The following is a 57,671-nucleotide window of genomic DNA, read 5'->3' as shown; positions in this document are numbered from 1 at the left end:
CCGGTACGCGCTGGCATTGCGTTAGGTTGCTGCAGCGAACAATAAAACCAAGGAGAGCGTTGATGAACCTTGCAAGACGATGGCTGGGCGGCCTGGTGATGTTGATATCGCCACTGCTGGCGGGAGCGGCGGACAAGCCGAACATCCTGGTGATCTTCGGCGACGACATCGGCTACTACAACCTCAGCGCCTACAACCAGGGCATGATGGGCTACGAGACGCCCAACATCGACCGCATTGCCCGCGAAGGGGCGCTGTTCACCCATGCTTATGGCGAGCAGTCATGCACCGCCGGGCGCTCGGCCTTCATCCTCGGCGAGCATCCCTTTCGCACTGGCCTGCTGACCATCGGCATGCCCGGATCCGAGCACGGCATTCCCGACTGGGCGCCGACCATCGGTGATGCCATGAAGCAGCAGGGCTACGCCACCGGGCAGTTCGGTAAGAACCACCTGGGTGACCGTGACCAGCACCTGCCCACCAAGCACGGCTTCGACGAGTTCTTCGGCAACCTCTACCACATGAACGCCGAAGAAGAGCCGGAAACCTACTACTACCCGAAGGATCCGGAGTTCCGGAAGAAGTACGGTCCGCGTGGTGTCATCCATTCCTATGCCGACGGTAAGATCGAAGACACCGGCCCGCTGACACGCAAGCGCATGGAAACCATCGACCAGGAATTCCTCCAGGCCACCGAGAACTTCATCGAGAAATCGCACAAGGCCGACAAGCCCTTCTTCGTCTGGTTCAACACCACCCGCATGCACATCTGGACGCATTTGAAACCGGAGTCCCAGGGCAAGACCGGAATCGGCATCTACCCCGATGGCATGGTCGAGCACGACGGGCAGGTCGGCGAGTTGCTGAAGAAGCTCGACGAACTGGGCATCGCCGACAACACCATCATCGTCTACACCACCGACAACGGTGCGCAGAAGGTCAGCTGGCCGGATGGCGGTTCGTCACCCTTCCGTGGCGAGAAGGGCACCTCCAACGAAGGCGGGCATCGTGTGCCACTGTTGGTGAAATGGCCGGGCGTGATCAAGCCTGGCAGCCATTTCAACAACCTCATCGCCCATAACGACTGGATGCCGACACTGGCCGCCGCCGCGGGCGATCCCGACCTGGTCGAGGAACTGGCCAAGGGCCGTGAGCTCAACGGCAAGCAGTTCCGCGTTCACCTGGATGGCTACAATTTCCTGCCGTTCTTCAAGGGCGAGGCCAGGGAAAGCCCGCGCCAGGAGTACTTCTACTTCTCCCAGAACGGTGAACTCAACGCCCTGCGCTGGAAGGACTGGAAAGTCGCCTTCGCCAGCGTCGATGGCTCCATCGGCTCTGGCTCGCGCAAGGTCACCAACTGGCCGGTCACCACCAACCTCAAGGCCGACCCCTTCGAGACTGCCCGCGAAGAATCGCCGCTGTCGGTGCGTTGGGCCGCCGACCAGATGTGGCTGTTCGTGCCGGTGCAGGCGGAAATCCAGAAGTTCATGGCGACAATCCCGCAGTACCCCTTCCAGGAGGGCGCCAGCCTGAACCCGGCGAACATCAACTACCAGAGCCTGCAGATCAAGCGCGCCCTGATGCAGTTGCAGAAGCTGACCCCGCCACCCACTGCCAACTAATACCGCCTGACACAGCGCCCCTCGTGTAGCCACGGCTGCGCGACGGCGGCGCTCGTCCTGGCGAAAGCACTCATCCGTCCCAGCAGGTAATGACCATGATCAGGCATCTGAAGAACTCCAAGCCCCAGCAGGTGAAGCTGGAAATCAATGCGCAGGTGCGCGACACCGTTTCCGGCATCCTCGCCGACATCACCGAGCGCGGGGACCAGGCGGTACGGGAATACTCCGAGAAGTTCGACAAATGGGCACCGCAGAACTTCCGCCTGACCCAGGCGCAGATCGACGCCTGCGTGGCGGAACTGTCGGAAGAGACCCTGGACGACATTCGCTTCGCCCAGGCCCAGGTTCGCCGCTTTGCCCAGGTGCAGCGCGATGCCTTGCGGGACGTCGAAGTGGAAACCCTGCCGGGCGTGGTGCTGGGCCACAAGAACCTGCCGGTCAACAGCGTCGGCTGCTATATACCCGGCGGCAAGTATCCGCTGGTGGCTTCCGCGCACATGAGCGTGCTGACCGCCAAGATCGCTGGCGTGAAGCGCGTCATCGCCGCTGCGCCGCCGTTCAATGGCAAGCCCTCGCCAGCCATCGTCGCCGCCATGCATCTCGCGGGGGCTGACGAGATCTACTGCCTGGGCGGCGTGCAGGCCATCGCCGCGATGGCACTGGGCACTGAAAGCATCGCTCCGGTGGACATGATCGTCGGGCCGGGCAACGCCTTCGTTGCCGAGGCCAAGCGTCAGTTGTTCGGCCGCGTGGGCATCGACCTGCTGGCCGGTCCGACCGAAACCCTGATCATTGCTGACGAATCCTGCGACGCCGAACTGGCGGTCGCCGACCTGCTCGGCCAGGCCGAGCATGGCCCCAACTCGCCGGCCATCCTGCTGACCAACTGCGAGGCGCTGGCCCGCGCGGTGCCGGCGGAGATCGAACGCCAGCTGGCCAAGCTGGAGACCGCGCCTATCGCCCGGGTAGCCTGGGAGGAGTATGGCGAGATCATCCTCTGCGACACCTATGAAGAAATGGTGCGCGAGGCCGACCGCATTGCCTCCGAGCACGTCCAGGTGATGACCCGCGACCCGGACCATTTCCTCCAGCACATGACCAACTACGGCGCGCTGTTCCTCGGGGCTCGCACCAACGTGTCCTACGGCGACAAGGTCATCGGCACCAACCATACCCTGCCTACCAGCCGGGCTGCCCGTTACACCGGCGGCCTGTGGGTCGGCAAGTTCATCAAGACCTGCACCTACCAGCGCGTGCTTACCGACGAGGCTTCGGCCCTGGTGGGCGAGTACTGCTCGCGCCTGTGCGCCCTGGAAGGCTTCGCCGGACACAAGGAACAGGCCGATATCCGCGTGCGCCGCTACGGCAAGACCCCGGCCTGAGGCCGTGCGCCGGATGCTTTCAGTGAGGGCATCCGGCCAACCCGTTGAATCCCAATCCCTCACCGCTGGAGTCAGAGCGATGAAACCCGTCGTCAGCCTTCGTGAAAGCTACCCGCATTTCCTGTCCATCCCGACCCGCTGGATGGACAACGACGTCTATGGTCACGTCAACAACGTCAATTACTACAGCTACTTCGACACCGTGGTGAACGAGTACCTGATGCGCAAGGAGGTGCTGGATTTCACCGATGGCGAGGTCATCGGCCTGGTGGTTGAAACCCAGTGCAACTACTTCCAGTCCATTGCCTTCCCGGATGTGGTGGACGCCGGTCTGCGGGTGACCAAGCTGGGATCATCCAGCGTGCGCTACGAGATCGGCCTGTTCCGTGAGGGCGAGCGCGAGGCGGCGGCACAGGGCCATTTCGTCCATGTCTATGTCGGCCGCGAGTCGCGCCGGCCAGTGAGTCTGCCGGACGGTTTGCGGCGAGCGCTGCACCTGCTGGTTCCCTGAGTCGCTTTCTGCCGATCAGTGGCCGGGAAAAGCGGAGATCATCCAGGTGATACCGGCGGCGTTGATTGCGGTGAAGACCAGTGCGGTGAGGAACGCCGTGTCCGCCACGTGCAGCATCCGGCGTCCGCGGCGCATGCGGTGGGTGCGCAGGCTCCAGTAGGAGCTGAAGGCTGCGACGAGATAGAACAGCAGGTTCACCGCCACCAGGTCGTCGAAGATCAGGTTCTCCTGACGCAGGGTGATGACCACGCGGATGATGCCGATCACCGTCAGGCATACCCCGACCATGGTGGCGGAAACGGAAAAGATGTGTACGCAGACGTCGTCGTCCAGCGTCGGGGAAGTGGGTTTGTACATTGAGGCTGCATCCCTTGTGAGGTGGCACTTCGGACACAATGGCCAGATCAGGTTATCGCCTGCTTATGCGTGAAAGGGCTGCCCTGACGGACGGAGCATGGTAGAAGAGGTTCTCTTTTTCTCCACCAGCTGACCCCGCCATGATCGACTTCAACAACGTCACCGCCTACCAGCAGCAGACCCGCGTGCTGGACGGCTTCTCCCTACACATCGGCGAAGGCGAGAAGGTCGCCATCCTCGGCCCCAACGGCGCCGGCAAGAGCACTCTGCTCAAGTTGATCAGCCGCGAGCTTTACCCGGTGGATCGCCCGGACAGCTCGCTGAATCTGTTCGGCCTGCAGAACGTCACGCTCTGGGACCTGCGCAGCCGCATCGGCTTCGTCTCCCAGGACCTGCAGGAGGACTACACGCCGTTCACCCAGGCGCTGGATGTGGTGATCTCCGGTTTCTTCGGTGCCATCGGCAGCCATGGCCACCTGCAACCCACACCAGAACAGGTCGAAAAGTCCCGCGAGATGCTCGCCGCCGTGGAGATGGGCGACTATGCCGAACGCATGTTCCAGCGCCTGTCCACCGGCCAGAAGCGTCGCCTGCTGCTGGCCCGCGCACTGATCCACGAGCCCCGCGCACTGATCCTCGACGAGCCGGCCAACGGCCTGGACATGGGCGCCAGCCTGCAGATGCTAACCCTGCTGCGGCGCTTCTGCGGGCCTGAGCACGCGATGATCATCACCACCCACCATCTGGACGAGATCATCCCGGAGATCGAGCGCGTGGTGCTGATCGCCAATGGCAAGGTAGTGGCCGACGGGCCAAAGGCCGAGATTCTCACCAGCGAGCACCTGTCGGCCCTGTACCAGGCGCCGCTGAAGGTGACTGAACAGGACGGCTGGTATCGCTGCTGGCATGCCTGACCGAGCGCAGGGGCTTCGCCCGATAGCGAAGCCCCGCTGCATCGTTGCGTGGCTCAGGCTCCGCCACGGAAGCAGGAAAGGCCCCACGCGGTGAGTTTGAACGGAAGGTGATAGTGCTGGTGCGCATCGCCGATGCCGAAGCGGTAGATCAGCTCGTCGAGAAAGGGCGTGTCGGGCAGCGCAGCTCCGGCTGCCCGGTAGAAATCGGCGACCTCCAGGCGCACTTCGTAGACCCCGCTGCCAAACTGCTCGGCGAGCGCCTCCAGCCCTGGCAGCAGGCCTCGCTCATCGATGCGGCCGTGCAGGATGACGCTGCCATCGTACCGCCCCACGCTCAGTTCCAGCCCTTGCGCGACCCGACCGCTGGCGATGTCGACGACATGGATGGACAGGCCGCCATTCATTCCCAGAACCCCACATGGGCCGTCGCGGCTTCGTCCTCCAGCATTGGTCCGTGCACGTCGATCACACGCTGGCCACGGGCAAAGACTTCCCGGCAGGGCAGGGAGAAGGTCGGGTTCTCCGGATGTGCGCCAGTCAGGCCCAGCAGCGAGTGCTCGGAGAGCGCGTAGACCACCCGACCGATGCCGGTCCAGTAGATCGCCCCGGAGCACATGCAGCAGGGTTCGGCGCTGGTGTAGAGCGTGCAGTTTGCCAGTTCCTCTGGGCTCAGCTGACGCGCAGCAAGGGCGGCGGCCACCAGTTCGGCGTGCTGGGTTGGGTCGCCTTCGGGCGGCATCGAGTTGTTGCCGGCGCTGGCGATCACCCGGCCCTGGGCGTCGGCTACCAGTGCGGCAAAGGGATGGCGCCCGCGTTCACGGGACTCCTCGGAAAGGCGGATCGACTGGCGCAGCAGGTCGAGGTCGAGATCCGACAGTCCGGCAGGAGTGAGCTTGCTGAAGTGAGTCATGGAAGTTCCTTGGGCAGTGAAGTGGTGCGTGCGCCCGGAGGCGCACGCCGGATGGATCACTCGGTGGCGCTGGCCTGTCCGGCGGGTTCGGCGGTAGCGCTCTTGTCGTTGTTGAGCAGCAGGTTGAGCAGGATGGCGGTAATCGCACCGAGGAAGATGCCGCTCTCCAGCACCAGCTTGAGCGGGCCGCTGGCGTGTTCGAAAAGGGCCGGGAAGGACATCGGCAGTACGCCCACGCTGACCGAAACCGCGACGATGATGCCGTTGCGGGTGCCTTCGAAACGCACGCGGGAGAGTTCCTGGATGCCGGCCACGGTAGTCATGCCGAACATCACGATGGCGCAGCCGCCGAGTACTGGCGTGGGGACTGCTGCGATCAGTGCGCCGAGCTTGGGGAACAGCCCCATCAGCACCATGATTGCGCCGGCGGCGGCGACCACGAAGCGGCTCTTCACGTTGGAAAGGGCGATCAGCCCGGTGTTCTGGGTGAATGCGTTGTAGGGGAAACTGTTGAAAATGCCGCCGAGCAGGGTCGACAGGCCGTCGGCACGGAAGGCATTGCCCAGGGTGCGCTGATCGGTCGGCTTGCCCACCAGCTTGCCGATGGCCAGGCAGTTGCCGGTGGTCTCGGCCATGATCACCAGCATCGCCAGGACCATGATCAGGATCGGTGTGAGGGAGAACTGCGGGACACCGAAGGCCATTGGCGGGCTCAACTCGAACCAGGCCGCTTCGCCCACCTGGCCGAAATGGGTCATGCCGAAGGCAGCAGCGAGCAGGCTGCCGGCGACCAGCCCGATCAGCACACTCAGATTGCCGATAAACCCTGAGAAACGCGCATAGATCACCAGGGTGATCGCCACCGTGGCCATCCCCAGCAACAGGTTGGCCGGTTTGCCGAAGTCCTCCGATCCCGGGTTGCCGCCGCCCAGCCAGATAGCGGCGGCGGGCATCAGCGAGATGCCGATGATGGTGATCAGGCTGCCGATGACCACCGGCGGAAAGAACCGCAACATCCGGCTGAACACCGGCGCGATGGCGATGGTGATGGCGCCGGCGGCGATCACCGCGCCGAACACTTCCTGCAGGCCGAACTGCTTGCCGATCATGATCATCGGCGCCAGGGCGATGAAGGAGCAGCCCTGGATCAACGGCAGGCGAGCGCCGAAGCGCCAGAAGCCGAGGGTCTGGATCAGCGTGGCGATGCCGGAGGTGAGCAGGTTGGCGTTGATCAGCGTGACGATCTGCGCCTGGGTCAGGCCCAGGGCGTTGCCAAGGATGAGCGGCACGGCGACGGCGCCGGCGTACATCACCAGGACGTGCTGCAGGCCGAAGGTGAAGAGCTGCCGCAGGGGCAGGATCTCGTCCACCGGGTGAACGCGGGTAAGGCTCATGTCATGAATCTCCTGAAGGTGCGGCTCTTGTTGTTATTACGGGCGCCCGGAGTGACACGCAGCACAGTGGTCGGGGGCAGCTGCTGCCGATGTCGGAAGGAATATTCCTGCGAAATAAGCGATGGAACAAATGAATAACCATCGCTAGCATCGATAGATCGAAGGGAGATCAGCCATGCGCTTTTCGCTGGAGCAGTTGCAGGTGTTCGTCACGGCGGTCCAGGCCGGGTCCTTTTCCGCCGCGGCGCGGCGTCTGGGGCGGACGCAGTCCACGGTCAGCGCGGCGATCGCCAATCTGGAGACGGACCTGGGCGTGGAACTGTTCGACCGCTCCAGCCGCATCCCGGCTCTCACCGCTGCCGGCCGCAAGCTGTTGCTGCAGGCAGAGGCGGTACTGGAGCGCTGCTATGCGCTGGAGGGCAGCGCCGACAGCCTGGCGGAACAGGTCGAGCCTTCGCTCACCCTGGCCATCGAAGTGCCCTACGGTTCACTGATCCCGGTGCTGCGCGAATTCGACGCCGCATTCCCCTTCGTCGACCTGCTGATCCGCCACCCCGTGCACGGTGATGTCAGCGAGTTGGTGCTCAAGGGGGAGGCTGACCTCGGCGTGGCGTTCTCCCAGCCGGAGTACCCACAGGAGCTGGCCTTCCAGCAACTGGGCAAACTGATCATGGCCCACGTCTGCCATGCGCAGTTCGCGCTGGCACAGCGCGAACGGGTTGGCTTCGCGGACCTGCATGCGCACCGTCGGCTGGCCTTCGTCGCCCATGCCCACAAGCTGCCCAGCAGCGAATACCTTCGCGCCGCCCAGGTCTGGCAGGCAGAGAGTTACCTCGCGCTGGTGGAAATGGTCCGTGCCGGCCTCGGCTGGGCAACCCTGCCGAGGCAATTGATCCAGCGCGAGCTGGCGGCGGGCGAACTGGTGGAGTTGCAGCTGGAGGCCTACCCGCACACGGACTGGCTGGTGGGCGTCGACCTGCTCTGGCAACGCCGGCGTCAACCGGGCAAGGCCGAGCGCTGGCTGCGCGAGTGCCTGCAGCGCAGCAAGGTGTTCGAGCTGGATCGGCGCGGCGTGTCCACGACTTTGTGATGGCGTCTGCGGCTAAAGCAGTCGGTCGGTTGCGCCCGTCAGACTTTCAGCGGCCCCGCGCCTGACGCTGGGCGTGCATCGCGCGTATGCGCTCTTCCCACTGGATGCGTTCGAGCTCTGGCAGAGCGTTCCACCACTGGCTCACCGCGCGGTTGCTGTAGGGCTCCAGCCAATCGGACCAAGGTGCGACCTGAGCCTGCGGGAAACCGTTGTCGAGGCCGCGCAGGTAGTGGTCGAAGAAGCCCAGTACCAGCGCCGCCGGTGCCTCGATCAGAACGTCAGTGGGTGCGCTGCCGATGAGCTTGTCGCGCAGTGGGCGGCGCATGTACAGCGCATTGTCGGTGAGGCCCGCATGCAGAGCGTCGCGCAGTACCAGGCGATGGATGCGCGGGTTCTGCCCGGCGTGTTGCAGGTTCTCGTAGGAGAAGTCGTTGAAGCTGCGCGGCCGGGACGGCGGCGTGAGGCCGAGCATGCGGTAGAACAGCGACAGGTCCGAATGCAGCATCAGCAGCGGCACTGGCAGGTCCTTGTCAAAGGGCAGGAAGTCGAAGTCGCCACCGTCCAGATTCACCGCCGCCGCGCAGCGCTTGTCCACCAGGCAGACGGCGCCGCTGGTGGAGCCGCCGAAGGACATGCCCATCTCGCCGGTACGGGTGAAGTCGCTGGCGGCCACCAGGTCGGCCACATTCGGCGGCACTTCGCCGGCCTGCAGGCGGTCGTGGACGAACAGCCGGTCGGCCAGCCAGACCGGTGCGCTGAGGTGGATGGCGCGGTCGGCTGGCGGCGTGGTTTCGGTGGCGAAACGCAACTGGCCGTCGAGGCGGCGGGCCAGGTCGTCCTCGCCGTAGCCTTGCAGCAGAAGCGGCGAGAAGCCGTGTTCGAAGGCGTAGCGCAGGTGTTCGTAGAGTGCCGGGTCAGTCGGTGCTACCTCGCCGTTGGGGAACTGTGTGGGAGACGCGTCACCGGTGTGCTGCACGGAATAGACCGCGTAACCGTTGCTCGCCAGCTCCTCCATGATCCGCCCGTTCATGCCGGCGAACGAGCCATAACCATGGCTGTAGAACACCACCGGCAGGCGACCCAGGTCGGCGCGAAGCGGCGCGTTCTCAAAAGAGTTGGTCCGCAGATGACGCAAGTACGTGAGCAGAGGCGGGAAATGGAACAGCTCGCCGAAGCCGCGCGCGGTGCTGCGCGATTCGGCGGCGCTGAAGTAATTGCGTGGTTTGCTGCCCGCCACTGGCCGGGCTGGATACCAGACCCGCACCAGCAGGCGCCGGGCCTTGCCGGCAGGCGCGCCGAGCACTCCGGTACGGCTGGCGTCGACCAGTTCGAAGTCGCGTACGCCGACCTGATAGGCCCCGCCCGGCTTGGGCAGAGGCGAAACCGGGAAGCAGTACAGCGCGGCGACCGCCACGCCCGTCAGCAGGGTGAAAAACAGCCCCGACCAGAGCGGGAGCCGCGCCGGACGCTTGCGCCGCACCAGCAGGGCCAGCACCAGCAGCAGGGCGACCACGGCGCCGGCACCCGCCTGCCATCGGTCGTCCCATACGTCAAATAGCGCCGTGACCAGAGCGAGCAGGGCGGCGACCATTGCCAGGGCCCGACGCCGCAGCCACCAACCCAGCAATGCAATAGCGAGAAGGGCCAGCAGCACGACGTCCGCAATAGTCATGCAGTGGCGCTCTTGCGCGGCAGCACGGTCCAGGCGACGCCGAACAGCAGCAGCGCGGCGACCAGTACATAGGGTGCGCGGCTATCCAGCTGGTGCAGCAGGGTGCCCAGCAGTGGGCCGCTGATCATGCCCAGACCATGCACGGCCACGAGGCTACCCGCTGCGGCACCCTGTTCGTCGGCTTCCACGGCATTGGCGTTGAGCGCCGAGACGGCAGGGAAGACCCAGCCCATACCGGCGGCAGCGACGAAGCAAGAGGCATAGAGCATCCAGGGCGCCATGGCGAAGCACACCGTGGCGAAACCCAGCGCGGAGACAGTGCCGCCAACGCCGATCAGGCGCAGCGGCGCCCAGTTCAGCTTGCGCACCAGCATCTGCGCGCAGATCAGCGCCACGCCCACCGAGGTGAGCGCGATGCCGGCGACGCGGGCGGCATCGGCCGGTGGCAGCTGCAGGCGGTCGAGGGCGAAGAAGCCGACGGTCATCTGCGCCACGGTCACGCAGACCATGGCGATGAAGCCCAGGGTGAGCGAGCGGCGCAGGCGCTTGTCGCTGATCGCCAGCGCCGGGCCCTTGCGTTCGCTGACGCGCTGGCTATCGGGCAGCCAGCGCCACAGAACGGCGAACGCCAGCAGCGGCAGCAGGCAGGTGAGCAGCAGCGGCAGGGCCAGACCGAGCATGGCCAGCAGACCGGCGAAGCTCGGGCCGACCACCATGCCTACGGCACTCGCGGCACCCAATCCGGCCATGGCCGAAGCGCGCTTGTCCGCGCTCACATGGTCCGCGACCAGCGCCGCCGAGCAGGCCGGCACGGCCGCATAGAAACCGCCCGCCAACCCCCGCAGTGCGACGATGCCGATGAAGGCGGGCAGCGGTGACATCGAGGTATTCAGTGCCAGCGCCATGAAAGCGCAGAGCAGCGCGTAGGTCACCGCGAAGCCGGCCAGGCCGCTGAGCAGCACGCGGCGGCGGCCGAGTCGGTCGCTGGCGATACCCCATACGCGCGCCATGAGCATCCACGCAATGCCGCCGACTGTGACCGTCATCCCCGCCTGCCAGGGCGCCAGGCCCAGGGTGCGCGCCACCGGGCCGATCAGCGCGACGAAGGACATCACCGCCACCGTGCAGACGAAGGTCTCGAACATCAGCGGGCGCAGGTTGAGGGTGGGCGCCTGGGGCGGCATGGCGGTCATTTCAGCGTGGCTCCTTGGGACGACGGGGCATTCTCATCCATACAAAGACGATCAGCAGCAGCGGAACACCAAGGGAAATCCACGACAGCAGGTCGAAAACCCCATCGCCCAGCAGCGCCGAGAGCAGCCCGAAGGTGCTCAGCACCGCCAGCGCGACGGGCCAGCGGAAGATCATCCAGAGTCCGCGTCTCATGCCTTTGCCTCCGTCGCCAGGCCGCCGGAATCCAGTTCCGCCAGGCGCTTCTCGATGGGCGTACGGCGCCTGCCGAGCCACAGGTACAGGCCGCTGGCGAGGATGACGATGCTGACGATATCCAGCAGTGCCCAGACGATCTTCAGCGGCATGCCGCCGTAATCGCCGAAGTGCAGTGGCTGGGATAGCAGCAGGGTCTTCACGTACAGCGGCATTTCGCGCATGTCGGTCAATTCGCCGGTTTCGGCATCCACCAGCGCGGGCTTGAGCAGGCGTTCGGTCAGCGGCGTGTTGCCACGCATGAATACCGCGTAATGGTGCTGGCTGCTGAACTGTGTGCCGGGGAAACCGACGAAGCTTGGCTTCATGTCCGGCGCCGCCTGGCGGGCGGTTTCGATGGCCTTGTGCAGCGAGCCGAGCTGTTCCAGCGGCGGCAAGTCCTTGTAGGGCGCGGTCATCTCGGCCAACTGGCCGCCTTGCCAGAGCATGAGGATCGGCAGCGCCAGGGTGTTGATCACTCCAGTGACGCCCACCACCAGCACCCAGGCGAGAGTGACGATACCCAGCACGTTGTGCAGGTCCAGCCACTTCAGTCGAGAGCTGCGCTGCGAGCGCACGGTGGCGAAGTCCAGCTTGCGTATGAAGGGCGTGTAGACCACCACGCCGGACACCAGCGAGGCCACCAGCAGCAGCCCCATGAAACCCAGGAACAGGTAGCCGGGCAGGCCCATGAACAGGTCGGTGTGCAGCTTGAGCATGATGTACATGAAGCCGCCCGGTGGTGGCAGCGGATCGAAAAACTCCCCGGTGCGAGCGTCGAACGGCTGGATGTGGCCGTTCTCCGGCGGCGGCACCAGGGTCGGAGCGGTGAGGACCGCGCCCAGCGGATCGTCCTGCTCCCAGAACACGAAGCGCACCACTTCGCCGGGCCGCTTGGCCAGGGCGCGAGCCACCACGTCGTCGTAGTCGATCTTCGGCGACTGCTCGGTGAGCGGCTTGAGCTCCGGGTGTGGCTCGAAGTAGTGCTCGATCTCTTCGTGGAAGATCAGCGGCAGGCCCGTGAGGCAGAGCATCAGCAGGAATACCGTGGAGATCAGGCTGGTCCACTTGTGCACCAGGTACCAGGTGCGGAGGGCTTTGGCGGTCATCGTCAGGCTCTTTCTTCGTTAGAAGTCCACGCTCGCGGACAACTGCAGGGTGCGTCCCTCGCCCAGGTACAGGTACCCGGCGGTGGAAGTGCCCCAGTAGTCCTTGTCGAACACGTTATCCAGGTTGGCGCGCAACACCACCGGCTTGCCGAGAGTGTCGAAGCGGTAACGCGCGCCCAGGTCCAGGCGCCACCAGTCGGGGATGCTCAGGCTGTTGGCCTGGTCCACGTACTGCTCGTCGGTGTAGATCGTGCGGGCGGTGACGGTCAGACCGGGCACCTGGGTGATGTCGTACTCGCCGCCGAGGTTCAGCTGCTTGCGCGGCACGCCGATGCCATCGTTGCCGTCGTACTGGCCGTCCTGGGTCTTGGTCAGCTTGGCCTGGGTATAGGACGCGCCGCCGAGAAGGCGCACGCCTTCGGTTACCTCGCCGAAGAGGCTCAGTTCAAGGCCACGGTTGCGCTGTTCTCCACCTCGGGTGAAGCGACCGCTGTCGTTGACGCTGTTCGGGCGCTTGATCTCGAACGCGGCCAGGGTCGCGCCGAAGCCGTCCCACTCGCCCTTGATGCCGACTTCCTTCTGTTTGGAGACATAGGGCGAGAGCATTTCACCGGCGTTGATGCTGCCGATGGGGGCGGTTTCGCCCGGGCTCAGGCCCTCGATGTAGTTGGCATAGAGCGAAATGTTTTCCCACGGCTTGACCACGATGCCGCCCATGGGTGTGGTCTCTTCCTCGTCGTAGCCGTCGCCCACCGGAGTGCCGACGTTCATCTCGAAGTTCTGCGATTCCACGCGCTGCTTGCGCGCCCCGAGGGTCAGTTCGACGCGGCCGTCGAGGATCGACAAGGTGTCGGCCAGCGCGTAGCTGGTGAGGGTCTGGGCCGTGTACTTCTGCACATTCTTCGGGTAGCCGTCCGTGCTCGGCGTGCCTTCGTAGACCGGGTTGTAGATATTCGACGCGCGTGACGGGAAGGCGGTGTAGAGGAAGAAGATGTCCGAGTTCTGCACCACGCGGGTCGCGCCGAAGTTCAGCCGGTGCTCCACCGGCCCGGTGTTGAAGGTGCTGCGCAGGCCCGCCTCGGCAGAGTGCGAGCCAACGTCGTAGACCTGCCAGGCCGGGCTGGAAACGAAGTCGCCGTCGTTGCCCATGAGCACCGGGTTGCCGGCCAGCGCATCCATCTCGCTGCGCCGGTCGCCATAGCCGGCGTAGCCGGTCAGCCAGTCAGTGAGGTCGTATTCGCCGCGCACCACCAGGGTCCGGTCGATCATTTCGGAATCGCCGTAGCCGGGGTAGTTCAGGTCGTTGTCCGGGGCGTGGGGAATCTTCGTCACACCGAGGCCGACGGAGAACTGGCGGACCACGTTGGTGATGTCCTCCCGCTGCCAGATGTAATCGGCGGAAAGGCGCAGACGTTCGCCAGCGTAGTCCAGACCAAGTGAGCCCAGGCCGTCTTCCAGCTCCTGTTTGTCGATGGTGGTGTCGCCATTGCGGTATACGCCGTTGAAGCGCATGCCGAACTCCTTGCTCTCACCGAAACGACGGCCGACGTCGACGTGGGTTCCGAACACCGAATCCGACAGGTAGTCCATGGTCACACGCGTCAGGGGTTCGTCGCCGGCGCGCTTGGTCACCAGATTCACCGCTCCACCGACGTTGCCGCTGGGAGGCATGCCGTTGAGCATGGTGCTCGGGCCCTTGACCACCTCCACGCGTTCGGCCATTTCCACCGGGACGCGGAAGAATGGCGCCAGGCCGTACATGCCGTTGAGCGCGACGTCCGCGCTGACCACCGGGAAGCCGCGCAGGGAGAAGTCCTCGTTGAGGTTGGTGCGCGCACTACCGATCTGCGCCGATGGCTCGTTGCTCAGTACATCGGCGACGCTGCGCGCTTGCTGGTCCTGGATAGTCTTCTCGGTGTAGCTGGTGATGCTGAAGGGAGCATCCATCAGGTCAGTGTTGCCCAGCAGACCGAGGCGTCCACCGCGCGCCACCTGGCCGCCGGCGTACTCGGCGGGCAGGTCTTCAGGGCCGGCGGCCTGGCCGGTGATCAGCGAAGGCTGCATCTGCAGGGCATCGGGGCTGGGCGAACGGATCAGAGTGAAAGTGCCGTCGCCGCGCTGCTCCAGCTCCAGGCCGCTGCCTTGCAGCAGCCGCTCCAGGGCGCTTCGGGTCGAGTAGTCGCCGCTCAGGCCAGGGCTCTGCAGGCCATCGGTCAGCGTCGGGTCGAAGGACAGGTGCACGCCGGTCTCGGCGGCAAACGATGCCAGGGCGCGACCCAAGGGGCCGGGGGCGATGCTGTAGCTGCGCACTTCGCTGGCAGCCGGCGCGGCCGTCACTGGCGTCGCAACGGCAACCGCCAGGGAGAAGAGGGCGGTGCGTACCGCCAGGGAAAGCGAAGAGGGTTGCGCGTGTCGATTGCTGGACATGGACGGGGTACCTTCGGGCCTCTGCGGGCTTCGTGTCGGGAGATGTTCCCCTGTTGCCAGCTGAAGTGAGAAAAAGTCTCACTTCTTTTTGAAAATATTTTGCATCAACGCCCGGCGCTTGTCTTCAGGCCGCTGCTAGGGTGATCCAGAAGTTCGTTACCCGACGGACTCGCAGAGGGTAGGTGGCCTGCAGCATCGATAGCGCGAGGTGGCTGTCCAGCAGCGGGAAGGCACCGGACACCGCCAGCTGTGCTACCTCAGGGTCGCAGCGCAGCACGCCACGGCGATAACGGCTCAGCTCGCCCAGCAGCGCCTGCAGGGGCATGCGGTCGGCCATCAGCATGCCGTGGGTCCAGGCATCCGGGCTGGGGGATGGCGGGGCGGTGCTGATTCTTCTGCTCGACAGCAACGCAGACTCCCCGGCGCCCAGCCATTGGCTGGGGCCCTGCAGCGGTGCGACCTCGACGCGACCGTGAAGGACGGAGACGCTGGTCAAGGCGTCGCCCTGGCGCACGTTGAAGCGCGCCTCGCGGGTATTCACCCGGCCTTCGCGGGTTGTCACCAGAAATGGCCGGCTGTCCGCACGCGCATCGAGGAATATCTCCCCGCGCAGCAGACGCACCAGGCGCTGTGCCGGGGTGAAGGCGATGTCCACGGCGCTGTCGGTGTTGAGCGTCAGCAGGCTGCCATCGGGTAACGGCAACTTGCGCTGCTCGCCGATCCCGGTGTGCTGGTCGGCGCTCCAGTCCTGCCAGGGCTGCGTCCGCCAGGCGGCCAGGCCGACCGGAGCGACGGCCAACAGCACAGCCAGTTGCTTGAGGGCGCGTCGGCGATCCAGCGTGCGTTCGCGGCCCAGTGTCGGCATCGCCAGCGCCGGAGGCAGGCTGCCAAGGTGGCCCAGCAGACGTTCGGCACGATCCCAGGCTCGCGCGTGTTGCGGGCTCTGGCGTTGCCAGTCGATGCAGGCGCGGCGGTTTTCCTCGCTAGCATCCTGCTGCAGGCGTACCAGCCAGTCCGCCGCCTCGTCGAGGATACGCGCGGCGATAGGCTCGGCGGTGCTCATTCCATCAGCTCCAGGCAATGGCGAAAGGCCTGCTGCATATAGCGCTTCACCGACCCCAGGGATACGCCAAGGCGCTCGGCGATGGCCTCGTACTTCAGCCCCTCGATCTGCGCCAGCAGAAAGGCCTGGCGCACAGGCTCGGGCAGGCGGGCGAGGAGGGCATCCACCTCGTGCAGGGTTTCCAGCACGAGGTAACGCTGCTCCGGCGAGGGCGCCAGCTCTTCGGGCAGATTGGCGAGCGCTTCGAGGTAGGCGCGTTCCAGCGACTGGCGCTGGAACCAGTTGATCATCAGCCCCTTGGCCACCGTGGTGAGGTACGCGCGCGGCTCGCGGGCATCCAGCACCCGGCGTGAGCCGAGCAGGCGCGTGAAGGTGTCCTGGGCCAGGTCGGCGGCCTGTTCATGGCAGCCCAGGCGGCGACGCAACCAGCCTTGCAGCCAGCCGTGATGGTGCTGATAGAGCTCACTGACGGCGGCGTGGAGAGGAGCGTCGACCGAGGACATGGCAGAACTTTTATCATTTGAGAATGCTTCTCATGATAAGGGTTGCTGCGCTCTGCTCACAAGCCCTTCTGAAGGAGGGCTAGCAGCAGCTCGTCAGCCCGCCCGGCTGGCGAGGTCGAGGGTGGCGAGTTGAGTGGCGGAAAGGCTCAGCAGGGTAGCCCGCACCAGACTGGTGAGCTGGCGTTCACTGGTGGCGCTGGCGATGGGGGCGGTGATGCCGGGCTGCTGGCGGAGCCAGGCGACGGCGACTTCGGCCGGCGACGACTGGGTTTCTTCGGCGACCTGGTCCAGCGCTGCGAGAATCTTCAACCCGCGGGCATCGAAGTAACCCTCCAGGTCTTCGCCACGAGCACTGCCAGTGAGGTCGCTGGGACCACGGTACTTGCCGGTGAGGAAACCCGAGGCGAGGCTGAAGTAGGTCACCACGACGTTGCCGTGCTCGGCAGCGATGGCTGCGGTTTCCGTTTCGTGACCCGCGCGGTCGTAGAGGTTGTACTGGACTTGCAGCGCGGAGTATGCGGGGAGGCCGGTGCTGCGCGAAGTTGCCTCGGCCGCTTTGAGTTGTTGCCGGCTGAAATTGGACGCACCGATGGCGCGCACCTTTCCAGAGGCGATCAAGTCTTCGTAGGTGCGCAGGGTTTCCTCGTGGGGCGTGCAGTCATCGGGGTAATGGCTGAAGTACAGGTCGATGTAGTCGGTGTTCAGGCGCCGCAGGGAGTCTTCGACGCCCTGCAGGATCCAGCGGCGCGACAGCCCGCGCCGCTGTACCGAGAGTTCGGCGCCGACCTTGGTGCACAGCGTCACCTCGGTGCGGCGTCCCGGATGGCTGGCGAGCCAGCGACCGATGATGGCCTCCGACTCGCCGCCCTCGTGACCCGGCACCCAGACCGAGTACATATCCGCCGTGTCGATACTGCTCAGCCCCGCGTCGAACGCCGCGTCCAGCAGGCGTCGAGAAATGGCTTCGTCTACCGTCCAGCCGAACACGTTGCCGCCCAGTATCAATGGCGAAAGGTTGAGGTCACGAGCATGCATGGCTTTCTCCTCAGCACACGGCGATATGCGAATCCGCACGCGGCTCGGTGCCGCCGCAGAGCACGCCGGTCTGCGGATCGCGGACGATGATCTGCCCGCGTCCGTAGTCGGTCAGGTCGCAGGCGATCTCCACCTCGTGGCCGCGCCGCGCCAGGCCGAAGGCCAGGTCACGGTTGGCGTGCTGCTCGATGCCGACCTTCATGCCGCCCAGCCATTGCCAGCGCGGGGCGTCCAGCGCGGCCTGTGGGTTGAGGCCGAAGTCCACCAGGTTCATCACCATCTGCACGTGGCCCTGGGGCTGCATGTAGCCGCCCATCACGCCGAACGGGCCGACGGCCACGCCATCCTTGCTGAGGAAGCCGGGGATGATGGTGTGGAAGGTCTTCTTGCCCGGCGCCAGGGCGTTGGAGTGCGCCGGGTCGAGGCTGAACTCCGAGCCACGGTTCTGCAGGCCGATGCCGCTGTCGGGCAGCACCACGCCAGAGCCGAAGCCGTGGTAGGCGCTCTGGATGAACGAGACCATGTTGCCTTCGCCGTCGGCGGTGGCGATGTACACGGTGCCGCTGGAGTGCGGGTCGCCATGTTTGGGCTCGGCAGCCTGTTCGCCGATCTCGGCGCGGCGGCGCGCGGCGTAGTCGTCGGACAGCAGCGCAGCGGTGCTGACGCGCATGTGCTCGGCGTCGGTGATGTAGTGCAGGCCGTCGGCGTAGGCCTTCTTCATCGCTTCGAGCTGACGGTGCCAGGTGAGCTGGCTGTCGCGCTGGTCGAAGTCGTAGCCCTGGAGGATGTTGAGGGTCATCAGGGCGATCAGGCCCTGGCCGGCCGGCGGGATTTCCCAGACGTCATAGCCGCGATAGTTGGCCTTGATCGGCTCGACCCACTTGGGCTTGTAGCCGGCCAGGTCAGCGGCGCTCAGTTCGCCACCGGTGGCGGCGGAATGGGCGGCCAGGCGCTCGGCGATGGCGCCACGGTAGAAGCTTTCGCACTTGGTCTCGGCCAGCTCGGCGAGGGTTTTCGCCTGGGCCGGATTGCGGAACAGCTGGCCGGCGCGTGGTGCTTCGCCATTGACGGTGAAGGTGTCGAACCAGGTCTCCAGTGCCGGTACGGCGGCGCGGCTTTGCTGGTATTCGCGGCGGGCGATTTCCCACTGGTGGGCGACCACCGGGGACACCGGGAAGCCATCGCGGGCCAGAGCGATGGCGGGCTGCAGCAGGTCGGCGAAAGGCAGCTTGCCGAAGCGCGCGGACAGTTGCGCCCAGGCCGAGGGAATGCCCGGCACGGTGACCGGCAGCCAGCCGTGTACGGGCATCTTGTCGAAGCCTGCGGCCTTGACCTTGTCGATGGAGAGGGAGGCGGGCGCGTGGCCGCTGGCGTCCAGGCCGTGCAGCTGGTCCTTGATCCAGACCAGGGCGAAGGCGTCGCCGCCGATGGCGCAGCCGGTGGGCTCGACCACGGTCAGCGCGGCGGCGGTGGCGATGGCGGCGTCGATGGCGTTGCCGCCGGCACGCAGCATGGCGATGCCGGCCTCGGCAGCCAGGGGCTGCGAGGCGGCGACCATGCCGTTGCGGGCGAACACGCTCTGGCGCTGGGAGGCGTAGGGATACTCGTGAGCGGAAAACTTAAGCATGGCAGGGCTCTTCGAAGGTCATTGGCCAGTCTTGATTCGGGTCCATTCGCGGGTGATCACGCGCTGGATTTTCGGCGGCAGGTCGGCGGAGACATAGAGCTTCTCGATCACCGCGTCGCTGGGGTAGATGCCGGGGTTGTCACGCACTTTGGGGTCGAGCAGCGCGGTGGCTCCGGTATTGGGGTTGGCGTAGCCGACGTAGTCGCTGACCGGGGCGATCACTTCCGGGCGCAGCAGGTAGTTGACCAGCTCGTGGGCGCCCTTGGGGTTCTTCGAGTCGCGCGGGATGGCGAGCATGTCGAACCACAGGTTGGCGCCTTCCTTGGGGATCACGTAGCGCACGTCGATCTTCTTGCCGGCTTCCTGGGCGCGGGTCTGCGCCTGCATCACGTCGCCCGAGTAGCCGACCGCCACGCAGATGTCGCCGTTGGCGAGGTCGGTGGTGTACTTGGAGGAGTTGAAGTAGGTGATCGACGGGGCGAGCTTCTGCAGCAGGGCGGAGGCCTTGGTGTAGTCGTCCGGGTTGGTGCTGTTCGGGTTCAGACCGAGATAGTGCAGCGCCTGCGGGATGATCTTCACTGGCGCGTCGAGGAAGGCGACGCCGCAACCGTGCAGCTTGGCCAGGTTCTCCGGCTTGAAGATCAGGTCCCAGGAGTCCAGCGGGGCGCTGTCGCCCAGTGCGGCCTTGACCTTGTCGTAGTTGTAGCCGATGCCGACGGTGCCCCACATGTAGGGCACGGCGTACTGGTTGCCGGGGTCGGCGGCTTCCAGGCGCTTCATCAGGCGCGGGTCGAGGTTCTTCCAGTTGGGCAGCTGCGAGCGATCGAGCTTCTGGTAGACGCCGGCGTTGATCTGCTTGGTGAGGAACTGGCTGGACGGCACCACCAGGTCGTAGCCCGAGTGGCCGGAGAGCAGCTTGGCTTCGAGCATCTCGTTGGTGTCGAAGACGTCGTACTGGACCTTGACGCCGGTGTCCTTCTCGAAGTTCTTCAGGGTGTCCGGGCCCATGTAGTCGGACCAGTTGTAGAAGCGCACCAGCTTGTCGTCGGCCTGCGCGGCGGTGGCGCAGGCGAGGAGGGTCAGAGTGCTGGCGAAGAGAACGCGTTTACGCATGACTTGTCCTTATCGTTAGAGAACGCGGCTTAGAAATTCCCGCGTGCGCGGGTGGTGCGGATTGCCGAAGACCTGCGCGGGCGGGCCTTCCTCGATGAGTTCACCCTGGTGCAGCACCACTACGCGGTCGGCCACTTCGCGGGCGAAGCCCATCTCGTGGGTGACGACGACCATGGTCATGCCTTCGTCGGCCAGCTCCTTCATGACCTGCAGGACCTCGCCGACGGTTTCCGGGTCGAGGGCGCTGGTGGGTTCGTCGAAGAGCATGGCCTGGGGCTTCATCGCCAGGGCGCGGGCGATGGCCACGCGCTGCTGCTGGCCGCCGGAGAGCTGGCCGGGGTAGTGCTCGGCCTTGTCCGACAGGCGCACCCGTGCCAGTAGCCGGCGGGCCTGATCCAGCGCCTCGCCCCGGGGGACGCCGAGCACCTGGGTCGGCGCTTCGATGATGTTCTCCAGCACGGTCATGTGCGGGAACAGGTTGAAGCGCTGGAACACCATGCCGATGTCGCGGCGGCGGCGGGCGATGTTGCTTTCCGAGTCGCGCACCAGCTTGCCGTCCGGGCGTTCGCGGTAGCCCATCAGCTCGCCGTTGACGCGGATGCTGCCGCCCTGAATGTCTTCCAGGTGGTTCATGCAGCGGATGAAGGTGGTCTTGCCCGAGCCCGAGGCGCCGATCAGCACCACCACTTCGCCACGGCGCACCTCCAGGGACACGCCCTTGAGGATTTCCAGCTCGCCGAAGGCCTTGTGTACGTTGCGGGCCTGGATCACCACGTCTTTCATGTCCGGGATCATCTCAACGCCCCCTCAGCAGTTTCATCGCCTGCCGGCCGAACATGCGGTTCGGTGCGGCAGTGTGGCCGTCGGATTTGCCGAAGCGCACTTCCAGCCAGCGCTGGAAGAAGCCCCACAGGGTGGTCAGGGCGAGGAAGTAGATCGCCACGACGAGGTACAGTTCGAACACGCGGAAGGTCGCCGAAGTGACCATCTGGGTGCTCAGCAGCAGTTCCTGCACGCCGATCACGCTGACCAGCGTGGTGTTCTTCAGCATCACGTTGAACTCGTTGCCCAGCGGCGGAACGATCACGCGGAAGGCTTGCGGCAGCACGATGCGGCGCATCAGCTTGGGGAAGGTCATCCCCAGGGATTTGCCGGCCTCGTACTGGCCCTTGTCCACCGCGCCGATGCCGGCGCGGATGATCTCGGCCATGTACGCGCCTTCGTTGAGCCCCAGGGCGATGATCGCCGCCTGGATGTTGCCCGGCAGGATGAACAGTCCCAGGTCCAGGTCCTCGAAGCGGAAGATCCCGCCGGCGGCCAGCGCGGTGTAGAGGAAGACGATCTGCACCAGCAGCGGCGTGCCGCGCATCAGCCACACGTAGAAGCGCACCGGGTATTGCAGCAGCGGGTTGGTCGACAGGCGCATCAGCGCCGCCAGCAGCCCGAGCACGCAGCCCAGGACCATCGCGCTGACGGCGATCACGCAGGTCAGCCAGAGGCCGTAGAGGTAGATGTCGCTCGGCCGCAGCAGGTATTGCCAGAACACGTCCCAACTGAAGTTCATGTCTCGTTACCTCAGTCCAGTTTGTCGCCTTCGATGTGCCACTTGGCCAGCAGCGCGGCGTAGCTGCCGTCGGCCTGCATGTCCTTGATGATCTGCGTGACAGCCTCGCTGAGCTGCTTGTCGTCCTTGCGGATGCCCAGGCCGGTGAGAATGCGCGCGAAGGCCGGTACGCCGATCTCGAACAGGTCCGGCGCCATGCTCTGGTAGTAGCCGGCGGTTTCCACGGTGGTGCCGTAGGCGTCGGTCTGGCGGATGCGCAGGGACTGGAAGGCATCGGTGTCGGTGTTGTAGACCACCACCTTCATCGGCGGCTTGCCAGCCTTGGCCAGCTTCTCGTTGTGGGCGTCGAGCAGGGTACGGATGGTCGAACCGTTGAGCACCGCGACCTTCTTGCCGGAGAGGTCGTCCAGGGTGCGGATACCCTCGGGGTTGCCCTTGGCGACCACCACGGCCTGGCTGGAGTACATGTAGTTGACCATGTCGATCACTTCGCGCCGTTCGGGCTTGTCGAACAGCTGATCCACCAGCATGTCGCACTGGCCGGCCAGCAGCGCCGGGATCAGCCCGGAGAAGGGCGTGATGCGCCAGTCGATCTTCTTGTCGCCCAGTCGCTTGGCGATGGCTTCGCCCAGGTCGATGGTGACCCCGGTGAGCTTCTGGTTCGAGTCATAGAAACCCATGGGCGGGGAGTCCATGCCGCCGCAGAAGGTCACCTTGCTGGCGTTCTGCAAGCGGTCGGGAATCTTCACATCGGCGTGCGCCAGCGGGGCGGCCAGGCAAAGGGCGAGAAGGCACTGCGGGATCCTGCGTTCGAACATGTTGAGCTCCGGGGTGGGGTTGCCAGGGGCAGTTCAGGGACACAGAAGTACGGGTCTAGGCGCCCGTTGCTTCGATTCGCTTCTTCGTGGATTGCGTTTGGGTGGATTGCGCGTGGGTGGCACGTGCTTTCAGGTGGCTTGAGCCTCCAGAAACTTCGCCAGCGAGGGGATCGTCCCCTCGATGTGGTCGCAGATGACCCGCTCGGCTTCGCGGGCATCGCCCGAGCGCAGGGCGTCGAGGATCACGGTGTGTTCCTCGCGGGCGCTCATGGGCTTGTCGACGTGCTGCAGCCACAGACGCATGTGCGGCTCGATCACCGAATACAGCGCGGTGATCTGGCGCAGCAGGCGCGGGCGCCCGGCGAGGCTGCAGAGGTATTCGTGGAAGGCGCGGTGGCGGCTGACCCACTCGGCGCTGTCGTCGCGGTAGTCGTCCATCTCGTCGAGCATGCGCTCCAGGCGGGACAGGTCGCGGTCGGTCAGTTGCGGCACGGCGATGCGGATGGCCAGGCCTTCCAGGGCGCTGCGCATCTCGAAGACTTCGCGCATCTCTTCGATGTTCAGACCACTGACGATGGCGCCGCGATTGGGCCGCAGGGTCACCAGACCCTCGGCGTCCAGGCGCTTGAAGGCACCGCGCACGGGCATGCGGCTCATGCCGATCTCGCTGGCGATGTCCTCGGCCACCAGACGGTCGCCGGTCCTGTAGCGGCCGGTGCAGATAGCCTGGAGAAGGTAGTCGTAGGCCTCGTCTTCGGCGCTCATCGGTGGGCGGGCAGCGGGTACCAGGCGCATGGGGTGATCCTCGTGGATTTTTGGATCCAATTATCCATGCATGCAATTAAGCAGTTGCCATGCCAAATTTGGCGAAACGATTGGAAGTGGGCGGGGTAGAGCGGTGCGCGTAGGAAACTGGCGTAGGCGGCGCTACGGGGAAAGGGGGCGAAACGGTAACGGATGGGGTGATTCGTGCGCGTTCACGGTGCGCATCGGTAACGTTGTAGTGCGTGTTGAGACGGTGCAGGAGCGGGTCGTGCGTGCGACCAGCTGCGCGCCAGGTCCGTCAGGCCGGCGCGCAGCTGGATCCGGCCTGCCGGCCGGTTCGCGGGCAGGGCCCGCTCCTGCAGGGGACCGATCAGGTGCCGATCACACCGCCATCATCCTTGGTGATCACCAGCGTCGTGGAACGCGGGATGCTCTTGCCGTCGCTGGCCGGGAAGCTCAGCGTCGGGTGCTGGATGTTCACCCACAGCGTCTTGCCGTCCGGCGTCTGGGTGATGCCGGTCAGCTCGCAGCCGCGCGGGCCGACCAGGAAGCGCCGTACTTCACGGCTGTGCGGGTCGGCGCAGAGCAACTGGTTGCAGCCCATGGCCTGCATCGCCGGGACGTCATCGTCGTAGTCGGTCTCGATCCACAGGCGCCCGGCGGCGTCGAAGTACAGGCCATCCGGCGAGGAGAAGATGTCGCCGTTGATGGTACCGATCAGGTTCTCCGGCGCGCTGGCGCCCTGGTGCTCGCCGGCCAGCAGGAAGATTTCCCACTGGAAGGTGGTGGCGGTCGGATCACCGCCGGCCTCGTTCCAGCGCAGGATCTGCCCGTGCAGGTTTTCCTTGCGCGGGTTGGCGGCGTCCACCGGCTGCTTCTTGCCGCGGGCATCGTTGTTGGTGAGGCTGACGTAGACCTCGCGGGTGGTCTGCTGCACCGCGACCCACTCGGGGCGGTCCATGGGCGTGGCGCCCAGCCTGTCGGCGGCGGCGCGGGCGTTGACCAGCACCTCGGCCTGGCTGGCGAAGCCATTCTCGGCGCTCAGGCCATTCTGCCCATGCACCAGCGGCAGCCACTGGCCGCTGCCATCGGCATTGAAGCGGGCGACGTAGAGGGTGCCTTCGTCGAGCAGGTCGACGTTCGCCGCGCGGTTGTTTGCGTCGTATTGGCCGGCCGGGACGAATTTGTAGATGTACTCGCCCTTGGTGTCGTCGCCGTAATAGAACGCCATGCGGTTGTCGGCGCCCAGCGAGGGGGTCGAACACTCGCGGCAGAAACGGCCGACGGCGGTGCGTTTCTTCGGCGTGGAGGTCGGGTCGAACGGGTCGATCTCCACCACCCAGCCGAAGCGGTTCGGTTCGTTGACGTGGCCGCCATGGGGCTGGTCGGCTTTCGGCGTGGCGTCGAAGCGCGCATCCACCGCTTCCCAGGCGTAGTAGTTGCTGAACTGGCCGTTGGACAGGCCGTAGCGCTTGTGTGAAACGCGCTTGGCGTAGTCGTCCTTGTCGCGGTTGACGAAGTACTGGTGCCAGTTCTCTTCGCAGGCCAGGTAGGTGCCCCAGGGCGTGACGCCCATGGAGCAGTTGTTCAGGGTGCCGAGCACCTGTTTGGCCTCGGGGTCACTGGCGGTGCGCAGCAGGTCGTGGCCGGCCAGCGGGCCGGACAGGTCCAGCGGCGAGCTGCCGGTGATGCGGCGATTGTAGCTCGAGCCCTCGACGCGCTGCCACTGGCCGCCGGCGTCCTTCTTCACCTCGATCACGCTCAGGCCGTGGGCGGCGATTTCCTTGCGCACTTCGCCTTCCGGGCGGCCGCGCGAACCATCGGGGCGGTCCTCGAAGGTCTGGCCCTTGGGGTGCAGCGTCGGGTTGATGTACTCGTGGTTGATCACCAGCAGGCCGTGGCTGTCCGGCGCATCGGGGAAGGGGAAGTAGTGCATGCCGTCATGGTTGTCGCCGGCCTGCAGTTCCTGGGCTTTCCAGTCCTCGCTGGCGTCGCCTTTCCAGGCCGGCGAGCCGCTCACCACGGCGTCGCCCCAGGAGAAGAACGGCCGCGCGCTGTAGCCCTCGGCGACGATCACCCGGTCGAATTTCGGGTCCTGCTGTACCGGCACGCCCTTGAAGCCCAGCAGCGCGTTGGGCACCGGGGCGTCGGCAGCAAACAGCGAGCGGCCGGGGAACAGGCCGCCGCCGAGGAAGCCGACCGCGCCCAGCACCAGGCTGTTCTTCAGCAGGCGGCGGCGCGAGGCGTCGATGATCTCGCTCATCGGCAGGTTGCCGGAGGGGTTGATCGACTCATCGTCGAAGGCGGAAAGATGGGCGTGGAAATCGGTCGGCTCGGCACTCATCGGGAGGTTTCCTGGATCCGGTAATGGAAGGTGTTGCGCACGTTGGCCACGGCGACGGCCTGGCCGTCGATTACCCGTGGCTGGTAGCGGAAGCGGGTGGCGGCCTGCAGCGACGGGCGCTCGAACACGCTGTGACTGCAGGCGCCGGGGACCACGCGCGGGTCGCGCACCGAACCGTTGGGGGCGACGGTGTATTCCACCGTGCAGTCGCCTTCCAGACGGCGGTCGAGGGCGCTGTCCGGGTAGGTCGGAGCCTTCTTCACCAGTGGCTGGTAGTTCTGCGCGGCGCGGGCGGCCTCGGCGGCGGCTGCCTGCTGTGCGGCGAGCTGACGGTTCTGTTCGGCGCGGGCCCGTTGCTCGGCCTGCTGGCGTGAGCGTTGCTCCTGCTCCTGGCGTTGCTGCTCGGCGATGCGCTGCTGCTCCTGGCGCCGCTCCTCGCGCTGGCGCTCTTCGCGTTCACGCTGCTCGGCTTTGCGCCGGGCCAGTTGGGCGACGTCAGGTTGCGGCGCCGGGCGAGGCGCCTCGACCTGTGGCGGGGGCGGTGTAACGGGCTCGGGCGGTTGCACCACGGGGGGGGGCGCTGGTGCGATGGGCGCGGGGCTCGGCAGGCTGACCAGCGCGGTACGCATCACCTTCGGTGCCGGGGTGGCCGGCGCCGAAGGGTGGAAACCGATGTACAGGCCGGCCAGCGCGAGCGCGTGCAGCCCGACGCTGATGGCGGCAGGCAGGGCGCGGCGGGTGATCCTGCGGTTCACGATTGCGGCGCCTCGGTGATCAGTCCGACATCGCTGACGCCACCGCGCTGCAGGGCGGCCATGGCGGCGATCACCCGACCATAGTCCACCGCCTGGTCGGCGCGGATCAACACCTGGGTGTCGGCGCCCAGGCGGGTGAGCTTGGCGGTCAGCTCGTCCAGGTTGCCGGCGGCGTCGGTGCGCTGTTCGGTATCCACCTGGCTGCCCAGGTACCAGTGGTAGCCGCCGTCGGCCTGCACCGTGAGCGTCAGCACCGGGCGCTCGGTCTCGCTGGGTAACGCCTCGCTGGCCACCTTGGGCAGTTCCACCTTCAGGCCCTGCTGGATCATCGGGGCGGTGACCATGAAGATCACCAGCAGCACCAGCATGACGTCGATGTAGGGCACCACGTTCATTTCCGCCTTGGGCGCGTGCTTGCTGCGTATGCGTCGCATGGCCGGCCTCCGGTCAGGCCGCCGCGGCCAGCGCCGGAGCGGCGTGGATGCGACGGTTGAGCTGGGCCTGCAGCTGTTCGGCGAAGGCGCAGTAGCGGCCCAGCAGTTGGTCGGAACTGGCAGCGAAACGGTTGTACGCCATGACTGCCGGGATCGCTGCGAACAGGCCGACGGCGGTGGCGACCAGGGCTTCGGCGATGCCCGGCGCGACGGTGGAGAGGGTGGCTTGCTGCACGCCGGAGAGGCCGATGAAGGCGTTCATGATCCCCCAGACGGTGCCGAACAGGCCGATGTACGGGCTGGTGGAGCCGACCGTGGCAAGGAACGGCAGGCCGCGCTGCAGGCGTTCCTCCTCCTGGGCGATGACCACGCGCATGGCGCGCTCGCTGCCCTCGATCAGCAGCGCGGGATCGATGCCCGGCTCGTCACGCAGGTGCAGGAACTCCTGGTAACCGGCATGGAAGATACGCTCGACGCCGGCGTCCTCGCCGGGTTCGGTGGTTTCCCGGAACAGCCGCTGCAGGTCGCCGCTGGCCCGCCAGCGCGCTTCGAAGGCGCGCAGGCGTCGGCGGGCGCCGCCCAGCAGCAGGCTGCGCTGGACGATCACGTACCAGCTCACCAGCGAGGCGGCCAGAAGGATCAGCAGCACGGCCTGGGCGAGCGGGCTGGCGGCTTCGACCAATGCCCAGATGCTGGTGTGTTCGAGAGTGGCTTGCATGGTGGTCTCCCGGTGAGGCTCCCCGTCACGGGGAGCCTGGTGGTCAGTCGAGGTTGAGGGCGCGGGCGATGTCCGCCCACGGCACGTACTTGAAGTTCTGCGTGCCTTCGGGCAGGCGCTTGCGGCCGTCCTGCACCACCAGCATTCCCTGGCCGAACGCGCCGCCCAGGTTGGCCGAGGTGACTTCGATACCGTCGGTTTCCGAGGTGCCGTCGATGCCGGCAGCGGCGTTCAGGCCGACGCGGAAGGCACCACGAACGCGGTAGGGCGCGGCGGCGTCGAGCACCAGGTAGCTGTCGTTGCCCTGGCTGGAAACCAGCAGGTAGCTGGCCTTGGCGCCGTGGTAGAGGGCCAGGCCCTCGACGTCGTCACGGAGCAGGTCGCCCACGGCCAGTACCTGTTCCGGCTCGGCCTTGGCGTCCGGCTCGGCCCCGAGGGTCCAGACCGCCACGTCTTCTTCACCGAGGAACAGCCGCTGGTTGCGGTCATCGGCGACGCAGCCTTCAGGCTGGCTGGCGACGCGGAATTCGCGCAGCAGCTCGCCTTTCACCTGGCCGCCGGGAGCGCTCAGTCGGTACTGCTGGAAGCGTCCGTCCTTGTCATTGACGAAGGCCTGGATGTCGCCGTCGCGGGGCGCATACAGGCACAGGCCGTAGACTTCCTCCAGCGGCGTTGGCACCCGGCCGATCTCGCGCACCTTGCCGTCGGCCGGCTCGATGGCGAACAGGGTCAGGCTGTTGTCGCTGCGGTTGCTCGCCACCGCCAGGTCGACGCGGCGATTGCCGAGCCGGAACCCGTGGCGCACGTCGACGTTGTTCACCAGCCCGGAAGCCAGGCTCTGCAACTGGCGACCCTGGAGGTCAAAGACCAGCAGGCCTTCCTGCTTGTTGGTGCCCAGTACGCGGCTGAGTTTCGGGTTCTTCGCGCTGACCCAGATTGCCGGGTCATCGGCGGCGTCGCCATGGCGCTGCACGCTCTGCGTCTGCACCGCCGGCATCACCTCGGGTAGCGTGCGGGGCGCTTCGGCGCGTGCGGGCAGGGCAGGGACTTCGGTGTGGTAGTAGTGCCCGCTGGCATCGTCCTGCAGGACGATGCGCAGCGTGCCGGCCTGTTCGGTGGCCGCAAGTTGTTCGGCTTTCTTCGGGCCGTTCAGTGCGATCGCGCCGAGGTTCTCCCAACCGTTGCCCTGACGCACGTAGCGCTGCAGGGCAGGGCCCTTGTCCAGCGCGAGCACGCCGCTGGACACCACCGCTAGTCCGCTGACCGATCCGGCGAGCCTGCCATAGGGCGCGCTCAGGTCCACCGGCAGGCGGCTGCCGTCTGCCTCCGGGTTGGCACCATAGGCCCAGAGGCCGATGCCCGGTTCGTCGACGTACAGGGTGCCGTCGCTGTCGTCGGCGCGGCACAGCTCGGCGCTCGGCGGCAGGGCCAGGCGACGCACCTTGCGAGCCTCGCGCTCGAGCTTCTGGCCGTGGCCGACCAGCCATTGCTCGCCCTGGCCGTTCTCGCCGACCAGGAACAGGTAGAGGTTGGCGCTGGCGTCACGGTAGAGGCACTGGCCGTTGACCGCGAAGTCCGGGCTCGGCAGGCGCAGCGCAGCGCCCCAGTGGCCGTCGCCGGCCAACGGCTGCAACAGCGGCTGCTGGCGTTCCCGGTCGAAGGTGGCGAGCAGGCTGCCGTCGCCCCAGGGGCGCTGGTCGAGGAAGTCGTAGCGGCCGGCGAGGCGACCGCGTTCGCTGCCTGCCTCGTCCAGCAGCAGGAGACCGTCGCGCTTGCTGGCGACGACGCTGCCGGCGCCGGGCAGCAGGGCGATGGCCTGGGCCTTGGCACGGGTCGGCCAGGGTTGCAGGGCGACGGATTCGGCGCAGGCGTAGCCGGCCAGCAGCAGGCTGGCGAGTAGCGGAGTCAGGGAGTAGCGGCGTTTCATGGAAGGCGTCTGTCCTTGTGGTGCTGCGCGGACGCCGGCGGACCGGCGTGCGCGGTCCTCAGAAGTGGGTGAGGGTCAGGCCGACGGTGTAGGTCGGGCCGTACTCTTCGTACTGGTAGTTGTAGCGACGGTGGCCGCTGTAGATGTAGTAGGGCTCGTCGCCGAGGTTTTCGGCGTTGAAGAACACCTGCAGGTTGTCCGTCAGCGAGTAGCGCGCGCTGAAGTCGATCTGCGTCTGGTCGTCGACACGACTGTCGTAGCGCTTGTCGCTGACGTTGCCGACCTCATAGAGGTAATCGGACTTGTAGTTGGCGGTCAGGCGCAGGCTCAGGCGGTCCTTCTCGTAGCCGATGAGCAGATTGCCGGTGACGTCGGACTGGCTGGGCAGGTCTATGTTGCGCTTGTTGCCGTCGGCATCGGCGATCTCGGCCCGCGAGCGGCTGAAGGTGGCGTTGGCGCCCAGCAGCAGGCCGTCCCAGGGCGCGGGGAGCATGACCATTTTCTGCGACCAGGCCAGTTCCAGGCCGTAGACCTTGGCCTTGTCGCCGTTGGCGAAAGTGGCCGCCTCGTCGAAGTCCGCCCAGGCGCCGCTGCCGGCGAGGTCGGTGTTGTAGACGAAGTTCTTGATGTCCTTGTAGAACAGCGACGCCGAAACCACGCTGGCGCGACCCAGGTAACGCTCGATGGCCAGGTCCAGGTTGTGCGAGCGCAGGGCGGCGAGGTCGGGGTTGCCGAACTCGGCTTCGTCGCCGTCGATGGCATAGCCGGGCGCGAGTTGCTCGAAGGTCGGGCGCACCACGGTGTTGGTCCAGGCCGCACGGATCTGCGTCTGGTCGTCCAGCTGGTAGCGGGCGTGCAGACCCGGCAGCCAGTGGTGGTAGTCGCGCTTGCGCTCGATGGCCTGGTAGTCGCCGTTGTCGATGCCGGTGCCGCTGGCCTCGAAGTGCGTGCCCTCGTAGCGCAGGCCGGCGATGAAGCGCCAGTCGCCGACGTCCACGGTATTCATGAAGTAGCCGGCATCGATGTCTTCGTGCATGCGGAAGTCATTGATGGTGGAGGCTTCCTCGTCGTAGTACTGCGATGCGTCCAGCCCGCCGATGAGGTGCTTGATGGCGTCGGCGGAGATGCCCTGGCCAAACTTCTGCAGGCGATAGTGAACGGTGCCGTCCAGCGCATTGGAGAGGTTCAGCTGGTCATCGCTCAGGCCCGCGTCGGCGAGGTCTTCGTACTTCCAGACGTCCTCGTCGTTGTCCTTGGTGCGTCGGCTGAGCTTGCCGCCGAACTTGAAGGTCGACGCGTTGCCGGCCAGGTCGTAGTCGCGGGCCAGGTCCAGGCGCAGGTTCTTCTCGCGGTCGGAGGTGTAGGACTTGCCCCACTCGACCTTGTCCAGGCTGAACCGGGTCGGGTCGTAGAAGGCCGAGTCGATGTTCAGGCGGGGCTTCTCGCTGTCATACCAGCCACTGTCCATGTCGCCGCCGCTGTAGACGGCCGGGTCGATGTGGCCGGGACTGTCCTCGTCGGACTTGCTCCAGCCGACCTGGCCGCTGAAGGTCCAGTCGCCGCGCCGCTGTTCGCCGCCGAAGACATAGGACTGGATGGTCTGGGTCTCCTCGCGGCTCTTCAGGCGCCGCTCGACTTCCGCTTCGCCGCTTTCGCCTTCGGCCAGGGCATCCTCGAAGTCGATCTTGGTGGACTGCCGGGTTTCCTCGTCCTTGAACTCGCTGTAGAGCGTGCGCAACCAGAGCTTGCTGTCGTCGTCCGGGCGGTAGTCGAAGTTCAGCGCGCCGCCGCTGCGTTCACGCTGGATGTCGTAGTCGCGTTGCTCCAGGCTGTTGAGCCGGGCGCCGTCGTCGAAGTCCCAGTCGCCGCCGGTCTCGACGTTGTCCGAACCGAACTTGCGCTTCTGCCAGCTGAGCGCGGCGGCCACGCCGAAGTTGTCGGTGCCGTCGCCCAGGCTGAAGCGCTGGCTGGCGGCGCCGGAGTATTTCGGGCTGAAGCGGTTGGTGTTCTCGTCGTAGCTGGTCTGTGCGGTGCCGCTGAAGAACAGGCCGTCATGGTCGAAGGCGGAGAGGCTTTCCACCTCGATGGTGCCGCCCAGGGAGTTGGCGTCCATGTCCGGGGTCAGGGTCTTGACCACCGACAGTGACTGGATCAGTTCGCTGGGCAGCACGTCCAGCGCCACGGCGCGGCGACCGGCCTCGGGCGAGGGCACCAGGGTGCCGTTGATGGTGACGGCATTGAGGTCGGGGCCCAGGCCGCGAACCCGCACGAAGCGGCCTTCGCCCTGGTCGCGCTCGACGGACGTCCCCGGTACGCGCTGCAGGGCTTCGGCGGCGTTGCTGTCGGGCAGCTGGCCGATGCTGTCGGCATGCACCACGCTCTCCACGCTGTCGGAGCGGCGCTGCTGACGCAGGGCCTTGTCCAGGCTGTCGGCCTGGCCGTACACGGTGACGCTTTCGCCGGCCTCGGTGGTTTCCTCGGCCCAGCCTGACGGCGTGGCGGCAATCGCCAGCGCCAGGGCGCTGACCTTGAACAGCGGACGCAGCGTCCGCGGCAATTGCTGATCGATCACGGCATTTCCCCTTGTGCCTGTTCCCCCGACCGGGGCGATTCGGCCCGGTCAACTGGGGAGCGGAAGCTAGGCAGCGGGAATGACGGTTACGTGACAGCGATCAGCTGCAGGCCGCGAAATACAGGGGTTTCAGCATTGCAGGGCAGGTTTCTGAGCCCAATTGACCCGGTGCGTTCGGCTCAGCCCCGGCGGCAGGGCGCAGGGCTTGGTGCGGGGAGCGGCGGCACAGGACTTTTTCGCAGGATGGGGGCGGTTTCGAGTGAGCCGATTGCACCCTCGGCGCTGTCATCAAAGCATCACGGGGACCTGTTTGGCTGGCGTCCGTCACTCGTTGCGGATACCGCTCCCATGTCCAACCTGCTCAAGCTGCACCGCCTGAAACTGATCGCACTGGTCGTGCTCGCCAACATCGGCCTGGTGCTCTACCTCGCAGCCGGGCAAATCAAGACCTGGGACCGGATCGACTGGCTCGACGTGGTGGGCGAGGGCGGTTCGGCGCTGCTGGCCTTCTGCTGGGTCTGCCTGGTGCTCGCGCACCGGCCGGCCGGGCGGGTCACCACGTTGCTGGCGGTGGGCCTGGGGGCGGTGTTCTTCTCCATGTGGATGGATGCCCTCGACGAATTCATCCAGCTGCCTGCGGAGATTTCCTGGGACCACTGGCTCGAATCGGTGCCGATGCCCATCGGCCTGCTGCTGATCACGCTCGGCCTGTACCACTGGAGCAAGGAGCAGAAAGCCCTCGGCCAGCAACTGAGCAAGCGCGAGCGGCTGTTCCGCGAGCACCTCCACCACGACCGCCTGACCCCGCTCAACGGCGCCGCCTACCTGCGCCGGCAGATCGAGCTGGAGCAGCGTCGCTCCGGCGAGGAGCAGCAGGCGTTCTCCCTGGTGCTGGTGGACCTGGACGACTTCGCACCCTTCAACCGCAACCATGGCCACGCCGAGGGCGACCGCGTGCTGCAGGCGGTGAGTCAGTTGCTGTTGCTCAACCTGCGCCACTGCGACCTGTTGTGCCGGCTGGCCGGCGATCGTTTCGTTGCCCTCCTGCCCGGCACTGGCGAGGCCCAGGCCTGGCGCATCGCCGGTGAGCTGGAGAACGCCGTGCGCTACTACTCGCACAAGAGCGTGCCCCAGGGCGAGAGCCTCGTCCTCAGCGCCACTGCGGTGGCCTGCATGGCGCGCGACGAATCGTCGGACAGCCTGCTGGAGCGGCTGAGCCTGTCCATGGCGCGCGCCAAGTCACGGCCGCGCCTGGCCCGCAGCGCCTGAGGCCTGTCGCATGGAGGCCCCGTTGAACTACTACGAGCGCGACCTGCGCTTCATCCCGGCGCAACACCAGCCAGCCTGCCTGCTCGACCTCGCGCTCAGCCGCGAACTGGACAGTCACCGCCTGCTGCGTGGCACCGGGCTGTTCCAGGAAGACATCATCGCCGGCCAGCGGCTGATCAGCGCCGAGCAGTACCTGCGGCTGGTGGACAATTGCCGCCAGGGCAGCGGCGGCGAGGAGCTGGGCTTTCTCTTCGGCCAGCGCCTGCTGCCGGGGCACCAGGGCGCCGCCAGTGGCGCGCTGATGCACGCCGCCAACCTGCAGGAAGCGCTGGACCTGCTGATCCGCCACCGCGCGCGCTTCAGCCCGTTGCTCGCCCCGCGCCTGCTGGTGGAGGAGCGCTTCGCCTGCCTGTACTGGGTCGACGCCTGTGGTGTCGGCGGCGCCCGTCGCTTCCTGGTGGAGAGTGGCATGACCGCCGTGACTGCGCTGTGCCGCTGGTTGTCCGACGAGCGCCTGCCGTGGAAGTACCTGTTCGCCCATTCGCGGCCCGACTACATCGAGCAGTACCAGGCGCACCTGGGGCTCAACCTGCAGTTCGACTGCCATGTCGATGCCATGCTGATTCCCCGCGACTACCTGGTGAAGCCCTGGCCGCGCGCCTCGCTCACCGCCGGCCAGGCGGCGCAGCGCGATGCGCGGCGCGAGCAGGAGCAACTGGGCCTGGGTGAGGGCGTTCTGGAGCATGTCTACCGCCTGTTGCAGCGCGAGGCCCGCGACCCGCTGAGCCTCGACCGGCTCGCCGAGCGCATGGGCATCAGTCCGGCCACCTGCAAGCGCAAGCTGCAGAAACACCAGACGCACTTCCAGGCGGTGCACGACGAGGTGCGCAAGCACGTGGCGCTGTACCTGTACTGGTCGCGTGGCTACAGCAACGAGGAGGTCGCCGAGTACCTGCGCTTCACCGACACCACCAACTTCCGCCGTTCATTCAAACGCTGGACGGGCCTGGTGCCCAGCGCGGTGCGGGATCTTCGGCCGGGGCGGGATAGCTGGCTGGAACACCGTGCAACGGATAGTTGAGCGAAACGGTTGGTGATGCAGTTCGCTTTCTATAGAATGCGCAAACGTTTCAGCAGACCATGCATCCCTCCCACAACAAAAGCCAAAGCCGAAGGCTTTGCGTGTCTCTCTGCGCAGGACGTCCCTCATTCCATCAAGCAGGCCCCAGAGCCGGCGGAGGAGGGAACTGAGTCCCGACTCATCCTCGTCATCTGTCGCCTTGCCCATCGTTTGCGCTCCGTGCGCGGGGCCTGGCCTTCACGCTGTATGACGCCGGTGGGGAAGGCCAAGCCCTAACGACGAGAAACCTTTCGATGATCAAGAAAGTTAGCGGGGCGCTGCTGGGCCTCGCTCTGGCAGTGAATTGCGCGCCCGCGTTCGCGGACACCAAGAAAGTCGATGTGCTGCTGATCGGCGGCGGCATCATGAGCACCACCCTGGGCGTCTGGCTCAACGAGCTGGAACCGGGCTGGAGCATGGAGATGGTCGAGCGCCTGGACGGCGTCGCCCAGGAAAGCTCCAACGGCTGGAACAACGCCGGCACCGGCCACTCCGCCCTGGCCGAGCTGAACTACACCCCCGAGGACAAGGACGGCAACGTCACCATCGCCAAGGCGGTGGAGATCAACGAATCCTTCCAGATCTCCCGTCAGTTCTGGGCCTGGCAGGTACAGAACGGTGTGCTGAAGAACCCTCGCTCGTTCATCAACACCACCCCGCACATGAGCTTCGTCTGGGGCGACGACAACATCGCCTTCCTCAAGAAGCGCTACGAGGCGCTGCAGGCCAGCCCGCTGTTCCGCGGCATGCAGTACTCCGAGGACCCGGCGCAGATCGCCAAGTGGGTGCCGCTGATGATGCAGGGCCGCGATCCGTCGCAGAAAATCGCCGCCACCTGGACGCCGATCGGCACCGACGTGAACTTCGGCGAGATCACCCGCCAGTTCGCCGGCTACCTGCAGACCAGGCCGAACTTCAGCCTGAAGCTCTCCAGCGAAGTCGAGGACATCACCCGCAACGACGACGGCACCTGGCGCGTCGGCTACAAGAACCTCAAGGACGGCAGCGTTACCCAGACCGACGCGAAGTTCGTCTTCATCGGCGCCGGCGGCGGCGCCCTGCGCCTGCTGCAGAAGTCCGGCATCGAGGAAGCCAAGGACTACGCCGGCTTCCCGGTGGGCGGCTCGTTCCTGGTCACCGAGAACCCGACCATCGCCCAGCAGCACCTGGCCAAGGCCTATGGCAAGGCGTCGGTCGGCGCACCGCCGATGTCGGTGCCGCACCTGGACACCCGCGTGCTCGACGGCAAGCGCGTGATCCTCTTCGGGCCGTTCGCTACCTTCTCCACCAAGTTCCTCAAGGAAGGCTCCTACCTCGACCTGCTGGGCAGCACCAACGTCCACAACGTCTGGCCGATGACCCGCGTAGGTATCGACGAGTACCCGCTGGTGGAATACCTCGCCGGCCAGCTGATGCTTTCCGACGACGACCGCCTCGCTGCGCTGCGCGAGTACTTCCCGGAAGCCAAGGCCGAGGACTGGCGCCTCTGGCAGGCCGGCCAGCGCGTGCAGATCATCAAGCGTGATGCGGACAAGGGCGGCGTGCTGAAGCTCGGCACCGAGATCGTTTCTGCCGCCGACGGCAGCATCGCCGGCCTGCTGGGTGCATCGCCGGGTGCTTCCACCGCCGCGCCGATCATGCTCAGCGTGCTGGAGAAGGTGTTCAAGGACAAACTCGCCACCCCTGAATGGCAGGCCAAGGTCCACCAGATCGTCCCGAGCTACGGCACCAGACTCAACGACAGCCCGGAGAAGACGTTCGAGGAGTGGAGCTACACCGCCAAGGTCCTGCAACTGGACCCGCCGCCGGCCATCGACCAGGCCCCGGCCACCCAGCCGACCGATGCCGCCCCGGCGCCGGAAAAGGCCTCCAGCGATATGGCGCTGTAAGTTGGCGCGCTGAGTAAGTGAGTTCCGAAGCCCGGACTTCCCGTTCGGTCTTCGGACACTCTGTTATATATCCCCGGCGGTCTAACTGCCCCGGCTTTAGTTGGGTGGCCGTCGCGCGATATCTCCTGGCGGATGCCATTCGTTATTCCGCCGTTGACCGCTTCTATTGCGGACGCTGATTCCAACTCTGGAATATCAGGGCCTATCCGAGCCTTCAATTAAGCGCGGTTCTACAGGTCTCGCCTGAAGTTGATCCAGCGCTATTCAACAGGTGGAACTGGCTGTCGTTTCCCGCTGGGGATAGACCTTTTACATTCATTTTTGCATGTCAGCGGGTCTATTCTGCCGCTTCGCTCTGTTTCGGGGCTCCGGGCGTCTTTGTGTTCCGGTTGTGGCCTGTCCGGGCGGACAGGATCGAGTCGGATCAGGCAATCCGACGAACGGCTTTTCTGTAATCCAGGGATTACAAGGATGTCAGCCATTGGCGATACTCGAACAAGCGACTGAATATTGTCGGATGCCTGTTGCGACATGCGGTTCAAGTTATCGATTCGCCCGGTTCGTGCGAAAGAGCAGAGCGCACGGCGTCTGCGGCAAATGTCAAATAATTGTCAAAAAGCGCAGCGGTAGTTGATGGCGATCCTATCTTCCATTGGTCAATAAAATCTGAACTTACTGCCCGGTGCATAGGTTACTACCTTTCAATTAAACCCTTCGTCCAAGAGCCTTTCGGAGCGCTTTCGGCGCGCTGCACAGAAGCTGCTATCTCTTTCTGGCCATAAACAAAAACATTATTCCGGGCAGAGGAAGTCAGCATGGCGATCCAGGCGAAGGTCGTGGCGTCTCAGGTGCAGGTGGCCACCGCCACGCAGCAGACGGTCGAAGGGAGCATCGTTCTTCAGCAAGCCAGCAACGTGGCCCTGGACGTCACTGCCGACGCGGTCGCCAGTTACCAGCAGGTCGGCGCCGACCTCGTGGTGCAGCTCAAGGATGGCGAGACCCTCCGCATCGCCAACTTCTTTGCCGAAGGCCAGCCGCCCAGCCAGCTGTACCTGGTGGACGAGAAGGGCGACCTGGTGGTGACCGAGCTGGATCAGGTCGCCGCTGACGGCACGCTGATGCCTACCTACGCCGCCGAGCCCATCGATGCCGGATTCGAGTCACTCACCGAGGCCGGCGCCGCTGCGGGCAGTGCGGGTGCCGCCGGTGGTATCGCCGGTTTGGGGACCGCCGGGACCATCCTCGCCGGCGCCGCGGTGATTGCCGGCGGCGCCGCCATCGCCAGCAGCGGCGGTGGCGGTGGCGGTGGTGGAGGCAGCAACCCACCAGCGCCTCCCGCGCCGGCCACCGATGTCACGGTCAGCCCTGACGGTGCTGTGATCACCGGCCGTGCCACGCCGGGTACGACCGTCGAGGTGGACGTCAACGGCGATGGCCAGCCCGACTACACCGCGCCAGTGGATGGCAACGGCAACTTCCAGGTGCCCGTCAGTCCGCCGCTGAGCAACGGTGAGAATGTCACCGTGGTGGTGCGCGGGCCCAATGGTGGCGGCGCCAGTTCCGGCACAATCGTCACGGCGCCGGATACCACGGCGCCGGGGGCCGCGACGGGCGTGGCGGTGTCCGAGGATGGCAGCAAGGTCAGCGGCAGCGCCGAGCCCGGCTCTACCGTGAAGGTTGACACCAACGGCGACGGTGTCCCCGACGCCACCGGGGTTGCCGGCTCCGACGGGCATTTCGAGATCACCCTCCCGACTCCGGTGACCAACGGCCAGGGTGTATCGGTGACGGTGACCGACCCGGCCGGGAATACCAGCCCGTCGACCGTGGTGAACGGGCCCGACACGACGCCGCCGGAACCGGCCCATGACCTGACGATCAGCGCCGACGGCAGGGGTCTTGCCGGGATCGCCGAGCCAGGCAGCTCGCTGTCCATCGACCTGAACAATGACGGCACCCCTGACCTGACCGTGCAGGTCGGGCCCGACGGCCGCTTCAGTCTCAACCTCGATTCGCCGCTGCCAGCCGGGCAGATCGTTTCGATCATCGTCCGTGACGCAGCCGGCAACGCCAGCCCGATTGCCACCATCCACGCGCCGGGCGGGAGCGTGCCCGCACCGGTGATCGACCCGAGCAACGGCCACCTCATCCAGGGCACCGCGACGGTCGGCACCCAGGTCTACCTGACCAACGCCCAGGGCACCCTGATCGGCGTGGCGCTGGTCGGTGGCGATGGCCACTGGAGCTTCACCCCCATCACTCCGCTGGCCGACGGCGCCGTGGTCAATGCCGTGGCACGCGGGCCGCAGGGGGAGAGCGGTTCCACCAGCATCACGGTGGACGGCATCGCGCCCGGCACGCCCGTCATCACCTCGGGCAATGCCGGAGGACTGGAGGGAACGGCGGAGGCCGGTGCAACGGTCGTGCTCACCACCGGTAACGGAACCCCGCTGGCGACCGTCGTTGCCGATGAGACCGGGCACTGGAGCTACCATCCCGGTTCGCCCTTGCCCAACGGCACCCAGGTCACCGTCGTCGCCAAGGACGCCGCCGGCAACCTCAGCGGCCCGGCGCAGACCACCCTGGATACCCAGCCGCCAGCGGCGCCCACGGTCAACCCGAGCAATGGCGGGCTGTTCAGCGGTATCGCGGAAGCCAACAGCACGGTGCTGCTGAGCAATGCCGACGGCCAGGTGATCGGCCAGGTCCAGGCCGACGGCAGCGGCCACTGGCAGTTCATCTTCAACCCGCCGCTGGCCAATGGCGCGGTGCTATCGGTGACGGCTGCGGACGCTGCCGGCAACACCGGAGCGGCGGCCAGCGTCACGGTGGATTCCAGCATTCCCTCGACGCCCACGGTCGACCCGAGCAACGGTTCGAACATCAGCGGCCTGGCGGATGTCGGTGATCGCGTGGAGATTCGCGACGCCAACGGCAACCCGATCGCGACCGTGACTGCCGATGGCGACGGCCACTGGAGCTACATCCCCGGCGTGCAGTTCCCCGATGGCACCCAGTTGCAGGTTGTCGCGGTGGATCCGCAGAGCGGCCAGCAGAGTCAGGTGGTCAACCTGGTCGTCGATGGAGTGGCTCCCGATGCGCCCCAGGTGGACGTCAGCAACGGCACCGTTCTCAGTGGTATCGCCGAGCCCGGTAGCCTGGTGACCCTCGTCGACAACCAGGGCAACCCCATCGGCCAGGTGCGCGCCGACGGTATAAGCGGCGCATGGTCCTTCACTCCCGGAGCCTCGCTGCCCGACGGAGCGGTGGTGGTGGTCCGGGCCATCGATGCCGCCGGTAACCCCAGCCCGCCCACCAGCGTCGTGGTGGACGCCGTCGCGCCGCCACCGCCGCAGGTCAACGCCAGCAATGGTCTGAGCTTCAGTGGCAGCGCCGAGCAAGGCGCCACCGTGATCATCCTCGATGCCAATGGCAATCCCATCGGCCAGGTCACGGCCGACGCCAGCACCGGACAGTGGAGCTTCACGCCGCCGTCGGCCTTGCCCAGCGGCACGCAGGTTTCCGTGGTTGCCCGCGACGCTGCCGGTAACGTCGGTCAGCCGACGCCTGTGATCGTGGACCGCCAGGCGCCCGATGCCCCGCAGATCGACGCGAGCAACGGCGACGTGCTGCATGGCTTGGCCGAGCCGGGCAGTACGGTGACGCTGACCGATGGCAACGGCAACCCCATCGCCCAGGTGGTGGCCGACCCGATCACCGGGGACTGGTCCTTCACGCCGGGCACGCCCCTGGGCAACGGTACCCAGGTGCGCGCCACCGCGACGGATGCGGCGGGCAACGTCAGCCAGGTCGGTCAGATCACCGTCGACAACCTGCCGCCCACTGCGCCCTCGGCCGGGCCGAGCAACGGCACGCAGATCAGCGGGACCGCCGAGCCGGGCAGCACCGTGGTGATCATGGATGCCTCCGGCCAGCCCCTGGGGGAGGCGGCGGTGGGCCTCAATGGCTTCTGGCTGTTCCGCTTCAGCCAGGCATTGCCCACAGGCTTCGTGCTGCGCCTGGCGGTGCGCGATGCGGCGGGTAATGTCGGTGCGGAAACCACCACGACGGTGGACAGCAACCTGACCACGCCGCCGACACCGGATGCGAGCAACGGCAGTGTCATCAGCGGCACCGCCGAGGCCGGCCAGCAGGTGATAGTGCGCGATGCCAACGGCAACGAGATCGGCCGCACCCCCGCCGATGGCGACGGCAACTGGAGCATCACGCCGGCTTCGCCGCTGGCCAACGGCTCCGATTACCAGGTGGTCGCTGTCGACCCGGTCAGCGGCCATGAAAGCGTGCCCATCGTCGGCACGGTGGACTCCGTGGCGCCGGTCGCGCCCACCATCAACGGCAGCATGGGCGTCACCCTGACGGGCACGGCGGAGCCAGGCTCCACGGTCACGCTCACCGACGGCAGCGGCAACCTCATCGCTGTGGTCACGGCAGACGGCAACGGCCAGTGGAACTTCACACCCGGTACGGCCTTGCCCGACGGTACGCTGGTCAACGTCACGGCGAGCGACGCGGCCGGCAATGTCAGCCAGCCGGCGAACACCACGGTGGATTCCGTGGCGCCGCCAAGTCCAGCGGTCGATCCGAGCAATGGCCAGCTATTTACCGGCACTGCCGAGGCGAACGCCACGGTGATCATTCGCGACGCCGGCGGCAACGTCATCGGTGAGGCCATCGCCGATGGCGGCGGTGTCTGGAGCTTCGCTCCACAGCCGGCGCTGCCCAACGGTACCCAGGTGACGGTGATGGCCCGCGACGCGGCGGGCAACGAAAGCGGCACCGTGGGCGTGACCGTGGACGCACAGCCGCCGGCTGCGCCGGTGGTCACCCCCAGCACCGGCGCCGAACTGAGCGGCACCGCCGAACCCAATGCGCAGGTGGTGGTGATCTCCGCCAACGGCCAGGTGATCGCCGAGGTGCCGGTCGGCCCCGGCGGCACCTGGAGTTATACCCCGTCCTCGCCGCTGCCCGACGGCGCGACCCTGAGCGTCGTCGCCGTGGACTCCTCCGGTAACCGCAGCGAAACCACCACGGTGACCGTCGACAGCACGCCGCCGGCCGACCCGCTGGTAAACCCCGGCAACGGTACGCAGGTCAGCGGTACTGCCGAGCCGGGCAGCACCGTCACGGTGACCGATGGCAACAACAATCCGGTGGGGCAGACCACCGCCGACGGCCAGGGCAACTGGAGCATCACCCCGGCGTCGCCGCTGCCCGATGGCAGCAGCGTGACCGTGGTCGCTACCGACGCGGCCGGCAATGCAAGCAATGGCACCACGGTGACCATCGACACCAGCGCACCGACGAATCCTGCCGCCGGGCCGAGCAACGGCACCGTGCTAAGCGGTACGGGAGAAGAGGGCAGCACCCTGGTGTTCACCGATGGCGCCGGCAATGCGCTGGGGCAGGTCACGGTGGGCGCGGGTGGCAACTGGACCTTCACCCCGGACCAGCCCCTGGCCGACGGCACCGTGGTGACCATCGTCGCCCGCGACGCAGCCGGTAACGAGAGCGGCCCGGTGCAGGTGACGGTGGATTCCAGCGCCCCCAGCACTCCAACACTCGACCCGAGCAATGGCCTGGCACTGAGTGGCACCGGCGAGATCGGCAGTACGGTCATCGTCAGCGTCGCCGGCAGTGAAGTGGCCCGCGTGCAGGTCGGCCCGGACGGGCGCTGGAGCTACACGCCCGGCAGCCCGATCGCCGATAGTACGGCCATCTCGGTGCAGGGCACCGATGCCGCCGGCAACACCACGCCGATCGTCAACGGCAGCGTGGACGGCCTCGCCCCCGGCGCGCCGGACATCCTCCCGAGCAACGGCAGCACCTTCACCGGCACCGCCGAGGCGGGCAGCACGGTCATCCTCAGCGGGCCGGATGGAGAGATCGGCCGCGCCCTGGTGGATGCCGAAGGCCGCTGGAGCTTTACCGCGACCACCCCGGTGGGTAACGGCGTGACAGTCAGCGCGGTGGCCCAGGACGCCGCCGGCAACACCAGTGGCAGCGACAGCGTGGTGGTGGACGCTTCCGCACCGCCGGCGCCGAGCATCGACCCGAGCAACGGTACGCTGATCACCGGAACCTCCGAGATCGCCAGCACCATCACCCTTGTGTACGCCAACAACGTACTGATCGGCCAGGCCACGACGGACCCGGACGGCAACTGGACCTTCACCCCGAACCCGCCGCTGGCCGACGGAACGAAGATCGACGTGATCGCCCAGGACGCCGCAGGTAACGCCAGCTCGGTGGCGAGCATCATCATCGATGCCACGCCGCCGTCGGCGCCTGTGGTCGCGGCGAGCAACGGCAGTGTGCTCACGGGCACCGCAGAGCCCGGCAGTACCGTGACCATCAGCCGTGGCGGTGTCGAACTGGGCAGCGCGACCGCTGACCCGGTGACGGGGCAGTGGAGCATCACTCCGACGAGCGCCGTCGGCGACGGGGATGTTCTGCAGGTCGCCGCGCGTGATGCGGCGGGCAACATCAGCCAGCCGACCGCAGTCACCATCGACGCGGTGCCGCCGGGGCAGCCCGTCATCAACGCCACCAACGGCGCCTTGCTGTCGGGGACCGCAGAGGCCGGCAGCACCGTGCTGCTCAGCGACGGCAGCGGCAACCCGCTGGGAACGGCCATCGCCGACGCCAACGGCCACTGGAGCCTCACGCCGGCCAGCCCGTTGCCCGACGGCACCACGGTAAACGCCGTAGCACGTGACGCTGCGGGTAACCAGGGACCGTTGCAGAGCGTGGTGGTCGACAACACCCTGCCTGACGCGCCGATCATCAATGCCAGCAACGGCAGTGTGATCTCCGGCACCGCCGTGCCCGGCGCGGAGGTCGTGCTGAGCGATGGCAACGGCAACGAGATCACCCGCGTCACTGCGGACCCCATCAGCGGCCAATGGAGCTATGAACCCGGCTTGCCCCTGGCCAATGGCACCGAAGTGGTGGCCGTGGCCGTGGTCGAGGGCCGCACCAGTGGCATCACTGCCATCACCATCGACGCCCTGGCGCCCGATACGCCGACCATTGTCCCGAGCAACGGCACCGAGTTCAGCGGCACCGCCGAGGCCGGCAGCACGGTGATCCTCGCCGATGGCAACGGCAACCCTGTGGGGCAGACCACCGCCGATGGCACCGGGCACTGGAGCTTCTCCCCCGTTGCGCCGCTGGCCAACGGCACGGTGGTCAATGTCGTCGCGCAGGATGCCGCCGGCAACGCCAGCGCGTCCGCCAGCACCACGGTGGATGCGGTGGCGCCCATCGCCCCGACCATCAACGCCAGTAATGGCAACGTGGTGACCGGCAGCGCCGAGCCGGGCGCCACGTTGCTCCTCACCGACGGCAACGGCAGTCCCCTCGGCCAGGTCGTCGCCGATGCCACCACCGGGCAGTGGAGTTTCACCCCCAACCCGCCGCTGGTGGGTGGCACCACGGTGAATGCCGTGGCCCAGGATGCCGCCGGCAACACCAGTAGCGTGGTCAACACGGTGGTCGACACCACCGCGCCGACCACGCCGACCATTCTGCCCAGCAACGGTAATGTGCTCAGCGGCACCGGCGAGGCCGGGGCGAGCATCGTGCTCACCGATGGCAACGGCAATCCGATTGCCCAGGTCGGCGTCGATGGCAACGGCAAGTGGACCTACACGCCATCGCCGGCTCTGCCCAACGGCACCACGGTCAACGCCGTATCGGTGGATGCGGCCGGCAACCAGAGTTCCTCGGTCAGCACCACGGTGGACACCACCGCGCCCGCCGACCCGACCATCAATCTCAGCAACGGCACGCTGCTCACCGGCACCGCCGAAGCCAATGCGCTGGTGCTACTCACCGACGGCGGCGGCAACGCCATCGGCCAGGTGCGCGCCGACGCCAATGGTGCCTGGAGCCTCGCGGTCAGCCCGGCGCTGGCCAACGGCACCGTGGTCAATGCCCAGGCCAAGGACGCCGCCGGCAACACCAGCAACAGTGTCAGCACCACGGTGGACTCGGTTGCACCCGTCGCGCCGACCATCGCGGCGAGCAGCGGCACCGAACTGCATGGCACCGCCGAGAACAACGCCACCGTGCTGCTCACCGACGGCAACGGCAACGTGATCGGCCAGACCACCGCCAATGGCAGCGGCAACTGGACCTTCACCCCTGGCACAGCGCTGGCCGATGGCACTGTGGTCAATGCCGTGGCCAGGGATGCCACCGGCAACACCAGCGTCGCGGCCAGCACCACGGTGGACAACCTGGCGCCGCCCACCCCAACCATCGATGCCAGCAACGGCGCGCTGCTCACGGGCACTGCCGAGGCAGACGCCACGGTCATCCTCACTGATGGCAACGGCAACCCCATCGCCCAGGTCGCGGCCAATGGCTCCGGGGAGTGGTCCTTCGCGCCGGGCGTCGCGCTGCCCGATGGCACCGTGGTCAACGTCGTGGCGCGGGACGCCGCCGGCAACACCAGCGGCTCCGCCAGCACCACGGTGGACGCCGTAGCGCCGGCCGTACCGACCATTGATCCGAGCAATGGCGTGCACATCACCGGCACCGCCACGGCCGGCGTCACCGTGGTGCTCACCGATGGCGGCGGCAATCCCATCGGCACCGTCGTCGCCGACGGCGCCGGCAACTGGTCCTTCGACCCGGCCACGCCGCTGGGCAATGGCGTGGTGATCCAGGCGGCCACCCGCGATGCCGTGGGCAACACCAGCGGCCCGGTCAGCACCACGGTCGACAACGTCGCACCGACGCCGCCGACCATCGAACCCAGCAATGGCACCGAACTGGCCGGTACCGCCGAGGCCAATGCCACCGTTGTCCTCACCGACGGCAACGGCAACCTCATCGGCACCACCCAGGCCAACGGCAGCGGCGACTGGGCATTCACTCCCAGCCCGGCGCTGGCCAACGGCACCACAGTCACCGCCGTGGCCCAGGACGCTGCCGGCAACACCAGCGGGTCCGCTTCCACGGTGGTCGACAGCCAGGCGCCCGAGCCGCCGGTGATCGACCCCAGCAACGGCACGCTGCTCAGCGGCACTGCCGAACTGGGCGTCACCGTGGTGCTCAGCGTGGATGGCGTGGAGCTGGCGCGGGTGGCGGTGCAGGGCGATGGCACCTGGTCGTTCCCGGTGCCCTCGGCGCTGGCCAACGGTACGGTCGTGGACGCCGTGACGGTGGATGCCACGGGCAACCTGAGCGCGAGCGTCAGCGTCACCATCGATGCCATCGCGCCGCTGCCGCCGGTGCTGGTGCCCAGCGACGGCGCGGTACTGGCGGGCACCGCCGAGGCCAACGCCACGGTGACCCTGCGTGATGGCGCGGGGAATCTGCTGGCCGAGGTTAGGGCCGACGTCAACGGCAACTGGCAGTACGTCCCGGACACGCCCCTGGCCAATGGCCTGGAGGTTTCCGCCAGCGCCCGCGATGCCGCGGGCAACGAAGGCCTGGCGGCAGGCATCGTGATCGACGCCAGCCTGCCGGCGATCCCGGTGATCACACCGAGCAACGGCACGCTCATCAGCGGCACCGCCGAAGCCAACGCGACGATCATCCTGACCACCATCGGCGGCCTGCCCATCGGCCAGGTCAACGCCGATGTCAACGGCAACTGGAGCTTCACTCCCGGTACACCGCTGGTCGACGGTACCGTGATCAACGCGGTGGCCCGCGATGCCAGCAACAACCTCAGCGGCGTCGCCACCGTGGTGGTCGATACGGTAGCGCCGAACTTGCCGGTGGTCTCGCCGAGCAATGGCGGTGTGCTCGCTGGCACGGCGGAGGCGGGCGCCACGGTGGTGCTCAGCGTGGCTGGCGCGCCCATCGCCCAGGTCGTTGCCGATGGCACCGGGCACTGGACCTATAGCCCCGGCGTGCCCCTGGCCAACGGCGTGCAGGTCAGCGTGGTGGCCAGGGACGCGACGGGTAATACCAGCGTCGCGGCGAGCGTCACCGTCGACAGTGTCGCGCCCAATACGCCGACCATCGCCGCCAGCAACGGCGCCACTTTCACCGGCACCGCCGAAGCCAATTCGACGGTGATCATCAGCGGCGCCAATGGCGCTCTGCTCGGTCAGGTCACGGCCAATGCCAGTGGTATCTGGACCTTCAACCCGACCACCCCGGTGGGCAATGGCGTGGTAGTCAGCGCGGTGGCCAAGGACGCCGCCGGCAACGTCAGCCTGATTGCTGCCACCACCACGGTGGATGCGCTGCCACCCGCGCTGCCGGTGGTCAATCCGAGCAACGGCGCGCTGCTGGCCGGTACTGCCGAGGCCGGTTCCACGGTGGTACTCAGCGTGGGCGGCAACGTCATCGGCCAGGTCACCGCCAATGCCCAGGGCCAGTGGAGTTTCGCCCCCGGCGTGGCGCTGGCCAACGGTGTGCAGGTCAGCGTGGTAGCCAAGGATGCCGTGGGCAACACCAGCGTCGCCGCCAACGTCACGGTGGACGCCGTGGCGCCGACCGCGCCGGTCGTCGCGCCGAGCAATGGCACGGTACTCAGTGGCACGGCGGAGATCGGTTCGACGGTGATTCTCAAGGTCGGTGGCGCCATCATCGCCCAGGTCACCGCCGATGCCACCGGCAACTGGAGCTTCACCCCCGGCACCCCGCTGGCGAACAACACCCAGGTCAGCGTCACGGCGAAGGACGCCGCCGGCAACACCAGCGTGGCGACCACCATTGGCGTCGATAGCGTGGCGCCGGTCGCGCCCAGCGGCCTGAGCGTTTCCGCCAATGGCACGGTGCTCACCGGCATCGCCGAGGCCAACAGTACGGTGAAGGTGGTCATCAATGGCGATGCGGCCAACCCGATTACGGTGCAGGCCAACGGCAGCGGCAACTTCACCGTCAACCTCAGCCCGGCGCTGACGGCGGGGCAATTGCTGACGGTCAACGCGGTGGATGCTGCCGGCAATGCCGGAGCCACCATCCAGGTGCAGGCGCCAGACCTCACGCGACCGGTACTGACCATCGCCGAAGCCGCCGACGGTTACATCAACAAGGCCGAGCTGGCCGACGGTATCCAGGTGCGTGTGGGCCTGACGGCCGGCGCCCGCGCCGGGCAGACCCTGACCCTGCGCTACAACGGCCCCGGCGGCTATACCTTCAGCCAGGCCCATGTGCTCACGGCGGCGGAAATCACCGCTGGCGTTGTGCTGGTGAGCATGCTCCCGGCGGCCGGCGTGGCGGCGATCCCGCAGGGCGCGGCGACCGTCACTGCCGACGTCAACGGCGGGCTGACAGCGACCCCGGCGAACTTCACCCTCGACACCGTCGCGCCGGCCAACCCGGTGCTGTCACTGGTGGGCAACCTGCTGACCATCGGCGCCGAGCCCAGCAGCACCCTGCTGGTGGATGCCAAGCTGCTCGGGCTGGTGTCGCATACGGAAGTCTCGGCAAGCAACGCCGGGCTCGCTTCGCTGGACCTGCTGAGCGGCCTGGCCACCGCCATGAGCTGGGACCAGCTGCTGGACGCCAATGTCACCGTCGGCGCCCGTGATGCGGCGGGCAACGTCGGCAACCTGGTGGGCATCAACCTGGAGAACGTGCTGACCCAGAACACCGTCACCATCGGCAACCTCGGCCTCGCCGTCGGGCTGCTGCCGCCGGTGCTGGGCCTCAGCGGCACGGCCATCGCCGGCGGCAGCCTGGGCGTGGAGGTCATCACGCCGCTGCTGAACGTCGCGCTGCACCCCATCGTCGACAGCACCGGCCATTTCACCATCAACCTGCTGGCGCCGGACCTGCTGGCGCAACTCGGCCTGTCCGTCACCCAGCTGCTCAACCTGGGCAGCCAGCTGAGCATCAACCTGATCGCCTATGACGCCGCCGGCCACGCCAGCGCGACCTACGGCATTTCCCTGACCGGCTCCGGTCTGAGCCTGGCGCTGGGCGAGATCAGCGTCACCGGTACCGCCGGCGCGGACGTACTGATGGGCACCAGCGGCACCGAGCACTTCTACGGTAACGCAGGAGCGGACCTGTTCCTCCATATCGGCACGGGCGACATCGTGCAGGCGGGCGATGGCAACGACACCATCCAGTTGCAGTCGACCACCTTCAAGAGCGTCGACGGCGGCGCCGGCTTCGACACGGTGATCCTCGACAGCGGCATCAACCTCACCTACGGCTCGCTGTTCACCGGGACCCTGACCAACATCGAGCGGATCAGCCTGGGCAAGGGCGACGCCGCGCCCAGCAGCCTGACCCTCACCGCGGCGCAGGTCGATGCGGTGACCGACGCCAACAATGTCCTGCAGATCACCGGCGACACCAACGACACCCTGACCGTGAGGGGTGCGGTGGATACCGGGGCCAACCAGGTCCACAGCGGCGTTAGCTACGACGTCTATTCATTCGGCAACACCACGCTGCTGGTGGAGGAGAACACCGTCCACGTCGTCGTGTCCTGAAGAAGGAAATACTGCATGACGCAACGCAACGCCTGGTTGTACGGCCTGCTGCTGGTGAGCGTGGCAGGCCAGGGGCAGACACTGGAGGAGGCCGTGCGCGCCGGCCTCGCCATCCATCCCGAAGTGCGCGCCGCGGTGGCGGAAGCGGAGCGCGGCAAGACCGACGTGGAGATCAGCAAGGGCGGTTACTACCCGCAGGTGAGCATGTCCGGCGGGCCCAACGAGTTCGACTTCGGCGAGGTGGTCTACGACCTCACCGCGTCCCAGATGCTCTACGACTGGGGCAGGATGAAGAGCAAGGTGGACAGCGCCAGGGCTACTCACCGCCAGTTGGATGAGACCGCGCTGGTGAGCCGCGAGGACGCGGCGCTGGACATCACCGAGACCTACCTCGATGTGCTCGCCGCGCAGGCTCGGATCGAGACGGTGCGCGAGCACATCCAGCGCCTGGGCGACATCCGCGAGATGACCCAGGCGCGTGGCGGCGACGGCTATTCCGACCGCAGCGAACTGGACCGCGCCAACCTCGAACTGTCCCGCGCCCAGGAGCAGTTGGCGCTGGAGAAGGGCGCCCTGCAGGACGCCCGCAACCAGTACGAGGTGCTGGTCGGCAAACCGCCGGCCGACCTCGCCGAACCGGAGCCCCTGTCCATGCAACGCTACCTGGTCGGTACCGATGTGAACCGCCTGATCGTCGACAGCCCGCTCTACCGCAAGGCCGCCGAGGACGCCGAAGTGGCCGAGGCCAAGCTGCGCGAGAGCAAGGCCTCGCTGCTGCCGCAGGTGAACCTGGAGGCCTCGTCGCTGCGCCGGGAGATCGGCGGGCACCTGGAGAACGACTCGGTGGTGTCGCTGCGCCTGCGCATGGATACCTTTGAAGGCCTGTCCAACTTCCGCCGGCCCACCGCCGCCCAGCAGCACCTGGAATCCACCCGCTGGACCCGCGACGCCATGCAGCGCGATATCAAGCGCAAGCTGCAGACCCTCTTCGACACCGACGACACCCTGCGCTGGCGGCAGGATTCGCTGGTCCAGCAGGTGCGCGAATCGGAGCAGGTCAGTGGCGTCTACCGGGACCAGTTCGAGGTCGGCCGGCGCGACGTGATCGACCTGCTCAATGTGCAGCGCGAGCGCTTCGAGGCCGAGCGCCAACTGGCCAACCTGCGCTTCGAGCGCAAGCGCGTGGAGTACCGTGCCGCCGCGCAGATCGGCCTGCTCGGGCCACTGCTGGAAAACCACCTGGCCCCGGGAGCCTCCTGATGAACGCCGAGAATGTGGCACTGCTGTCGGACCATGAGGCCGAGGCCGATCCGCTGCGCCAGGGGCTTTCGCTGCTCTGCCGCCAGCTGGGCCGGCCGCTGGGCGTCGCCGAGCTGGGGGAGGGCATGCCACTGCACCTGGGCCGCCTGCCGCTGCGCTTCGTGCCCCGAGCCCTGCGTCGCGCGGACATAGTTGCGCGGGTCGAACGCCTGGCCCTGGCGAAGATGGATAATTACCTGCTGCCGGCGCTGCTGCTGCTCGAAGACGGCTGCACCCTGGTGCTCTGCGAGCAGGATGAGCAGACCGCCAGCGTGCTGGTGCCGCACAGCGATGGCGGCGTCGAGCGGATTGCGCTGGCCGAACTGGAGCATCGCTACAGCGGCGTAGCGATCTTCGCCAAGTGCCGTTACCGGGCGGACGGGCGCGTCGGCGACTTCGCCAGGCGTGAGCCGGACCACTGGTTCTTCGGCCCGCTGAAGCGGCTCTGGCGTTCCTATTTCGAAGTCGCCATGGCGGCGATGATGGCGAACCTGCTGGCGATTGCTTCGGCGCTCTTCGCCATGCAGGTATACGACCGAGTGGTGCCCAACGCGGCCATGGATACCTTGTGGATCCTCGCCACCGGCGTGGGCCTGGCCATCGTGCTGGAAGGCGTCATCCGCGGGTTGCGCGGGCACCTGCTGACCACCATGGGCAAGCGTATCGACCTGCAGCTTTCCACGCTCCTGTTCGAGCGCGTGCTGAATACCCGGCTGGCGGCCAAGCCAGGCTCGGTGGGCGCTTTCAGCACGCAGGTGCGCGAGTTCGAAGGCGTGCGTGAATTCTTCACCGCCTCCAGTGCGGCGATGATCAGCGACCTGCCGTTCGTGCTGCTGTTCCTGTTGATCATTGCGCTGATCGGCGGCCACCTGGTCTGGGTGCCGGCGGTGGCGGCATTGCTGATGTTGATTCCCGGACTGTTCTGCCAGGGCGTGCTGGCGCGACTGTCGCGGGAGAACCTGCGAGAGGGCGCGGTGAAGAACGGCATCCTGCTCGAATCCATCGAGAACCTCGAATCGGTCAAGGCCACCCGCGCCGAGGGTCGCTGCCTGCACCTCTGGGAAAACCTGACCGCGCAACTGGCCGGCAATGCCATGCGCACGCATACGCTGACCACGGCGCTGTCCTATGGCGCGAGCATCGTGCAGCAGCTGTGTTACGTCGGCGTGGTGGTGTTCGGCGTGTACCGCATCAGCGCCGGCGAACTGAGCGTTGGCGCGCTGGTGGCCTGCTCGATCCTCGCCGCTCGCGCGGTGGCGCCGCTGTCCCAGGCCGCCGGCATCCTCGGTCGCTGGCAGCACACCAGGGTCGCCATGGAAGGGCTCGACCAGTTGATGAAAGCGCCCATGGAGCGCCCGCAGGACAAGCGCTTCGTGCGCAAGGAGCGTCTCGCCGGACACTATCGCCTGGAGGCGCTGAAGCTGGCCCACGGCGAGAACCCGCCGGCGGTGGACATCGCCGCGCTGGAGATCCGCCCCGGCGAGCGCATCGCGCTGCTGGGCGGCAACGGCGCCGGCAAGTCGACCCTGCTGCGCCTGCTGGCCGGGTTGTACGACGCGCAATCCGGGCGCCTGCTGCTGGACGACGTGGCCATCGCGCAGATCGACCCTTCCGACCGGCGCCGCCACATCGGCTACCTGCCCCAGGATGTCGCGCTGTTCTACGGCACCCTGCGCGACAACCTCAATCTGGAAGGCGCGGCGATCAGCGATGACGAGATGTTCGAGGCACTGGATGGCGTCGGCCTGGGCGATTTCGTCCGCTCGCACCCGCTGGGGCTGGACCTGCCGCTGCTGGGCAACGGCAGCCTTTCCGGTGGTCAGCGTCAGGCCGTGGGGCTGGCCCGTGTGCTGCTGCAGGACCCGCCCGTGGTGCTGCTCGACGAGCCGACCGCTACCTTCGACCAGAGCACCGAGCTGCACGTCATCGGTTACCTGCAACGCTGGCTGGAAGGTCGCACCCTGGTGATGACCACGCACAAGAAGACCATGCTCGCCGTGGCTACCCGCGCCGTGGTGCTCAGCCAGGGCCGGGTGGTGATGGACGGCGCCCTGGATCAGATCGTCAAGGACCGCACCGTACAGATTCCCGGACAGGAAGGAGCCGTCCATGGCCAGTGAAACCCGCGCTGCCGAACGCCTGCGCCGCGAGCTGCAGGACCCGCTGCTGGCTTCCAGTCACCCGGTGTCGCGGCCGCTGCTCTGGGCACTGCTGCTGAGCCTGTTCGCCGCTGTCGCCTGGGCAGCCTGGGCCGAGCTGGATGAGGTGACGCGAGGCGATGGCCGCGTGGTGCCCTTTAGCCGCATGCAGAAGATCCAGAGCCTGGAGGGGGGCATCCTCGACCGTCTGCTGGTGCAGGAGGGCGAGCTGGTGCAGGTCGGTCAGCCGCTGGTGCGACTGGACCGCACGCACTTCGAGACCTCCTGGCAGGAAGCGGCCAACCAGGCCGAGGTCCTCGGCGCCGCCATCGCCCGGCTGGACGCGGAAGTCATGGGCCAGGACCACATCGTCTTCCCCGCAGGCATGCCCGCCGACGGCCCGGTGGCGCGTTCCGAGCGTGAGCTGTTCAAGTCGCGGCGCGACAAGCTGGAGGAGAACACCCGCTCGCTGCAGCAGCAGGTTCGCCTGGCGCAGAGTCAGCTGGCGCTGGTCAAGCCGCTGGTGGAGCGCCGCGCGGTGAGCCAGATGGAGGCACTCAAGCTGAGCCAGGACATCGCTACCCTGAGCGGCAAGCTCACCGAACTGAAGAACACCTATTTCCAGGATGCTTACACTGAGCGGCAGGAGAAGAAGGCCCAGCTGGCGCAGATCGAGCCCATCGTCCAGCAGCGCAAGGACCAGCTGCGTCGCACGGAAATCCTCTCGCCGGTGCGTGGGCGGGTGAACACCGTGTTGATCAGCACCCGCGGCGGCGTGGTGCAGCCGGGCGAGCCGATCATGGAGGTGATTCCGGTGGAGGAACGCCTGCTGGTGGAAGCCAAGGTCAAGCCGCGCGACGTGGCCTTCCTGGTGCCGGGCATGCCGGCCAAGGTCAAGATCACCGCCTACGACTACAGCATCTACGGTGATTTGAAGGGCACCCTGGAACAGATCAGCGCCGACACGATCGAAGAAGATACGGTGCACGGCAAGGAGTACTACTACCAGGTGCTGATCAAGACCGACGGCAGCCAGCTGATGCGCAATGGCGAGGTGCTGCCGATCATCCCTGGCATGGTCGCCGAGGTGGACATTCTCAGCGGCAAGCGCAGCGTGCTGAACTACCTGCTGCGGCCGTTACTCAAGGCGCGGTTGATGTAACCGTGGCTGAAAGGGTCGCCGCGTAGGGCGGATAACGCCTGTGGCGTTATGCGCCCTACGTGTCTGGCCTGATATTCAATGGGTCAAGGCAACACCCGGCATACGCCTCCTTCCCCTGACAGGGAAGGGCCGGGAACCTGGGGAGGACAAGGCGTGGCATCTGTAGGGGCGAGCCTGCCTGCCATGGTTGTCCGGGCGGGGCTTGCGGGCGGGCTCGCTCCTACGGCGGCCGGCAGCACCGGTTCATCGGGCTCAGATCATCGGATCCCAGCGCTGCGACCAGTCCGGGTCCTGCGCCACCACCTCGCGCAGCAGCGCGAAGGCCTGCTGCAGCACCTGCGAATCGCGGTCCCGCGAATACACCAGATAGGTCGGGTAGCTGAACTCCGGCGCCTTGGGCACGCGGCGCAGTACCTTGCGGTCCAGATAACTCTGTACCACCCGCGTGCGGAAGTAGCCCGAGCCGCCGTTCTCCAGGATGTACTGCAATGCCAGCGGGCCGAGGTTGAACGATACCGGCGCCTTGGACAGTTCCGGCAGGGCGCTGTCGTGCTGCTGGCGGAAGCCATCGCCCCAGTCGATGTAGACGTAGGGCTCGGGGTTCTGCGCACGCACCAGGATCAGCTTCTCCTCCAGCAACTGCTCCACCTGCATCCCCGGCCAGTAGGTCGGCTGGTACACGAGCGCGGCATCCAGCACGCCCAGCTCCAGCTGGCGCAGCAGGCTCTGGCCGTCGCCAATCTCGGCGCGCACTGCGTGGTCACCGATCGACTGGCGGATACGGCTGACCCAGCGCAGCATCAGCGGGTTGCACAGGCTCACCTCGCCACCGATATGCAGCACGTTGTGGATGCCTTCGGGCAATGGCAGGTCGCGCTGGGCGGCCTCCCAGGTCTGCAGGATCTGGTTGGCGTAGGTGACGAAGGCCTCGCCGTCCGGCGTCAGGCGGGCCCCGGCGCGGTTGCGCACGAACAGCGTGCAGTTGAGGTGCGCCTCCAGCTTCTGCACCCGCGCGGTGACGGCGGTCTGGGTGACGTGCATGCGGTCGGCGGCGGCCACGAAGCTGCCGTGGCGGACGATTTCCAGGAAGGTGCGGGTGAGGTCGATGTCCATGCGAGAGCTTCTGCGCGAATCAGGCGGCCAGTGTAACGGAAAGGGCGGTTAGCCCAGGTGAACTGAAAGCGCGGTCAGCCCAGGTGACTGAGCAGGTCACGCTCCAGCGCGGCGATCAGGTCGGTCTGGGTGATCACGCCCACCAGTTCGCCACGTTCCAGCACGGGCAGGCAGTGCAGGCCGTGGTCGGAGAGCAGCGGGATCAGTTCCACCGCATGGGTGTCGGCATCCACGTGCAGCACCGGGCGGGTCATCACTTCGCCCAGCAGGCGGTCGCGGTGCAGGCCGATGCCGCCCAGCAGGCGCTTCCACCAGACGCCCCTGGGCACCAGCAGGTCGATCAGGCTGACGATGCCCACCAGCCGGCGCTCCTCGTCGAGGATCGGCAGAGCCTTCAGGTGGTGCTTCACCAGCAGGCGCAGGGCGTGGCTGAGCGGGGTTTCCGGCGAGGCACAGATCAGGTCGCGGGACATCACTTCCCGCGCGCGGGTATCGCCCATGCTGCGGCGCAGGGCGTGGCGCTCGGTGCTGCGCACCAGGCGCTCGAGGTCGTCGCGGGTGATGTCGACAAAGCCCTCAAGCTCGTCCAGCGCCTGGTCGAGGTCGGCGGCCTGGATGCCGACCCGCGCGCCGGGGGCAAGGTCTTGGGTCTGGTGATTGTCCGGCGCGAGGCTGCGGCGGCGCGGGTAGGGCATGCGCGTCAGGTTGTTGAACAACAGGGCCAGCAGCACCAGGCCGAGGCCGCCGCTGATGGCGGATAGCGATGCCATCCACACCGGCTCGCCAGGTACGGGTGAGGCGAAAACCATGCAGAAGGCCAGCGCACCGCCGGGCGGATGCAGGCAGCGCAGCGGGTACATCAGCAGCAGGCTCAGGCCCAGGGCTAGGGCCGCGCTGGCGATGCCGGCGGGCAGGAAGAGGCCGATCAGCAGCGCCACCAGCGAGGCGCACAGGTAGCTGCCGATCACCGACCAGGGCTGGGCGAGGGCGCCGGAAGAGACGGCGAACAGCAGCACCGCCGAAGCGGCCCAGGGGCCGGCGAAGTGCAGCGCCACCGAGGAGCCGAACAGCAGGCCGCAGGTGGCGGCGCTGAGCAGGAAGCCGAGGCTGGCGCCGAGCGAGGCGCGCAGCCATTCGCGCGGGCGGGTGTGGGGAATGTCGGGCAGGTACGTGGCGGCGCGGTGCCGCCAGCCGGTGAGGGCGGGCATCGGAAGGTCCGGGGAGCGAAGTCTGAAAAAAACGGGCTCTCGCGGGAAAGAGCCCTGCAAGGTGCCAACATCGGCACTCGGGGAGGCTCCGTCCTTGGAGCAGGAAATCACTAGCGTCGGAGATCAGGCGCGCAGTCGGTAGGGCGGAGGCGGTTCCGGCAGCGGCTGGACGATTCTTTCGCAGTGCCGGCCGGTGGCCGCGCTCATGCGTCGTGCGGCGTCCGGGTCGTCGGCGAAAGGCAGCAGTGCCGCCTGCTCGTCGTCATGGCGACAGGATTGCCAGCAGGCGGCGATACAGGCGATCAGGCCGATAAGGCTCAGCAGCATCGTCGCCTCCTCAGGCCGCGGCCGCTTCGAGGTTCGACACCGGCTTGCCGGCGCGCACCGTGGCCCAGGTATTCCAGGCCATCAGCAACATGCCGCTGGCGAAGGTGGCCCCGCCGATCAGGCGCACGATGTAGCCCGGATGGCTGGCCGCCAGTGCCTCGACGAACGAGTAGGTCAGCGTGCCGTCCTCGTTCACCGCGCGCCACATAAGGCCTTGGGTGATGCCGTTGACCCACATCGAGGCGATGTACAGCACGGTTCCGATGGTGGCGAGCCAGAAGTGCGCATTGATCAGCCCGACGCTGTGCATCTGCTCGCGACCGTAGAGCTTGGGGATCATGTGGTAGAGCGCGCCAATGGAGATCATCGCCACCCAGCCCAGGGCGCCGGCATGCACGTGGCCGATGGTCCAGTCGGTGTAGTGCGACAGCGAGTTCACCGTCTTGATCGCCATCATCGGGCCTTCGAAGGTGGACATCCCGTAGAACGCCAGGGACACCACCAGGAAGCGCAGGATCGGGTCGGTGCGCAACTTATGCCAGGCACCGGAGAGGGTCATCATGCCGTTGATCATGCCGCCCCAGCTGGGCGCCAGGAGGATCAGCGACATCACCATGCCCAGCGATTGCGCCCAGTCGGGCAGGGCGGTGTAGTGCAGGTGGTGCGGGCCGGCCCAGATGTACAGGGTGATGATCGCCCAGAAGTGAACGATGGACAGGCGATAGGAGTAGATCGGTCGCTCGGCCTGCTTGGGCACGTAGTAGTACATCATGCCGAGGAAGCCCACCGAGAGGATGAAGCCCACCACGCTGTGGCCGTACCACCACTGGATCATCGCGTCGGTAGCGCCTGAGTAGAGCGGGTAGGACTTGAACAGTGTCACCGGGATCGCCAGGTGATTGACCACGTGGACCATCCCGGTGACCACGATGAAGGCACCGTAGAACCAGTTGCCGACGTAGATGTGGCGCACCTTGCGGCGGGCGATGGTGCCGAAGAACAGGTAGGCATAGATCAGCCAGAGGAAGGTCACCCAGACGGCGATGGGCCACTCCATCTCGGCGTATTCCTTGGACGTGGTGATGCCCAGCGGGTAGCTGATCACCATGGCCACCAGGCTTGCCTGCCAGCCCCAGAACAGCAGGTTGGCCAGGCTGTCGGAGATGATCCGCACACGGCAGGTGCGCTGCACCACGTAGAAAGAGGTGGCGAACAGCGCGCTGCCGCCGAAGGCGAAGATCACCAGGTTGGTGTGGATCGGCCGGATGCGCCCAAAGCTGGTCCAGGGCATCTCCAGGCTCAGCTGCGGCCACACCAGCTGGGCGGCGATGAACACGCCCATGAGCATCCCGAGGATGCCCCAGCCTAGGGTGGTGAGGGTGAAGCGGCGAACGATGTCGTAGTTGTATTCGGCGTCGCGGGGGGTGTGCTGATCGAGGGGTATCGCGCTGTCCATCTTGATTCCGTCGTACTCCGGTTGACTGACGGCTCCCTGGGCACCCGAGAGTGCTAAGCGTTGCTTAATCGGCGAAGAGGCAAGGTAGGAGGCAATTCGCCGCAGGGAGCCCGATCAGTCTGAACAGCGGCGATGGATGCAACAAACGAATAATAATGCTGCATAAGTGCAGTTATTTTGATTTCAAGGTGGAGTGCTGGCACGCGGC

40 protein-coding genes are annotated in these 57,671 nt (G+C 66.8%); 12 read left to right on the top strand and 28 right to left on the bottom strand.

Annotation, left to right across the window (positions count from 1 at the left end):
• The first annotated feature begins 62 nt into the window (after nt 1-62).
• The 3 genes from IB275_RS17885 (at nt 63) to IB275_RS17875 (ending at nt 3,515) form a co-directional block, all read left to right on the top strand.
• Nucleotides 63-1,622 carry an arylsulfatase gene (locus IB275_RS17885; protein WP_225607780.1) on the top strand — a complete coding sequence of 520 codons (1,560 nt, stop codon included), beginning with the start codon at nt 63-65 and terminating at the stop codon, nt 1,620-1,622.
• Nucleotides 1,623-1,717: 95 nt separating this feature from the next.
• On the top strand, nt 1,718-3,004 hold the full coding sequence (gene hisD, locus IB275_RS17880; protein WP_192294722.1) for a histidinol dehydrogenase: 1,287 nt from the start codon (nt 1,718-1,720) through the stop codon (nt 3,002-3,004).
• A gap of 79 nt (nt 3,005-3,083) precedes the next feature.
• The gene (locus tag IB275_RS17875) at nt 3,084-3,515 is read left to right on the top strand and encodes an acyl-CoA thioesterase (RefSeq protein ID WP_192294721.1); all 432 of its coding nucleotides are present in this window, start codon (nt 3,084-3,086) and stop codon (nt 3,513-3,515) included.
• Nucleotides 3,516-3,530: 15 nt separating this feature from the next.
• Here IB275_RS17875 and IB275_RS17870 read toward each other — a convergent pair whose 3' ends face one another.
• Entirely contained in the window at nt 3,531-3,872 is a 342-nt protein-coding gene (locus IB275_RS17870; RefSeq protein ID WP_192294720.1) for a hypothetical protein, read from the bottom strand.
• 140 nt (nt 3,873-4,012) lie between these two features.
• Between IB275_RS17870 and IB275_RS17865 the strand changes: the two genes are divergently transcribed.
• The gene (locus tag IB275_RS17865; protein WP_192294719.1) at nt 4,013-4,786 is read left to right on the top strand and encodes an ABC transporter ATP-binding protein; all 774 of its coding nucleotides are present in this window, start codon (nt 4,013-4,015) and stop codon (nt 4,784-4,786) included.
• Between the two features lie 53 nt (nt 4,787-4,839).
• Here IB275_RS17865 and IB275_RS17860 read toward each other — a convergent pair whose 3' ends face one another.
• The 3 genes from IB275_RS17860 to IB275_RS17850 are packed head-to-tail and all read right to left on the bottom strand — an operon-like array spanning nt 4,840 to nt 7,090.
• A complete protein-coding gene (locus tag IB275_RS17860; RefSeq protein ID WP_192294718.1) occupies nt 4,840-5,190 on the bottom strand; it encodes a hydroxyisourate hydrolase in 351 nt (116 codons plus the stop codon).
• Nucleotides 5,187-5,696, bottom strand: a complete 510-nt coding sequence (locus IB275_RS17855; RefSeq protein WP_192294717.1) for a nucleoside deaminase — start codon at nt 5,694-5,696, stop codon at nt 5,187-5,189. The genes IB275_RS17860 and IB275_RS17855 overlap by 4 nt, the downstream gene beginning before the upstream one ends.
• Before the next feature lie 56 nt (nt 5,697-5,752).
• Nucleotides 5,753-7,090, bottom strand: a complete 1,338-nt coding sequence (locus IB275_RS17850) for a nucleobase:cation symporter-2 family protein (protein WP_192294716.1) — start codon at nt 7,088-7,090, stop codon at nt 5,753-5,755.
• A 175-nt stretch (nt 7,091-7,265) separates the two neighbouring features.
• On the opposite strand from IB275_RS17850, the gene IB275_RS17845 reads away from it, so the two are divergent.
• Nucleotides 7,266-8,180 (top strand): LysR family transcriptional regulator, encoded by a 915-nt coding sequence (locus tag IB275_RS17845; RefSeq protein WP_081518219.1) that lies wholly within the window; start codon nt 7,266-7,268, stop codon nt 8,178-8,180.
• Nucleotides 8,181-8,226: 46 nt separating this feature from the next.
• Here the strand turns inward: IB275_RS17845 and IB275_RS17840 are convergent, their stop codons facing one another.
• The 20 genes from IB275_RS17840 to IB275_RS17745 all read right to left on the bottom strand — a co-directional run bounded on the left by IB275_RS17840 (nt 8,227) and on the right by IB275_RS17745 (nt 32,051).
• Nucleotides 8,227-9,852 (bottom strand): alpha/beta hydrolase, encoded by a 1,626-nt coding sequence (locus tag IB275_RS17840; protein WP_192294715.1) that lies wholly within the window; start codon nt 9,850-9,852, stop codon nt 8,227-8,229.
• A complete protein-coding gene (locus tag IB275_RS17835; protein ID WP_192294714.1) occupies nt 9,849-11,045 on the bottom strand; it encodes an MFS transporter in 1,197 nt (398 codons plus the stop codon). Before IB275_RS17835 ends, IB275_RS17840 begins: the two co-directional genes overlap by 4 nt.
• Nucleotide 11,046: 1 nt before the next feature.
• Nucleotides 11,047-11,238, bottom strand: a complete 192-nt coding sequence (locus tag IB275_RS17830; RefSeq protein ID WP_138216809.1) for a hypothetical protein — start codon at nt 11,236-11,238, stop codon at nt 11,047-11,049.
• Nucleotides 11,235-12,386, bottom strand: a complete 1,152-nt coding sequence (locus IB275_RS17825; RefSeq protein WP_192294713.1) for a PepSY-associated TM helix domain-containing protein — start codon at nt 12,384-12,386, stop codon at nt 11,235-11,237. Before IB275_RS17825 ends, IB275_RS17830 begins: the two co-directional genes overlap by 4 nt.
• Nucleotides 12,387-12,404: 18 nt before the next feature.
• On the bottom strand, nt 12,405-14,813 hold the full coding sequence (locus IB275_RS17820) for a TonB-dependent receptor (RefSeq protein WP_225607779.1): 2,409 nt from the start codon (nt 14,811-14,813) through the stop codon (nt 12,405-12,407).
• A gap of 124 nt (nt 14,814-14,937) precedes the next feature.
• A complete protein-coding gene (locus tag IB275_RS17815; protein ID WP_192294712.1) occupies nt 14,938-15,876 on the bottom strand; it encodes a FecR domain-containing protein in 939 nt (312 codons plus the stop codon).
• Nucleotides 15,873-16,379, bottom strand: a complete 507-nt coding sequence (locus IB275_RS17810) for a sigma-70 family RNA polymerase sigma factor (protein ID WP_192294711.1) — start codon at nt 16,377-16,379, stop codon at nt 15,873-15,875. The genes IB275_RS17815 and IB275_RS17810 overlap by 4 nt, the downstream gene beginning before the upstream one ends.
• A 93-nt stretch (nt 16,380-16,472) precedes the next feature.
• A complete protein-coding gene (locus tag IB275_RS17805) occupies nt 16,473-17,414 on the bottom strand; it encodes an aldo/keto reductase (protein WP_192294710.1) in 942 nt (313 codons plus the stop codon).
• A 10-nt stretch (nt 17,415-17,424) separates the two neighbouring features.
• A complete protein-coding gene (locus tag IB275_RS17800; protein WP_192294709.1) occupies nt 17,425-19,041 on the bottom strand; it encodes a gamma-glutamyltransferase family protein in 1,617 nt (538 codons plus the stop codon).
• Between the two features lie 18 nt (nt 19,042-19,059).
• Nucleotides 19,060-20,154 carry a polyamine ABC transporter substrate-binding protein gene (locus IB275_RS17795; RefSeq protein ID WP_192223659.1) on the bottom strand — a complete coding sequence of 365 codons (1,095 nt, stop codon included), beginning with the start codon at nt 20,152-20,154 and terminating at the stop codon, nt 19,060-19,062.
• Between the two features lie 15 nt (nt 20,155-20,169).
• Nucleotides 20,170-20,949, bottom strand: coding sequence for an amino acid ABC transporter ATP-binding protein (locus IB275_RS17790; RefSeq protein WP_192294708.1), 780 nt, complete (start codon nt 20,947-20,949; stop codon nt 20,170-20,172).
• 1 nt (nt 20,950) lies between these two features.
• A complete protein-coding gene (locus tag IB275_RS17785) occupies nt 20,951-21,718 on the bottom strand; it encodes an amino acid ABC transporter permease (RefSeq protein ID WP_192294707.1) in 768 nt (255 codons plus the stop codon).
• Nucleotides 21,719-21,729: 11 nt separating this feature from the next.
• Nucleotides 21,730-22,536, bottom strand: coding sequence for an ABC transporter substrate-binding protein (locus tag IB275_RS17780; RefSeq protein WP_081518193.1), 807 nt, complete (start codon nt 22,534-22,536; stop codon nt 21,730-21,732).
• 129 nt (nt 22,537-22,665) lie between these two features.
• A complete protein-coding gene (locus IB275_RS17775) occupies nt 22,666-23,331 on the bottom strand; it encodes a GntR family transcriptional regulator (protein ID WP_192294706.1) in 666 nt (221 codons plus the stop codon).
• A gap of 340 nt (nt 23,332-23,671) precedes the next feature.
• A complete protein-coding gene (locus IB275_RS17770) occupies nt 23,672-25,645 on the bottom strand; it encodes an alkaline phosphatase PhoX (protein WP_494514415.1) in 1,974 nt (657 codons plus the stop codon).
• Entirely contained in the window at nt 25,642-26,400 is a 759-nt protein-coding gene (locus IB275_RS17765) for an energy transducer TonB (RefSeq protein WP_318652569.1), read from the bottom strand. The genes IB275_RS17770 and IB275_RS17765 overlap by 4 nt, the downstream gene beginning before the upstream one ends.
• On the bottom strand, nt 26,397-26,834 hold the full coding sequence (gene tolR, locus IB275_RS17760; protein ID WP_017516969.1) for a protein TolR: 438 nt from the start codon (nt 26,832-26,834) through the stop codon (nt 26,397-26,399). The genes IB275_RS17765 and tolR overlap by 4 nt, the downstream gene beginning before the upstream one ends.
• A 13-nt stretch (nt 26,835-26,847) precedes the next feature.
• A complete protein-coding gene (gene tolQ / locus IB275_RS17755; protein WP_081519692.1) occupies nt 26,848-27,552 on the bottom strand; it encodes a protein TolQ in 705 nt (234 codons plus the stop codon).
• A gap of 43 nt (nt 27,553-27,595) precedes the next feature.
• Nucleotides 27,596-29,479 carry a phytase gene (locus IB275_RS17750; RefSeq protein ID WP_192295813.1) on the bottom strand — a complete coding sequence of 628 codons (1,884 nt, stop codon included), beginning with the start codon at nt 29,477-29,479 and terminating at the stop codon, nt 27,596-27,598.
• 58 nt (nt 29,480-29,537) lie between these two features.
• Nucleotides 29,538-32,051, bottom strand: coding sequence for a TonB-dependent receptor (locus IB275_RS17745; RefSeq protein ID WP_192295812.1), 2,514 nt, complete (start codon nt 32,049-32,051; stop codon nt 29,538-29,540).
• A 348-nt stretch (nt 32,052-32,399) separates the two neighbouring features.
• On the opposite strand from IB275_RS17745, the gene IB275_RS17740 reads away from it, so the two are divergent.
• The 7 genes from IB275_RS17740 (at nt 32,400) to IB275_RS17710 (ending at nt 53,359) form a co-directional block, all read left to right on the top strand.
• Complete coding sequence (locus tag IB275_RS17740; protein WP_192295811.1) at nt 32,400-33,320, top strand: GGDEF domain-containing protein; 921 nt, start codon at nt 32,400-32,402, stop codon at nt 33,318-33,320.
• 10 nt (nt 33,321-33,330) lie between these two features.
• Nucleotides 33,331-34,401 carry an AraC family transcriptional regulator gene (locus IB275_RS17735; protein ID WP_037005978.1) on the top strand — a complete coding sequence of 357 codons (1,071 nt, stop codon included), beginning with the start codon at nt 33,331-33,333 and terminating at the stop codon, nt 34,399-34,401.
• A 293-nt stretch (nt 34,402-34,694) separates the two neighbouring features.
• Nucleotides 34,695-36,329 carry a malate dehydrogenase (quinone) gene (mqo, locus tag IB275_RS17730; protein ID WP_192295810.1) on the top strand — a complete coding sequence of 545 codons (1,635 nt, stop codon included), beginning with the start codon at nt 34,695-34,697 and terminating at the stop codon, nt 36,327-36,329.
• Nucleotides 36,330-37,144: 815 nt separating this feature from the next.
• On the top strand, nt 37,145-48,760 hold the full coding sequence (locus tag IB275_RS17725; protein ID WP_192295809.1) for an Ig-like domain-containing protein: 11,616 nt from the start codon (nt 37,145-37,147) through the stop codon (nt 48,758-48,760).
• Between the two features lie 15 nt (nt 48,761-48,775).
• Nucleotides 48,776-50,020, top strand: coding sequence for a TolC family protein (locus IB275_RS17720; protein WP_192295808.1), 1,245 nt, complete (start codon nt 48,776-48,778; stop codon nt 50,018-50,020).
• A complete protein-coding gene (locus tag IB275_RS17715) occupies nt 50,020-52,179 on the top strand; it encodes a type I secretion system permease/ATPase (RefSeq protein WP_192295807.1) in 2,160 nt (719 codons plus the stop codon). The genes IB275_RS17720 and IB275_RS17715 overlap by 1 nt, the downstream gene beginning before the upstream one ends.
• Nucleotides 52,169-53,359, top strand: a complete 1,191-nt coding sequence (locus tag IB275_RS17710; RefSeq protein WP_192295806.1) for a beta-barrel domain-containing protein — start codon at nt 52,169-52,171, stop codon at nt 53,357-53,359. The genes IB275_RS17715 and IB275_RS17710 overlap by 11 nt, the downstream gene beginning before the upstream one ends.
• A gap of 252 nt (nt 53,360-53,611) precedes the next feature.
• On the opposite strand, the gene IB275_RS17705 is transcribed toward IB275_RS17710, so the two are convergent.
• The 4 genes from IB275_RS17705 to ccoN all read right to left on the bottom strand — a co-directional run bounded on the left by IB275_RS17705 (nt 53,612) and on the right by ccoN (nt 57,463).
• Entirely contained in the window at nt 53,612-54,472 is an 861-nt protein-coding gene (locus tag IB275_RS17705; protein WP_192295805.1) for a LysR family transcriptional regulator, read from the bottom strand.
• A 74-nt stretch (nt 54,473-54,546) separates the two neighbouring features.
• Complete coding sequence (locus tag IB275_RS17700) at nt 54,547-55,680, bottom strand: CBS domain-containing protein (RefSeq protein ID WP_192295804.1); 1,134 nt, start codon at nt 55,678-55,680, stop codon at nt 54,547-54,549.
• 123 nt (nt 55,681-55,803) lie between these two features.
• A complete protein-coding gene (locus tag IB275_RS17695; protein WP_192295803.1) occupies nt 55,804-56,007 on the bottom strand; it encodes a hypothetical protein in 204 nt (67 codons plus the stop codon).
• A 10-nt stretch (nt 56,008-56,017) separates the two neighbouring features.
• Nucleotides 56,018-57,463 carry a cytochrome-c oxidase, cbb3-type subunit I gene (gene ccoN / locus IB275_RS17690; RefSeq protein WP_192295802.1) on the bottom strand — a complete coding sequence of 482 codons (1,446 nt, stop codon included), beginning with the start codon at nt 57,461-57,463 and terminating at the stop codon, nt 56,018-56,020.
• Between the last annotated feature and the right edge of the window lie 208 nt (nt 57,464-57,671).

The organism is Pseudomonas sp. PDM21 (assembly GCF_014852505.2).
GTDB lineage: Bacteria > Pseudomonadota > Gammaproteobacteria > Pseudomonadales > Pseudomonadaceae > Pseudomonas.
Note: the sequence above shows the minus strand (reverse complement) of the source record. Positions and strands in the feature narration are given on the sequence as shown.

Bases quoted from the DNA above. Each gene is read 5' to 3' on its own strand.
- IB275_RS17810 (WP_192294711.1), bottom strand. From the start codon at position 16,379: ATGTCCTCGGTCGACGCTCCTCTCCACGCCGCCGTCAGTGAGCTCTAT.
- IB275_RS17790 (WP_192294708.1), bottom strand. From the start codon at position 20,949: ATGATCCCGGACATGAAAGACGTGGTGATCCAGGCCCGCAACGTACAC.
- IB275_RS17855 (WP_192294717.1), bottom strand. From the start codon at position 5,696: ATGACTCACTTCAGCAAGCTCACTCCTGCCGGACTGTCGGATCTCGAC.
- IB275_RS17720 (WP_192295808.1), top strand. From the start codon at position 48,776: ATGACGCAACGCAACGCCTGGTTGTACGGCCTGCTGCTGGTGAGCGTG.
- IB275_RS17705 (WP_192295805.1), bottom strand. From the start codon at position 54,472: ATGGACATCGACCTCACCCGCACCTTCCTGGAAATCGTCCGCCACGGC.
- IB275_RS17700 (WP_192295804.1), bottom strand. From the start codon at position 55,680: ATGCCCGCCCTCACCGGCTGGCGGCACCGCGCCGCCACGTACCTGCCC.
- IB275_RS17770 (WP_494514415.1), bottom strand. From the start codon at position 25,645: ATGAGTGCCGAGCCGACCGATTTCCACGCCCATCTTTCCGCCTTCGAC.
- IB275_RS17735 (WP_037005978.1), top strand. From the start codon at position 33,331: ATGGAGGCCCCGTTGAACTACTACGAGCGCGACCTGCGCTTCATCCCG.
- IB275_RS17715 (WP_192295807.1), top strand. From the start codon at position 50,020: ATGAACGCCGAGAATGTGGCACTGCTGTCGGACCATGAGGCCGAGGCC.
- IB275_RS17840 (WP_192294715.1), bottom strand. From the start codon at position 9,852: ATGACTATTGCGGACGTCGTGCTGCTGGCCCTTCTCGCTATTGCATTG.
- IB275_RS17775 (WP_192294706.1), bottom strand. From the start codon at position 23,331: ATGCGCCTGGTACCCGCTGCCCGCCCACCGATGAGCGCCGAAGACGAG.
- mqo (WP_192295810.1), top strand. From the start codon at position 34,695: ATGATCAAGAAAGTTAGCGGGGCGCTGCTGGGCCTCGCTCTGGCAGTG.
- IB275_RS17695 (WP_192295803.1), bottom strand. From the start codon at position 56,007: ATGCTGCTGAGCCTTATCGGCCTGATCGCCTGTATCGCCGCCTGCTGG.
- IB275_RS17860 (WP_192294718.1), bottom strand. From the start codon at position 5,190: ATGAATGGCGGCCTGTCCATCCATGTCGTCGACATCGCCAGCGGTCGG.
- IB275_RS17795 (WP_192223659.1), bottom strand. From the start codon at position 20,154: ATGCGTAAACGCGTTCTCTTCGCCAGCACTCTGACCCTCCTCGCCTGC.
- hisD (WP_192294722.1), top strand. From the start codon at position 1,718: ATGATCAGGCATCTGAAGAACTCCAAGCCCCAGCAGGTGAAGCTGGAA.
- IB275_RS17800 (WP_192294709.1), bottom strand. From the start codon at position 19,041: ATGCTTAAGTTTTCCGCTCACGAGTATCCCTACGCCTCCCAGCGCCAG.
- IB275_RS17725 (WP_192295809.1), top strand. From the start codon at position 37,145: ATGGCGATCCAGGCGAAGGTCGTGGCGTCTCAGGTGCAGGTGGCCACC.
- tolQ (WP_081519692.1), bottom strand. From the start codon at position 27,552: ATGCAAGCCACTCTCGAACACACCAGCATCTGGGCATTGGTCGAAGCC.
- IB275_RS17865 (WP_192294719.1), top strand. From the start codon at position 4,013: ATGATCGACTTCAACAACGTCACCGCCTACCAGCAGCAGACCCGCGTG.
- IB275_RS17870 (WP_192294720.1), bottom strand. From the start codon at position 3,872: ATGTACAAACCCACTTCCCCGACGCTGGACGACGACGTCTGCGTACAC.
- IB275_RS17845 (WP_081518219.1), top strand. From the start codon at position 7,266: ATGCGCTTTTCGCTGGAGCAGTTGCAGGTGTTCGTCACGGCGGTCCAG.
- ccoN (WP_192295802.1), bottom strand. From the start codon at position 57,463: ATGGACAGCGCGATACCCCTCGATCAGCACACCCCCCGCGACGCCGAA.
- IB275_RS17885 (WP_225607780.1), top strand. From the start codon at position 63: ATGAACCTTGCAAGACGATGGCTGGGCGGCCTGGTGATGTTGATATCG.
- IB275_RS17830 (WP_138216809.1), bottom strand. From the start codon at position 11,238: ATGAGACGCGGACTCTGGATGATCTTCCGCTGGCCCGTCGCGCTGGCG.
- IB275_RS17785 (WP_192294707.1), bottom strand. From the start codon at position 21,718: ATGAACTTCAGTTGGGACGTGTTCTGGCAATACCTGCTGCGGCCGAGC.
- IB275_RS17850 (WP_192294716.1), bottom strand. From the start codon at position 7,090: ATGAGCCTTACCCGCGTTCACCCGGTGGACGAGATCCTGCCCCTGCGG.
- IB275_RS17710 (WP_192295806.1), top strand. From the start codon at position 52,169: ATGGCCAGTGAAACCCGCGCTGCCGAACGCCTGCGCCGCGAGCTGCAG.
- IB275_RS17820 (WP_225607779.1), bottom strand. From the start codon at position 14,813: ATGTCCAGCAATCGACACGCGCAACCCTCTTCGCTTTCCCTGGCGGTA.
- IB275_RS17805 (WP_192294710.1), bottom strand. From the start codon at position 17,414: ATGCATGCTCGTGACCTCAACCTTTCGCCATTGATACTGGGCGGCAAC.
- IB275_RS17740 (WP_192295811.1), top strand. From the start codon at position 32,400: ATGTCCAACCTGCTCAAGCTGCACCGCCTGAAACTGATCGCACTGGTC.
- IB275_RS17835 (WP_192294714.1), bottom strand. From the start codon at position 11,045: ATGACCGCCATGCCGCCCCAGGCGCCCACCCTCAACCTGCGCCCGCTG.
- IB275_RS17780 (WP_081518193.1), bottom strand. From the start codon at position 22,536: ATGTTCGAACGCAGGATCCCGCAGTGCCTTCTCGCCCTTTGCCTGGCC.
- IB275_RS17750 (WP_192295813.1), bottom strand. From the start codon at position 29,479: ATGAAACGCCGCTACTCCCTGACTCCGCTACTCGCCAGCCTGCTGCTG.
- IB275_RS17815 (WP_192294712.1), bottom strand. From the start codon at position 15,876: ATGAGCACCGCCGAGCCTATCGCCGCGCGTATCCTCGACGAGGCGGCG.
- IB275_RS17875 (WP_192294721.1), top strand. From the start codon at position 3,084: ATGAAACCCGTCGTCAGCCTTCGTGAAAGCTACCCGCATTTCCTGTCC.
- tolR (WP_017516969.1), bottom strand. From the start codon at position 26,834: ATGCGACGCATACGCAGCAAGCACGCGCCCAAGGCGGAAATGAACGTG.
- IB275_RS17825 (WP_192294713.1), bottom strand. From the start codon at position 12,386: ATGACCGCCAAAGCCCTCCGCACCTGGTACCTGGTGCACAAGTGGACC.